The organism is Roseibium sp. MMSF_3247 (assembly GCF_030733765.1).
Taxonomy (GTDB): Bacteria; Pseudomonadota; Alphaproteobacteria; order Rhizobiales; family Stappiaceae; genus Roseibium.
Window position 1 is genome coordinate 111,030 of record NZ_JASHII010000004.1, and the last position, 57,671, is coordinate 168,700.

Consider the following 57,671-nt stretch of genomic DNA (forward strand, 5'->3'; position numbering starts at 1 on the left):
CAAATCCGGAGGCACAAGGCCCTGCCTCCGGAGAAGTGTCGCGGGGTTTGAGGCTTAGCTCAACGCAGCGCGGATCTTGTCGGCTTGTTCGGCAAGTAGATCGTTGTCAGCCATTTCACCGGTGTGCGGCTTCAACTTCACGCCGTCAAAGCGCGGGATGATGTGGACATGGGTGTGAAACACCACCTGACCGCCGGCTGGTTCAGAGAACTGCTGAATGGTGGTGCCATCTGCCCCAAAAGCCTTGATCACGGCATGGGCCATCTTTTGGACCGTGGCCATCACTGCGTTCAGATCCTCTTGCGCGATGTCCAGAATGTTGCGGGATGGAGCCTTCGGAATGACCAGCACATGTCCGTCACCGCGCGGCATGATGTCCATGATCACGACCGTCTTGTCGTCTTCATAGACCTTGTGACTCGGCAACTCTCCGCGCATGATTTTGGCAAAGATGTTCTGGTCGTCGTAGGCGGGCGTTTCGATCGGCATGCGTACCTCTAAAAGGGAAAAAGTCTTCGAATGTCTGCGGACATAGTACTCCGCCAGGCGGTTCGACAACAAGGGTTGTGACCGCCCGGCAGTGTCCGATTATTCGCCGATATTGTTCAAATCAAACGGTGTGGACTGATACATCTCATTGATCCAGTTACCGAACAGAAGATGCGCGTGGGCCCGCCAGCGATTCACCGGCTGCCGGGTGGCATCATCGTCCGGAAAGTAGTTCTGCGGTCGGATCGGCGTGTCAGAAACCTGGCTGTCCCGCTCGAATTCATCCGCCAGAGATGTCGTGTCATATTCGATGTGATTGAACATATGCAGGCAGCGGTGCTCCGGGTCGTCGAGGAGGCACATACCGGTCTCGTCATCTTCCGCAAGCACCATCAGATTGCTGCCGTCTGGGATGTCGGCCTTCCGGGTTTCCGTCCAGCGTGAGACGGGCAGACAGAAATCATCAGAAAACCCGCGGAGATACGGCGAGGCCGGTGCGAGCGTACGTTGCCTGTAGACGCCCGTTGCCTTGTCGTCTCGCGCATATTTCGGCATGCCATGAAAGTGATAAGTGGCCGCCTGAGCCGCCCAGCAGATGGTCAGCGTGCGATGAACATGTGTCTGGGTCCAATCCAGCACATCGCGCATTTCCTGCCAGTATCCGACATCTTCAAACGGCAGCTTCTCGACCGGGGCGCCGGTGATGATGAACCCATCGAACTTCTCGTTCCGGACTTCTTCCCAGGGCCGATAGAACGCTTCCAGATGCTCCGTTGGCGTGTTCCGGGGCACGTGGTTGGTCATGCGCACCAGAGTCAGATCGATCTGAAGCGGGGTGGAGCCGAGAAGGCGTGCGAATTGGGTCTCTGTCTTGATCTTGTTCGGCATCAGGTTGAGAAGACCGATGCGCAGGGGGCGGATATCCTGACGCATGGCATCCGCTTCCTGGATGATCATCACGCCTTCGGATTCCAGAATGGGGCGGCCGGGCAGATCGTTTGGAATTTTTATCGGCATTTGCGCGTCCTGTAACCAGAGACAGATGCCTTTCTTCGATCCGATTCGTTGCCTTTGAACTTGAAGTTCACGGCCGCATCTTCTGTTCGAAGAACCACCTTGCCCGGATCGGCAGGTTGGCGTGGGGCATCTGTCCCAACTCTTGATGATGGTCCCTAGGTAATGGATTGGACGCGATCCGGCAAGCCCTGTGCAGACGAATGCCGATCTTGTGAAAGACGCAAATTGTTGTTGGATCTCAGTCGCGTGGCAAATGGAAGGTTCAGCTGCCTTTCCGGAAGGGGGCATGTTCAGCCAACGCTTCGTTTTCGCGTTGAACGGCGCGCCGCTCTTGCTCCAGAAAGTCTGCGACTGCGTCGTGAAGGCCCTCATGGGCAATCCAGTGGGCAGAATAGGTCGTTTGCGGCAGGTACCCGCGAGCCAACTTGTGCGCTCCCTGAGCGCCAGCCTCGACGCGTTTCAGGCCTTTGGAAATGGCAAAGTCGATTGCCTGATAGTAACACAGCTCAAAATGCAGGAACGGATGGTGTTCGGTGCAGCCCCAATGGCGGCCGAACAAGGTTTCTGATCCGATGAAGTTGAGGGCTCCGGCGACATACCGGCCGTTGCGTTTTGCCAAGACCAGAAGAATGCGGTCCGCCATCCGCTCACTGATCAGCGAGAAGAAGGCACGATTGAGATAAGGGCGGCCCCACTTGCGAGCGCCCGTATCCATGTAAAATCCGTAAAAGGCATCCCAATGCGCTTCTGTCAGATCGCTGCCGGTGACCCATTCGATTTCGAGCCCGTCAGCGCTGATCGCTTCGCGGCGTTCCTTTTTGATCGCCTTGCGTTTGCGCGAGGCGAGGTCGCCGAGAAACTGGTCGAAGGTTTCGTAGCCGTTGTTGTCCCAGTGGAACTGCTGATCTGTGCGCCTCAGATAACCGAGATCGCCAAGCGAGTCCCATTCCGGTTTAGTCAAAAAAGTCGCGTGAACCGAGGAGGCGCCGGTGCGTTGGCAAACCTGTACAAGGCCAGCCGCCAGTGCCTGGAGTCCGGCCTCCCGGTTGATGTTGGGGCTGGTCAGAAACCGGCGGCCTGTCGCCGGAGTAAACGGGACCGATATCTGGAGTTTTGGATAATAGTCGCCACCCGCCCGGTAGAAGGCGTCGGCCCAACCATGATCGAAGACATATTCGCCCTGGGAATGGCTTTTCAAGTAAGCGGGAACAGCTCCCAGAACCGCGCCGTTACCATCCTCCAGAACCATGTGCCGTGGCATCCATCCAGTCTGGCGTGTCGCGCAGCCGGATGCCTCCAATGCTTCCAGAAAAGCGTGGGATAAGAAAGGGTTGAAGTCTGTTTCTTCAGAATTTGAATCAGCTTCAGGGGCTAGCGCGGAAGTGAGATCTTGAGACGCAACAGCGTCTTGCGCGCGCGCCAGCTGTCCGCCTTCGCCAAGGATCCAGCCGGGATTGGCAACCGCATCCCATTTGTCAGCCGGCACATCTGCCAAGGATGAAAGAAGTCTAATAGAGAGCGTCGTCTCCGTATCACCGGCGCCTGGTTTTTGCGGCTGTTCATTGTCCGGTGAAATAGAAGACGTCATGTCAGTGTGTCGGCCCGCCATAAAGGATTGTTTATCAGAATGTAGAGCCGCTTTGCTGCGCCGCAAGAGGGAATTCCGTTCCTGGAATGCTCGTCCGTTATTGATCCGGATCGAAGCCCTCAAAGACGATTTGATCGGCAAACCGTTTCGCGACTTCCAACTGTCCCGGTGTCCGAACTGTCCACGTCATGATTGGGGTTCTAAAAACCTTTTTCATCATGCTGGGGCCGGGGCTCGGTAGATCGTTGACGCCATAGGAGATGAAGTGCGGGCTTGTGCGCGGAAAATGGAGCAGGTGGCGCAATATGAAACGGTCCATCCGGCTGTGCCGTGTGTAGTCCGGGCCGGGGCGGGCCGCATCTGCCACGATCCCGCGGAGGACGGAGTTGTTGTGCGCCTTTGCTACAGCCAGCATGTCCGGATCAAAGGTTTTGATACAGGCTGGGCCCTTATACGCATCCACTTGATCAACAACGCGGCGGACAAAGTCGCCTTGTGCATCGCGCCGGAGCAAGGATTTGATTTCGACAACAAGCGGCACACGGCCATCCACCAGATCAAAAAGGTCCTGAAGCAGCCACAGGTGATCTGTGCCGGTACGCATTTGCAGTTTGACGAGATCGGCTGAAGACCGCCCGGAAACCGGCCCGCTGCCATCTGCGAGACGGTCCAGGTCATCGTCGTGAAAGACGAGCGCTTCACCATCACTGGTCTGCTGAACGTCAACTTCAATCCCGAAGTCTTTGTCCACGGCCTGCTGGATTGCTGTTGGGGTGTTTTCAATGATGCCGTTGCTGGCATCGTGATACCCCCGGTGCGCAATCGGCCGGGCGAAAATGGCGGCAAGTTCTGGTGACATGTTAATCTGGTCCGGAATCGGCGGGGCGTTTGTAGAGCCCCGCCAGAGCGGAATTAGTCCGCGATCTCGAAAATGGCTTCGATTTCAACTGCGGCGCCAAACGGAAGGGAGGCGGCGCTAACGGCGGAGCGCGCATGGCGACCACTGTCGCCCATGGCCTCAACCAGGAAATCGGACGCGCCATTGATCACCTTCGGCTGGTCGGTGAAATCACCCGTTGAGTTCACAAAACCAACGATCTTGACCAGGCGGACCACCTTGTCCAGGTCGCCTGTTGCCGCCTTTGCCTGTGCGAGCAGATTGATCGCGCAGAGTTTTGCAGCTTTCTGGCCGTCTTCAACTTGAAGGCCTTCGCCAAGCTTGCCGGTCACGGCGATCGCACCGCTTTCCATCGGAAGCTGGCCGGAAATGAACAGCTGATTGCCGATTTTAACAAACGGCACATAGTTGGCAGCTGGTGCAGCGGCATCTGGAAGGGTTATGCCGAGTTCAGCCAGACGGGCTTCGGTTTTGCTGGTCATGTGTGTCCCCGAGTAAAAAGGTGAGTTGCCCGTGTCTTGGCTCAAATTGCAGAAACTGACAAGCTCATTTCCGGTAGACAGGACGGTATTTGCTCGGCACCTCGTTACTCAACAAAGTCCAATTGGCGCTTTTGTGCCCGTATTTGTGACCTACATTATCGGTGGGGCCGGGCAATCCTTGCTAGCAGTCCGGCATGAACCCGAATAAAAGACTAGAAACAAGAAATTTCCGCTCCAACGGCGGTGACGAGGAAATATGATGCGGCGAACCGTTTCAGGCCAGGCTTTTGAGACTGCTTTTCTATTGAAGTGCGCTGTGGCTGCCATCGTGGTTGTCACGTCTGGTGCCAGTGAAGCAGCTGCCAAAGTGGCGGGCATACAGCTTGCCCCGCATAGAGCTGTCTATGACATGAAGCTTGCCGATACCGAGCAGCAGTCCGGGATAGCAGGTCTTTCCGGACGCATGGTCTATGAGTTTTCAGGCAATGCTTGCGAAGGGTACAGCGTCAATTTCCGGTTTGTCACCGAGTTCCGTGATCTGAGCGGTGGCTCCCAGGTAACAGATCTTCAGACCACATCGTTCGAGGGGCCGGATGCTGAGAGCTATCAGTTTCTGTCCAAGACCTATGTCGATCAGAAACTGGTCGAATCGAGCCGGGGACTGGCGCGGACCGAAACGGGTTTGAAGGCGGTCGAACTGAAAGAACCAGATGAAAAGTCGTTGCAGATCGGCCAAGATGTTCAGTTTCCAACAGAGCACCTGATGAACATCGTGAAGACCGCGCAGGACGGCGGGCACTTCACCGCCAGTGATATCTACGATGGAGCTGAAACTGGCGACAAGGTCTTTGGGACCACTGCCGTCATCGGTGCCAAGGCCGTCGGCATTGTGCCGGAAATTGATGGCGAACGGCAGGCCGCCTTGGATACTGTTGCGTCCTGGCCGGTGACCGTCGCTTATTTCGATCCCTCCACGCAGGAAAATTCCGGCGAACAGACACCCGTCTATCAGTTGTCTTTCAGGTTGTTTGAAAACGGTGTGAGTGACAAACTTGTTCTGGATTACGGTGATTTCAAAATTGCGGGAACGATGACGGCACTGGAACTTCGGGATCTGACAGACAAGTCTGACTGCGAGTAACCGCCTACTTGTCTTCGGCGGCCTTGCGCGCCTGTTTGGCGGCATGTGTCAAACCAAGCTCGACAGCAGAATTTCCGAATTTGCCGCGCAGTTTGTCGATGGCGAGTTCGGCCTTTTTCTTTCGTCCTGATGTTGCGTCTAGCAGGTCCTCCGGATCTGCTTGAGAGGCATCTGAAAGGTCGTTGACCCCAATGCCAATTAGACGGAAGCGGCGCCCATCGGTTTCCGCCTCCAGGAGGGCGACCCCTGCCTCAAATATCTTGTCCGCGAGCTGTGTCGGGTCGGTCAAATGACGTGCACGGGTGATCGTTTTGAACTCGGAGGTCTTCAGCTTGAGTGTGATGCCGCGCCCGGCAATCTCCGACTTTTTCAAACGGAACGACACCTTTTCAGACAAGTCTCTTAAGATCGGTTTCAGGACATTGAAGTCCGATATGTCTGTGCGGAAGGTTGTTTCGGTGGAAACGCTTTTCGCACCGCGCGAAGGGGTCACATCACGGCTGTCGTCGCCGTGGGAGAGGCGCGCTAAGCGCAACCCGATAGAGCCATAGCGCCGCGCCAATGTGTTGGCATCCATCGTTTGCAGCTGGCCAATCGTTCGGATGCCGTCGCGGTCGAGTTTCTTTTGGAAGACTTTCCCAACACCCCAAATCTTGCCGACAGGCATGGGGGCAAGGCGCTGTTCCGCTTCTGCTGCGCCAATCACGGAGAACCCCCGTGGCTTCTCCAAATCCGAGGCGAGTTTTGCGAGGAACTTGTTCGGCGCAAGGCCGACACTTGCCGAAATGCCGATATCAGCTTCAATGTCCCGGATGAACTTGGCAAGGGTTTCGGCGGCACTTGCGTGGTGGAGGCGCTCTGTACCGGTGAGGTCAAGAAAGGCCTCATCAATCGACAATGGTTCGACCAGCGGCGTCAGTGCCTGCATGCGGCCGCGGATTTCCTTGCCGACCTTGGAGTATTTTTCCATGTTGGGTTTGATCACCACGGCCTCAGGACACGCTTCCATGGCCTTGAACATCGGCATGGCCGAGCGAACACCAGAGATGCGGGCGATGTAACAACAGGTCGATACCACACCTCGCTGACCCCCGCCGATGATCACGGGCTTGTCCTGGAGTTCCGGATTGTCGCGTTTTTCAACCGAGGCGTAAAACGCGTCGCAGTCGATGTGGGCGATCGACAGCGTGTCGAGCTCCGGGTGCGCCAAAAGCCGCGGGCTGCCGCAAGACGGGCAGCGGCTTACATGCTGCGGGGCGCGCGCGCCGCAATCCCGGCATAGGGCTTTGGGCTCTTCTGTCATAGGCTCGTACCGGGCTTCAAAACCAGCCCTAAAGAATAGACCTGATGAACCGGCTTGTCTCGCGCCAGTCACCGGAGAGTAGGTCTATATGAGGCTCCGGTTCAACCGAGCTCAGGAAGCGTTGATCGGCAATGAACTGAATCTGGACAGAGGCGGGCAGGGATGCCTGAACAGACCGGTGATTGGTCGGACTGTCATCAATGAATACAACGGGATGGGCGCGTCCGCCGGCAAGGGCGGCAACAGCACCGCCTTTTGGCCCGGAGTTTGTCAGCACGGGATAGGGGATCCCCATACCTCTCAGCAGTGTTTCTCGCACCGGCTTGTTGTGGGAGCCGGGTAAATTGGTCAACAAGACGATGTCCCACTGGTCTGTGAGCTCGGCAAGCGCGGTGTTTGCGTCCGGAACCATGACCTGCTGATGGCTGACCTCATCGAAGAAGGCGATCAAATGCCTCTTGACCTGATCCGGCGGAACCGGTGTCCCATCCTCAGTATGCGCGATGTTACCGGTCAGCCGATAGGAGTGGTTGAGGAAGTGCATGCCCTTGTTATTCAGGTACTCCTCCAGATGCAGGATCATATGAAGGATGACTTCATCGACATCGCAGATGATCAAAGGGCGGTCTGAAGCTGGCAGGCTTTGAATTTGTGCAAGGACTTCCGGAAGCACAGGGGTTGGTTCAGGCATCGTACTCGGGACCTCCGGCCAAGGCGTAGCGGGCGGCAGCCATCATCGTCGGGCGGAGGCCGGCATTTTCGCAAAAGGCAAGAAGAAGTGCTTCGTCCATCATGTAAAATTCAAGGACGCCAGCCAGGAACCCGGGCTCGCTTGCAGCGTCCCGGATTTGGTCCGGACCAATGCCGGAAAAGGCTAAAAACCGGCCGACCTGTTCAGGGTCTTGGCTGAGCTGCACAAGGGCTTGCGTCGCAATTCCCTGAGCTTCTTCAACACTCAATGATTTTCCTTGCACATTTTTCATTGTGTTTTTTTGCCTTTCTGAAACGATTCCGGGTTAGAAGAGTTGTAATGCGACCCGGGGATGGGTTCCACAAGGGATAAGACGACTTCGCGTCAAAAAAGAGTAGGACCGGCTTCAGTCGGCGAAGGGCCTGAAATATATGGCGAAAACCGTGTTGATCGTGGAAGATAACGAGTTGAACATGAAGTTGTTTCATGACCTGCTCGAGGCACACGGTTTTGATACGCTTCAAACAAGAACCGGCATTGAAGCATTAAAACTGGCGCGCGAAAACCGGCCTGATCTTATCCTCATGGATATTCAGCTGCCCGAAGTCTCGGGCCTTGAAGTTACCAAGTGGATCAAGGAAGACGAGAGTATTTCGTCGATTCCAGTTGTTGCTGTCACTGCCTTTGCCATGAAGGGGGATGAAGAGCGTATCCGCCAAGGTGGCTGTGAAGCTTACATATCCAAGCCAATATCGGTTTCCAAATTCCTTGAAACGGTCAAGTCGTTCCTTGGTGAGCCTTAAGCTGGCAAAGAATCGCTCCATCCAGTGGATTGCCTCTCTGTCTGTTGGCGCTTTGTGCCATTCTCATTCGAAAAAACGACTAGGTCTTTCGTCTGTAATAGTTTGCCGACAATCACGTTAAGGTTACGCATTAATTAAAATCCTCATCTTTCTGTGTGCTTTCCACGGAAAATATTGCATTTGAACAATGTTGAGTTAGTGTAGGTTTTGTTAGGTTTCGGCCTGACAACCGTTTGTCATGCAGAAATTTTCGCAGCAAACGTGTTCAGTTTCCCCTCGGGATTGCTCAGGTCCGCCGCATCTCCTGGGTCCGTGGGGTAGGTCGGCAGGGAACCGGTCGAAGAGTGGCCTCCTCGAATACCGTGTTCCCGCCGACCACTAACTCTCTGAAATTTCTTTCAAATATTAGCCTGACCATGAGCGAGGGCTTAAAAAATGTACGCGTCAGCTGAGTCGGTTTCTGAGAATATTTCACTAATGTGCGAACGCTACTCCGCAACTTTTACGATGTATGTGATTATACTATCTTTAACCTTGCGGAAGCTATGATCCCACCCAGTTTTTCTAGGGGTGGAATATGATCAAACGACTTTCTTCATTGAGCGTCACTGCGTCCCTTGCATTGGCGAGCGCCGCATTGCTCACACTTTCCATGCTTGTTGTCGGCGGTATTGTCTATCAGGTGGCGGCAAATCAGGCGGAGCAAACCGCTGTTACCAAACAGGCTGCTAACCTTCGTGTCGCTGCAACCATCATGGCGCGGGATATTGAAGGCACGAAGGTGTCCTGGAGAGGGGACGGCGACGTCCAGCGTATTGAGCTGGCGGAAATCCCCGAGTTCGCCAATCACGACATGATCGACACGATCGGGCGCATGACCGGCGAAACGGCAACTGTGTTCGCTTGGGAAGCCGATAGCCAGGATTTCTGGCGCAAGTCAACGAACATCATCAAGGGCGACGGAAATCGCGCTGTTGGAACTCCCCTTGGCAAGAAGGGTGCAGTTTACCCGGTCGTTACCAAAGGTGAAACATTCCATGGGCAGGCGACCATCCTGGGCAAAGACTACTACACTGTTTATGAGCCGATCTTCACGCCGGGCGGCGACATCATCGGTATTCTTTACGCAGGTGTCGAGAAAGCGGCTGTTCAGGCCAATGTCAGCGAAATAATGTCGCGCTTTACCATGCTCGCACTGCCGGTGGTCCTGATAGCGCTTGGTCTCCTGGTTTTCCTGATTCAGCGCCAATTGCGGCCTGTCACGGAACTCGCCTCTGTGACCGAGCAAATAGCGGAAGACAACCTTACGATCGATATTCCGTTCGCGGACCGCACTGATCAGATCGGGATCCTTGCAAATGCTTTGTCCACACTGCGCAATAAAGCCGAAGAACGCGCCGTGTTGAGCAGCCAGCGGGAACAGTCGGAAGCTGAGGCCGCAGGTCGCCAGGATCGCATGAAGGCCATGATCGCCCAGTTCAGAAGCAGTGTGTCCGGGGTTCTTGATCAAGTTGGCGATACGGTCGGTCAGTTGGATGCAACGGCAACCACATTGTCTGAGGTTTCCCAGACGAGTGCGACACGGGCTGACGAAACCCAGACGTCCTGTCAGGACACGACCTTGAGCGTTCAAACGGTTGCCAGCGCTGCAGAAGAGCTCTCCGCGTCGATCACGGAGATCTCTCGGCAGGTGTCTGAAACCACGCAGATTGTGGAACGGGCAACTGAGGGCACACGGTCAACCAACGTGAAGGTTGAGGGGCTCGCCGAATCTGCAACGAAGATCGGCGAGGTGGTCACCCTCATCCAGGCGATTGCTGAGCAAACAAACCTTCTTGCATTGAATGCGACCATTGAGGCGGCCCGTGCGGGCGAAGCCGGCAAGGGGTTTGCGGTTGTTGCGGCAGAAGTGAAAGAGCTCGCCACGCAGACTTCCAAGGCCACGGAAGAGATCAGCGCTCAGATCACCGCCATCCAGGATGCGACCCAGGATTCAGCCAAGTCGATTGCGGAAATCACGTCGATCATGGAAGAGGTGAATTCCTACACCGGGAACATCGCAGGCTCGGTTCATGAGCAAGGTGCGGCGACGAGCGAGATCACCCAGAACGCTCAGAAGGCAGCACATGGAACCGAGTTCGTCTCGTCGAACATGACGAACCTGTCCGGCGCGGTTCAGCACACACTGGGCTCTGCAAACGACGTTCTGCAATCCGCAGGGGATCTGGCCCAACGGACAGATCAGCTGAAAGCTGAAATCGAGCAGTTCCTGACCAACGTTGAAGCAGCCTAAACACTCTTCACATCTGAAAACAAAAAACCCGCCATTTCCGGCGGGTTTTTTAGCTTTCGGAACGCCGAAGATTACTTGATCTTGGCTTCCTTGAACTCAACGTGCTTCTTGGCAACCGGGTCGTACTTCCGCTTGACCATTTTCTCGGTCATGGTGCGGGAGTTCTTCTTGGTGACATAGAAGAAGCCGGTGTCCGCCGTGGACAGAAGCTTGATTTTGATTGTTGTCGCCTTGGCCATAGCCTTGGATCCTGTTCTCGGTTATCGGGCAAAGGGTTCTTATGGCCAGATGGGCTGGCGGTGAATCTGCCCCAATGTCTGAAATCAGCGCGCAAACTACTCATCACGGCGGGAAAGTCAAGTGTTGCCTGAGGTCCCGGAGAGTTTTGCCGGAGAAAAAAGTTAGGTTTCTTCCGGTGCCCGCGCCCTAAGGGAATGTTTCGTGGGCCGCGCGCTAAAGCATCTCTTTTTCAAAGCGGCCTTTTTTGAAGAAGTAATAAGGTACCGGGGTCTCCGGGGAGAGGTCCGGATCCTGCCGCAGCCGGGTCTCGAGATCCTCAAGGATCTTTGTGGTGATGAGCGGCAGCTCCTTTTGCCGCGCCTCGTCAAAGGTCAACCAGGCGCAGTCTTCCAATTCACCAGACGGGCCGTGTCCGCCCGGCAACTTGTCGGCAATCGCATCGGCCCAGATGGCCAGGAACCGCGTGTCAAAGCGGCGTGGGCGCTGAGGTGGGGTAATTGCCCGGGCGATCATGCGCATGCCGCCAAGGTCCGGCTGGACATGGCGTTCCGCGAAGGCCTCAAATCCGGTCCCCAAACGCAGTTGTTCCCCCTCAGCCTTGCGGCCGATAAAAATGCCGGCTTCTTCGTAGGTCTCCCGGATGGCGGCAAGCGCAAAGGCGCGCACGCGCGCAGCCGTTTTCGAATTCTTCAGACCCTCGGATAGACGGGCTTCAACCTGCGGATGGTACGGCAGAACGTTTGAGATGCGGGAATCACTCGGATCGACCCGGCCGCCTGGAAACACGAATTTCCCGGGCATGAAGGTGTGCCGCATATGTCGGCGGCCCATCAGCAATTTGACATTACCAGAGCCGGAGCGATCAAGGATCAGAAGCGTCGCGGCATCTTTGGGGCGAATATAGGGGTGATTTCCGGCTTGCTCGTCTTTGTCCAATTTTTCTTTAAAAGAATCGCTCATCTCGGGCTTTCAAGGTGGGGGGATGCAGCGGGCAGGTCATCTTCTGCATCCGGATCAAATCCATGCATGTAGAACGCCCACTGTAGCCCCACCAAAGCACCCTTGATAGGTCGCATTAGGGCTAAAGATAAAATGATGGTCAGCGGGATCCAGATGGCCATGTGGATCCAGAGCTCTGGCCGCCACATCATTTCTACGATCAAGAGGCCCGGGATGATGATGTGGCCAACGATCGTGATCGTGAAATAGGGCGGGGCATCGTCCGCGCGCTGATGGTGGAACTCCTCGCCGCAGTTGCTGCAAGCATTCTGAGTTGCCAGAAATCCATCAAAAAGCCGGCCTTTGCCACAGCACATGCAGCGGCCCATGGCACCGCGCATCATTGCCTGCATAAGAGGACGTTTGGGTTTTTCTGGCGCTTCGTCGATGGTCTCCTCAACGCCGTTCAATTCATACCGGACCGTCACTTTACCTACCTTCGGGTCTTTTTCCGCGCAGCGGCCTTGCCCTTCGGACCTTTGGGGCCGCCCTTCGCGCTGCCACGTGCGCCTCCTTTCGGAGGACCGCGCCGTGCCTTGGGCACCGGCTTGCGGATCGCCTTTCCGGCAATCCGTCCGTGGCTCACAACTTCAAACGTCAAAGAGCCGGCGAATGGAGCTGCATCCACAAGCCGGACTTCGACCTGATCCCCAAGTTGGTAGGTTTCGCCGGTCTTGTCACCTATCAGGGCGTGCGACGCTTCGTCGTAGCGGTAATAATCGAGCCCGATGGTGGAGGCAGGGACAAACCCGTCCGCACCCGTGTCCTCCAGCCGGATAAACATGCCGGATTTGACCACACCGGCGATCCGGCCCTGAAATGTGGCACCGACCTGATCGCTCATCCAAAGGGCAATCAGCCGGTCGATCGTATCGCGTTCGGCGAGCATGGCCCGGCGCTCAGCTCCGGAAATCTCGCCGCCGATTGCCTCCAGTTTGCTCTCAATGCCTTCCGGCAAACCGTCCTTGCCGAGCCCAAGCGCCGAGATCAGGCCCCGGTGGACAATGAGGTCGGCATAGCGGCGGATAGGTGAGGTGAAATGGGCATAGCGGCGCAAGTTGAGACCGAAGTGGCCGATGTTTTGCGGCGTATATTCCGCCTGAGCCTGGCTCCGCAGGACGATTTCATTGACCAGATGTGCCTGCGGTGTGTCCTTGACCTTCTTCAAAATGCCATTGAACACGGATGGCCGCAGACCGCCGGAAGAGGGCAGCTTCATGTCGATGGTCGACAGGAATTCTTTCAGGTTCTCCAGCTTCTCCGGCGTTGAAGCGTCGTGCACCCGGTAGAGCAGAGGCGTCTTATTCTTTTCCAACGTTTCGGCAGCCGCAACGTTTGCCTGGATCATGAATTCTTCGATCAGCTTGTGCGCATCAAGACGCTCAGGCACGTAGACATGGTCAACGGTGCCGTCTTCCTTCAGTTTGATCTTGCGTTCCGGCAAATCCAGTTCCAGCGGCTCGCGCGCTTCCCGGCCTTTTTGAAGAACGGCATAGGCGGCCCAGAGCGGCTTTAGAACGCCGTCCAGCAGCGTTTCCGTCTTTTCGTCGGTGACCCCGTCAATCGCCTTTTGCGCCTGGATGTAGGAGAGCTTTGCGGCCGAACGCATCAGAATGCGGTGAAATGAGTGGCTGATCTTGCGGCCGGTCTTGTCGAAGACCATGCGCACGCCCATCGCCGGCTTGTCTTCCTTTTCGCGCAAGGAACACAGCTGGTTGGAAATGCGCTCCGGCAACATAGGGATGACCCTGTCCGGGAAATACACCGAATTGCCGCGCAAGTTCGCTTCCCGGTCCATGGGAGAGCCGGGTGTCACGTAATGGGCGACGTCGGCAATTGCCACATAGGCAACATAACCGCCTTCATTGTCCGGATCCTCGTCCGGCTCGGCATAGACCGCGTCGTCGTGGTCCTTGGCATCGGGCGGATCGATGGTGATCAGCGGGATCTGCCGCCAATCCTCGCGCTGTCCAAGCTTTTCAACCGGCTTGGCGCTTTCTGCCTGGGCTTCCACCGCATCCGGGAAGACATGCGGGATACCATGGGAGTGCAGCGCGATTTCAGAGACCGCTTTTTCGGAGTTCATCGAGCCGAAGCGTTCCACGATCGCAGCGCGCGGATGACCATATTTTCCAGAGCGTGAGATCTGCACGCTGACGAGATCACCGTCTTCGGCTTCCTTCATCTCCGCCGGATCGACATCCAGCTCGCGCTGCTTGCGGTCGATGGGCTCCAGGTAGGGCGGGCGGTTGCCGTCCCGCTTTCTGAGGATGCCCAGGATCGCGCCCTGGCGTTTTTCCAGAACGCGGATGACCCGCGCGGTGAATTCTGCTTCCGAACCGCTCTCGCCTTCGGTCAGACGGATCAGCGCCCTGTCGCCAAGGCCGGGTTGAGTGTTCTTGGTCTTGCCCGCCAGGATCAGAATGTGCGGTGGATTGCCGGCCTCATCGTCCCAGTCCACCGGTGTGCCAAGCAAGTCGCCATCGGATGTGCGGGCAATCGTGTTTGCCACGAACACAGGTGGCAGGTCGCCCGGCCGGATCATGCGCTTGTTGCGCTTTTCAATGAGACCGTCTTCGGCCAGATCCTTGAGGATCTTTTTCAAGTGGATCCGCGCACCACCAATGATGCCGAAATGGCGGGCGATTTCCCGCTTGCCCGCACGGCCCGGATTGTCGGCGACAAAGGCCAGGATGTCCTCGCGGGAGGGCATGTCCCCTGGCACCTTGGCGTGTTTGCGTTTTGTGTGTTTGCGCGTGTTTATGCGTTTGGCGCTCAAGAGGGATCGTCCCAGGGCACCTCTTCAGACGATGCGTCTACCTTGGCCTTGGCCGCGGATTTTGCCGTTGTCTTCTTGGCTGCCGTTTTCTTAGCAGCAGGCTTCTTGGCGGTGGTCTTTTCCTCACCGTCCTTGGCCGCTGCCTTTTTGGTTGTTGTCTTTTTCGCCGTGGTTTTCTTGGCGGCCGCCTTTTTCTTGGTGCCGCCCTTGGCCGCCTTAGCCGCGATCAGATCCACAGCCTGTTCCATGGTCACCGCTTCCGGAGCGGTGTCCTTGGGTAGCGTCGCATTGACCTTGCCGTGCTTGACGTAAGGCCCATAGCGGCCGTCATAGACGTTGACCGGTCCGCCTTCGGTTGGATGCTCGCCAAGCTCTTTCAGCGGGGTTGCTGCAGCACCCCGGCGTCCGCCACCCTTGGCGCGTTTTTCTGCCAGGGCATCGACTGCTCGGTTGATGCCGACGGAAAACACCTCGTCCGGCGAGGAGAGGTTCGCATAGGTGCCGTCATGCAACACGAACGGGCCATAGCGTCCAAGTCCGGCCGTGATCATCTTGCCGTCTTCCGGATGCTCGCCGACTTCGCGTGGCAGCGACAGCAGCTGCAAAGCCTTTTCAAGATCCATGTCCACGGCCGACCAGCCCTTGGGCAATGACGAGCGTTTCGGCTTGGCCTCATTGCCGAGCTGAACATAAGGGCCAAAGCGGCCTGTGCGCAGCGAGACTTCCAAGCCGGTTTCCGGATCTTCACCGAACACCTTCGGGCCGTCATCGGCTTCGCCGTCTTCGCCGTTCGGCTTCCCCAGCTGGCGGGTATAGCCGCATTCCGGATAGTTTTCACAGCCAATGAAAGCGCCCCAGCGGCTGACTTTGAGCGACAGCCTTCCGGTGTCACAGGCCGGGCACTTACGGGCATCGGAGCCGTCTTCCTTTTCCGGGAAGATGTGCGGCCCGAGCAGCTCATTCAGTGCATCGATGACTTCCGCAACGCGTAGATCCTTGATCTCGTCAACGGAGCCTGAGAAGGCCGTCCAGAAGTCTTTCAAGACATCCAGCCAGGACAATTCGCCTGCGGAAATCTTGTCGAGCTGTTCTTCCAGGCTCGCGGTGAAATCAAATTCGATGTAGCGCTGGAAGAAGCTTTCCAGGAAGGCGGTGACAATCCGGCCCTTGTCCTGCGGCACTAGCTGCTTTTTTTCCAGCTCCACATACTCCCGGTCGCGCAGGGTTTGCAGCGTTGAGGCATAGGTGGACGGGCGGCCAATGCCGAGCTCTTCCATCTTCTTCACCAGGCTCGCCTCGGTGTAGCGCGGCGGCGGGGTGGTGAAGTGCTGGGAGGATTCAATCGGCTCTGCGGTGCCGTCGATGGAGGTCGCGGTCAGCGCCGCGCCCTGATCAACGGCCGGCAGGCGCTTGGAGCCTTCATCATCATCATCGTCTCGGCTTTCCTGATAAAGCGCCAGGAAACCGTCGAAGCGGACAACCGAGCCGGTCGCGCGCAGATTTGCACGCTTGCCGGAGCCGTCCGCAAGAATTTCAATCGTGGTGCGCTCAAGAACGGCCGATTCCATTTGGGAGGCCATGGTCCGCTTCCAGATCAGCTCATAGAGTTTGGCCTGATCCTGGTCGAGGAACGCCGCGACATCTTTCGGGCGGCGGGCCAGATCGGTCGGGCGGATCGCCTCGTGGGCTTCCTGCGCGTTCTTGGCCTTGGAGGAGTAGGCGCGTGGCTTTTCCGGAACGTATTTGTCCCCAAAATCCTGTCCGATGACCGAGCGGGCCGCGGCAATCGCTTCGCCTGCAATCGAGACGCCGTCAGTACGCATATAGGTGATGAGGCCGGAGGTCTCGCCGCCGATGGAAATGCCTTCATAGAGCTTTTGAGCAACCTGCATCGTGCGCGAGGCAGAGAAGCCGAGCTTGCGAGACGCTTCCTGCTGCAAGGTCGAGGTGGTAAAGGGCGCTGCCGGATTGCGCTTGGCCGGCTTGGAGGCAACGCTGTCAACCTTGAAGCTGGCGCTTTCCAGCATCGTTTTGATGGCGCTGGCTTCGTCGCCCGTCTTGATGTCGAGGCGGCCAATTTTCTTCCCGTCAAAGCCGGTCAGACCTGCCTGGAACACATCGCCGGCCGGTGTCTTCATCCCAGCGAAGATCGACCAGTATTCCTGGGGGTTAAAGGTCTCGATCTCCATTTCCCGGTCGCAGATGAGGCGGAGCGCCACAGACTGCACACGGCCGGCAGAACGGGCGCCCGGCAGCTTGCGCCACAGAACAGGAGACAAGGTAAAGCCTACCAGATAGTCGAGCGCACGGCGGGCGAGGTAAGCGTCGACAAGCGGTGTATCCAGCTGGCGCGGATTATCCATCGCCTCAAGGATTGCCTTTTTGGTGATCGCGTTGAACACCACCCGCTCGATCTGCTTGTCTTTCAAAACGCGCTTTTTCTGGAGAACTTCCAGAACGTGCCACGAAATCGCTTCCCCTTCGCGGTCGGGGTCAGTTGCGAGAATGAGGCGGTCGGCATCCTTGACCGCGCTGGCGATTTCGCTCAGCCGCTTCTGGGACTTGCTATCGACCTGCCAGCTCATGGCAAAGTCTTCGTCGGGTTTGACCGAACCGTCTTTGGGGGGCAGATCCCGCACATGACCATAAGAGGCCAGAACGGTATAATCCGAGCCCAAATACTTGTTGATCGTCTTGGCTTTCGCCGGCGATTCCACAATGACGACGTTCATTCTTACCCAAAATTTTTGTGCCGGGACGGAAGAGTTTGCCCGGGAGAGAAGCTGGTTTTGTGGCGCAGACGATCACGGATCATGCGCCGCGTGTCAAATGGACCTTTGCGCGACCGGGGTCAAGCTGTCCGTTTTGCAGACAGGTTATACACTGACATATATGGGGAAAATATCCTTACAAAAGCAGCGATATTTTATTGCCGCGGTGCCGTTCCAGACGTCCCGCAAGTTCCAGCTCCAATAAAATGATGTGCACCATCCGCGGCGGCACGTCCGCAAACCGGATCAGTTCGTCCAGATCGACTGGTGTGGGGCCAAGGGCAGAGATGATGCGGGCGCGCAAGCTCTCATCCGGTTCCTGAGCGACCGAAAAGAGGTCCTTGTCCGGTTCATTCAAGTCCTGATCGAAGGGCAGGACAGGTTCGATCCGGCCGCCGAGATCCTCCAGAACGTCTTTGGCGTTTGTCACCAATGCTGCGCCCTGGCGGATGAGGCTGTTGGCCCCGTCCGAGCGCGGATCAAGTGGGGAGCCGGGAACTGCGAAAATGTCCCGGTTCTGCTCCAGCGCAAACCGCGCCGTGTGAAGTGATCCGGATTTCTTGGCCGCTTCGATTACGATCACGCCGAGCGAAACACCAGAAATCAGCCGGTTGCGTCGGGGAAAATCGCGCCCGCGCGGTTTCCAACCAAACGGCATTTCGCTGATCACCGCGCCGCCAGTTTGAAGAATTGCCGCAAGGAGGCGGTCATGATCACTCGGGTAGAGCACATCTACTCCGCCGGCAAAGACAGCCACGGTCCCCGTTGAAAGCGCTGCTTCGTGCGCAGCAGCATCAATGCCGCGGGCAAGACCGGAGGCGATGACGAAATCAGAGGTTCCAAGATCCCGGGCGAACATTGCGGCGAGTTTCCGGCCCGACAGCGAGGCATTGCGGGCCCCGACGATCGCCAGCGTCTTGGGCCGGGCCGTGACGGATCCCCCCTTTACGGACAACAGCGGCGGCGGGCCGTCGATGTGCCGCAGGTGCGGCGGATACTCCGGCTCGCCAAGGGCCACAAGGCGGGCACCGGACCGGACGTGGGCCTCAAGTTCGGCTTCGGCGTCGTCTTGTGTGCAAAGCCAGTAGCTTTTCTTGCCGCCCCGCCTGGAGAGCTCTGGAAGACGTTCTAGAGCTTTTTCGGCAGACCCGGTGTGGTTCAGAAGGTCACGGAACGTGGTGGGGCCAACATTTTCAGAGCGTATTAAACGAAGCCAGGCAAGACGCTGGGCCTCCGAGAGGCGAAGGGTTTTATCGTCCGCCAGCCGGCTCACCCGTCTCCCGGGGGCGGCTCGGATGCCGAAGCCTCTGCCGGTTTCGATTTCTTGCCGATCTTGCTCTCCTGTCCTTTGAGGAGCCGTCCGATATTCTCGTGATGCTTGGCCCAGAGCAAGAGGGTGAGCACCAGAAACATCTCGCCCAGCTGATACTGGCTGAAGCCGAAATACAAAATAATGGGCGTGACGGCCGAGGCGGTCAGCGCGGAGAGGGAGGAATAGCGGAAAACAAAAGCCATACCGACCCAGGTGAGGGCCGCGATCAGGAACATCGGCCAATAAAGGCCAAGCAGAATGCCAAGATAGGTGGCAACGCCCTTGCCGCCCTTGAATTTCAGCCAGAGCGGGAAGAGGTGACCCAAAAACGCGCCGAAACCGGCAATCAAGGCTGTATCCGGCCCAAATCGGGCTGCAATCAGAACCGCGACCGTACCTTTCAGCCCATCGCCCAGAAGCGTTGCGGCCGCCAGTTTCTTGCTGCCGGTGCGCAGCACATTTGTTGTGCCGATATTGCCGGAGCCGATCTTCCGAATATCGCCATGCCCGCCAAGTTTTGTCAGGATCAGACCAAACGGAATGGTGCCAAGCAAATAGCCAAAGGCGAGGGCGGCCAGATAATAGGGCCAGGCAAACTCCCAGCTGATCGGATCAGGCATTTTTCGGTGTTTCTTCCCATCCAGAAAACATTGCTGCTATCGATAACAGTCATCGCGGTATTTGCGCACAACTTATAACCTTGCCATCTTGCAGGGCAATTCCAGATTTGGAATTCATGTAAAGCACGAGCGAAATCTGGAGAAAACCCGTGAGCCTGACAGATGTGGACTGGTCGAAATTGCCGGCACCAGAGGATGACGGTACGGCTGCGCGTGTTGAGGGTGTAGCGCTGCCTCCGCTGGAATTGGCGGCTACGGACGGCAGCAAGTTGCAGCTGGCGGATCTAACCGGAACCAGCGTGATTTACATCTACCCCAAGACAGGGCAGCCGGGCGTGCCGTTGCCGGACGGCTGGGACATGATCCCCGGTGCGCGAGGCTGCACGCCGCAGTCCTGTGCATTCCGGGATCATTTCAAAGAGCTTTCGGCCCTCGGGGCCACTCATATCTTCGGTCTGTCCACCCAATCGACCGCCTATCAGGTGGAGGCCGTCGAGCGGCTTCATTTGCCGTTTCCGCTGTTGTCGGACGCGGATCTGACCTTTACGCGTGCCCTTGATCTGCCGTCCTTCGAAGCCGATGGTCAGACGCTTTTAAAGCGCCTGACGTTGATCGTTCGGGACGGCGTTGTGATCAAGGCGTTCTATCCGGTATTTCCGCCCGACCGGAATGCTGCCGATGTCATGGCGTGGTTGGAGGAGAACCAGGCCTGACATCAATCAGACGATCACTTACCCATGCGCAAAGACGGTTTTTCCGCCGACCACGGTGCGCATCACGCGGCCGGAGAAGCGGGCGTCTTCGAACGGGGAGTTCTTGGAGCGCGAACGGATGGCGCTCTTTTCCAGAACCCAGGGGCGGTCGAGGTCAAAGACAATGACATCGGCCGGCGCGCCTTTTGAAAGACGTCCGGTTTCCAGTCCAAGCCGGTCTGCCGGATTGCATGTCATCGCTGCAAGCAATGTTTTCAGTTCCACTTGTTCTGCGTGGTACAGGCGCAGGCTCGCCGCAAGCAGGGTTTCAAGGCCAATCGCGCCGTCTTCAGCTTCCGCCCAGGGGTGGCGTTTGGTTTCCACGTCCTGCGGGTCGTGATTGGAGCAGATGATGTCGATGGTCCCATCTGCAATCGCGGCGATCATCGCCTGCCGATCGTCTTCATCGCGCAAGGGCGGCGACATCTTAAAGAAGGTGCGGTAGGCACCGATGTCGTTTTCATTGTGCGTCAAGTGATTGATCGAAATCCCTGCCGTGATGTTCAGCCCCCGGCCTTTCCCGGTGCGGATGATATCGGCGCTGTCAGACGTCGAGATCAGGTTCGCATGATATTTGCCCTTGGACATGCCAACGAGACGCAGATCGCGCTCCAGCATGATGATTTCAGCCTCGCGCGGCACGCCGGAGAGGCCCTTCCAGCTTGCATTGAGCCCGGCGTTCATGACGCCGCCGGCAAGGGCAGGGTCTTCGGTGTGGTGGATCACAAGCGCATCGAAATCGCGGGCATAGGTCATGATCCGGCGTAAGATTTGCGGGTTCTGCACGGACTTGTGGCCGTTGCTGAAGGCGACCGCACCAGCTTCCTTCAACAGCCCGATCTCGGTCATTTCAACGCCCTCAAGACCCTTGGTTAGGGCGGCAAGCGGTAGAACGTTGACGCTCGCCGTGTCGCGGGCACGCCGGTGGATGAAGTCGACCAGCGCTGGATCATCGATCACCGGATCGGTGTCCGGCATGGTGCAGATTGTAGTGATGCCGCCTGCTGCAGCGGCTTCCGAGGCGCTTGCGAGCGTTTCGCGGTGTTCTGCGCCGGGTTCTCCGACCGACACGCACATGTCGATGAGGCCCGGGCAGGCTATGGCGCCCTTGCAGTCGATGAGTTCGGCGCCGTAAGGCGTGCCCTGATTGGCGGCTTCCGGCCCGGCGGCAAGGATAGTGCCGTCGGCGATGATGATCGATCCGGGGGCGTCCAGATCCCGCGCCGGATCAATCACTCTGGCGTTTGAGAGAACCAGAGGTTTGGGTGTGTCGAGTGCCACGGTGTTTGTCCTCTGGGGTTCAAGCTGTTGGTAGGTTGTCGGCGAGCGCTTCAAGCACGGCCATACGTACGGCAACGCCCATTTCGACCTGTTCGCGGATGAGGCTTTGCGGCCCGTCGGCGATTGCAGGGTCGATCTCGACACCGCGGTTCATGGGGCCGGGATGCATGACGAGCGCATCGTCCTTGGCGTGCGACAGCTTCTCCGCATCAAGACCATAATAGCGGTAGTACTCCCGGACGGACGGGATGAAGGCCCCGTTCATGCGCTCGCGCTGCAGGCGCAGCATCATGACAATGTCCGCGCCTTTCAGCCCTTCGCGCATGTCCTGATAAACCTCCGCGCCCATTTGGGCGATCCCGGAGGGCAGGAGCGTGGACGGGGCGATCACCCGGACCCGGGCACCGAGCGCGTTCAACAGGATGATGTTGGAACGGGCAACGCGCGAATGGGCAATGTCGCCGCAAATTGCCACCGTCAAACGGGCGATCTTGCCCTTGTGACGGCGGATGGTCAGTGCGTCGAGCAGCGCTTGTGTCGGGTGCTCATGCGGGCCGTCGCCGGCATTGACCACCGCGCAGCCAACCTTCCGGGCCAGCAGATGAACCGCGCCGGCTGCATGATGGCGGACTACCAGCAAGTCCGGGTGCATAGCATTGAGGGTCGCAGCCGTGTCGATCAGGGTCTCGCCCTTTTTGACCGACGACTGGGAGACCGCCATGTTCATGACATCCGCGCCAAGACGTTTTCCGGCCAGCTCGAACGAGCTTTGTGTGCGCGTCGAGGCTTCGAAGAAGAGGTTGATCTGTGTTCGGCCCTGCAGCACATGCTTGCGCTTGTGCACTTGCCGGGAAATCTCCACGGCCTCTTCGGCACGGTCCAGAAGGCCCAGTATTTCGTGGGGGTGAAGACCCTCAATGCCCAGCAAATGACGATGGGGGAAAGGGTTGTCTCGATAGGATTCTTGCTCGCTCATCGAGATCATCTTCTTAAGGTGGAACGGGGCTGCACACAAGGCCGGAATCAGGTCTCTGCCCGCTGTCCACATGCAGACTAAGACTTTGATCAAATGGTCAAATTCGAAAGCGGTGCATTTTTCAAACTGACCAAGCGTCAATCGGCCCGCGTGCGCACTGCACAACGGTCGGTGGTTGCATTGATTTCCACTATCTTGTTACGCTTACGTAAACTGACAAGGGCAGTAAAGTGCTCATCGGGAGGAGGAAACGTCATGGCAAACCATCTGAGCGAAGCTGTCCAGACCTCAAGCGACGCCGGGGTGGAAGCCTTTGCAACGCATGACGTTTTCAACCAGGCCCCACCATATGGCGGGTCCAATCTGGCGGCGGGTGATCCGCTTCTTTTGGCTGCAGTCTCCGGGAATGTTTCAGCCGGGGAGTTGAAGGATGTCCTTGCTCATGGCGCCGAGGTGGGAGTTGAAGCGTTTCTGGAGCTCGGGCGGCAGGCGAACATCCATCTCCCCGCCCTTAAAACCCATGACCGCCATGGCCGCCGGTCGGATCAGGTCGAATTCCATCCGGCCTATCATGATCTGATGGCGCACAGCTTTTCTGCCGGGTTACACAGCGCGCTGTTGGACGGCGGTGTATCGACCCAAGTCGCGCGCGCTGCCAAGTTCTTGCTGACGTCACAGGCTGAAACGGGGCACACATGCCCGATTACCATGACAAACGCGGCAGCGGCTGTAATGACGCGGTATCCCGATGTTTGTGCAGACTTTTTGCCGAAGATGCAAACCGGAACCTACGATCCCCGTTTCCTCCCGATGCATGAAAAAACCGGCATCACCATCGGCATGGGCATGACGGAAAAGCAGGGCGGAACCGATCTCCGGGCCATTTCCTCGACGGCCGAGGCTGGCAATCATGGAAGCTACGCGATTACTGGGCACAAGTGGTTCTTCTCAGCTCCCATGTGTGATGCATTCCTTGTGCTGGCAAAGACAGCAAATGGACCGAGCTGTTTTCTGATCCCGCGGATTTTGTCCGACGGCCGGGTCAATGGCCTGCGTTTTCAGCGCCTGAAGGACAAGCTCGGCAACAAATCGAACGCCTCCTCAGAAGTCGAATTCCATCGCGCGGAGGGATATCTGCTCGGCGACGAGGGGCGGGGCATTGCAACCATCATCGATATGGTGACGCCGACCCGGATTGATTGTGCGTTGGGCTCAGCCGGGCAGATGCGGGCAGCGCTCAGCCGTGCCGTCCACCACTGCCGTCACCGTAAAACGTTCGGTGCCTATTTGATCGACCAGCCGTTGATGACCGCAGTCCTCGCCGACATGGCACTGGATGTGGCTGCAGCCACGGCGCTGTCCTTGCGCCTTGCGCGAGCGGCAGCGAAGGCAGAGGCAGATCCGGTTGAGGCTGCTTATGCCAGGTTGCTGACCCCTGCGATCAAGTATTGGATCTGCAAGACGGGGCCTGCCTTGACTTACGAGGCCATGGAGTGTCTGGGCGGCAATGGTTATGTCGAAGATTTTGATATGGCCCGTATTTACCGGGATGCGCCGGTCAATCCGATCTGGGAAGGATCTGGCAATGTCATGGCGCTGGATGTTCTGCGTGCGCTCGGCCGCCATCCCGAAGCGCCAGACCTTGTGCTGGGTGAACTCTCGAAAAGCGGGGGTGCGTCACTGACTGCGGCGTGCAGCGGCTTGCCCAACCTTGCCGCGCAGGCGCTGGCAGATCCGGCTCATGCCCGAGTTTTAACGGAACGCTTTGCCCTGACAGCAGCTGCTGCAGCTTTGAAGGAATTGCAGTTGGATGATGTTGCAGATGCCTTTGCAAAAACGCGGCTTTCTGGCGGTTGGCGCTCGACCTACGGCATTCTGCCGGCCGGCATTGATGCTGCGGGCATTGTTGAAACCCTTTATCCGCCGGCAGCTTAAGTAAAGAGCAGAAGTGCTAGCGGGATGGTCACGGTCGCGGCGAGTGTCTGCAGCGTGATGATTTCGGCCATCAGTTTGGCATCCCCGCCAAGCTGGCGGGCGAGGAGGTAAGAGTTGCTGGCGCAGGGCACGGCTGAGGCGATGATGATGACGGTGAGTGCCTGGCCGGTCACGCCATAAAGGTTCGCAAACAGGTAGGCGAGCAACGGCATGAAGACCGGCCGCAAAAAGGTGCCCATTGTGAGTGCGGGGCCTGGACGGCGGAGTGAGCTTAGATCCAGTCCAGCACCCACACAGATGATGCCGATCGGCAGGGCGGCCTGCGCGAAAATCTCCAGCGTATCATCAACGATTGTCGGCATGGTCAGACCGCTGAGGTTCATCAAGACGCCGGCAAAAATCGACAGGATGAACGGATTGGTGAAAAGGTCTTTGAGGATCTTTGAAAAATTCGGTGTGGTTCCGCTGGCATACCACGACAGGACAACGATGCTGGCGCCGTTCAGGATGGGGATCATGAACACCATCGCCACCGCCAGCATGGCGAGTGCCGTTTGACCGCCGATGTTGGCGGCTAGCGCAAGAGCGATCATGGCGTTCCAGCGCAAAGAACCCTGGAAGATCGAAGTGAAACGGACGGCTGGGATACCCCAGATCCTCTCGATCAATGTCCGCGCGGCAAGCAGCGCAACAGCAAGCGTAACGATCGCAGACAAGAGAGCAGCACCCATGTCGAAGGTCGGGACGCTTGAAAAGTCGGCGAGAGCTATCGTGCGAAACAGAACGGCTGGGAACAAAACGAAATAGGCAAGACGTTCGACGCCCACCCATTGTTCGCCGCTGATCAGATTGGCGCGCGCGAGCAGGTAGCCGGAGGCAATCACGAGGATGACCGGGGCGAGGGCGAAGAATATCATTTGCATAGGAAAAGGGTTTTCATCAGATCGCGCCGGTCACCAGCAGATCTGGCGTCCGGCGCTGAGGAGGGAAAAAGATCAGGTGTCGAGTCCCATGAAACCGAGCCGGTCGAGGAAGCCTTGAAGGATGTAGGCGGCGGCCATCTTGTCGACGACTTCGGCGCGTTTGGCCCGGCTTGAATCCGCTTCGAGAAGTGTTCGGGTCACTGCAGCTGTCGAGAGGCGTTCGTCCCAGAAAGTCATGGGCAGATCGGTCTTGGGCGCGAGGTTTCGCGTAAAGGCCCGTGTGGCTTGCGCGCGCGGGCCTTCCGTGCCGTCCATGTTGAGCGGAAGACCGAGCACGAGACCTCCGACACCCTGTTCGCTGCAGATCTTCAAGAGCTGCTCGGCATCCAGTGTGAATTTCTTCCGCCGGATTGTCTCCATCGGGCTCGCAATACCGCGGCCGAGATCGGAGAGCGCAAGACCGATGGTCTTTGTGCCAAGATCGAGGCCGATCAGTCGTGTGCGGTCTGGAACCGCGGCAATGAAGTCTTCCAGGGAAAGCGTGGGGTCGTTAGCCATGGCTGGCCTTTATCAGCAAGGGCGCCGCCAATCCAGTCTGTTGTTGAAGATGGAAGAAGTTTACAGGCTTGGTCAGTGGCACCGACGTCTCAAACCGTCGATCTTAAGCGCGGACAAGGCCTTCACCTCAGCAAAGTTTCTCAGGCAAATTCAACAAAGTATGCGACACCTTCGTAGGAGTAGTGACCCAGCGTTTGTATGATCGAATCCCGTTCGGCTTCAGAGACGGTGTAGAAATGAGTTCCGTTGGATGTGTTGTAGAACCTGTAGAGCGCCTGTCCGCCGTTGCTGTCATCCGGCGATGCGAAGTAGCTGATCCCTTCCAGCGAATAGCTCGGCAATTGTTCCAGCACCGTATCGCGCTCTGCCTCTGACGCGGTGTAAAAATGAACACCGGTGTCTGAGTTATAAAATCGATACACGGCCGTTCCATCACTTGCAGCGACGTTGCTGTCGTAACTGTTGCCCTCGTAGACGAAGCTCGGCAGCGTCTCGATCACCGCGTTGCGCTCTTCAATGCTCGATGTGAAGAAATGTGCGCCCGTGTCGGAGTTGTAGAACCGGTAGATCTGAAAAGCGCTGTTGTCCGTGTCAGACGGCTCGATCAAAGCGGTTGATATGTCGAGTGTGGCGCCGGAGAACTGGATCGTTTCAAAGTTTGCCGTGATGTCCCGGCCATCCCGGTTGGCAACGGTATCGGCCACCATGATCCGTCCGTCGCTGCCAGTGAATATGGCATATTGTTCCCGGGTTCCCGAAAACACGACAGTATCGGTACCGTTACCGCCATCAAGGACATCATCTCCAAGGCCGCCGGTGAGTTGATCATTGCCATTCCCGCCGAACAAGCTGTCATTTCCAGCCGTTCCTTGAAGGATGTCATCTCCGTTCGTTGTTCCAAAGGTGCTTTGCCATAGATCGGCACCAATCAGTACAAGATCCCAATCCTCTGGTTCGACGACGGTTGTCGCTGCGAGCTGATCAAACCTTGCTTTGAAGACTGCCAGACTGCTCGGCTCGGTTTCCAGAAAATGCGCTGTAGTTTCGCGGATGGAGCCAAACCGGTTTGCGACTGAAGTGATCATCGCAAGAGCCGATGCGTAATCCGGATGGCTGCTGTTGAACGCAGTACCTGTGCCCCAGCGGTCTTCCATTGTGTTGAGAAAGGTTGTCAGCGTTGGGAGCAGCGAACTCTCGATATAAAGCTGGCTGTATTGATCGACGATGTCCCGAGCGTACTGCTTGTCAAAAATGGTGTCGTTCAAAAAGGCCCGGTCTGCAGCATATGTGGACGCAAGGTCTGGATTTAAGTCCGGCCGGCTGGCACCGACATATTGGCTCAAATGCGTGAATTGAGAGCTTGTCAGGCTGCCGGTGTCGCGTGCTGTCTGCAGGATCGATGTCAAAGCAGACTGCGCAAAACTATTGGATCCGGCATCCAGCTGCACAATGCCAAAGGAAAAGCCGCTGTTGTTGCCACCCTGACTTTGGCCCAGAAGCGAATTCGGGACAGCTAAGGAAACCCGGTAAACCGTTGCGGAGTTACCGGCGTGTTCGGTGCCCAGCAGGATCTGGAAAATTTCTTCTGAAGAAAGTTTTGCCATGTCAAATAGTTTGAGGATTCAGTCTCTTATGCAGCGAGGCCGCATTGATTGGCCAAGTCACGAGCGATAGGTCCAATCACACACTGGCACGGCGCAGTTGAAATTCAGTTTCCTGCTTAAAGAGAGTTTTCGGAAAAAGGACCAGACAACCGGTCAGGCCTGAGCGACTGCATCATCTGTTTCGCGCAAATAGGGATGACCGTTTGGTCCGGGCTGAGCATCCAGCCAATTTAACAGTTCGCCGACTTGAAGGCTCGGCGTGAAGAAATAACCTTGCAGGCAGTCCGCGCCCAATCTGCTCGCGAATTCCGCCTGTTGCTCGGTCTCAATGCCCTCTGCCACTGTTTTGCAATCGAGCTCTTTCGCCATCTTAAGCGTGTAGGCCATGATCGTGCCAATGCGTGGGTCATCACTTGCACCAGCAATGATGGACTGATCGATCTTCAAGAAATCAACCGGCAGGTTCGCGAGCCGGGCAATGTTCGAATAGCCGCGGCCGAAATCGTCGATAGAGACCCTGTAGCCAAGATCGTGCAGCTGGTTGAACGCATCGACGGCTTTTTCTTCCGAACTGAAAAGCGTGTCTTCCGTGACTTCGATCTCAAGCAGGCCTGGATCAAAGTTCAGTTCATTCCGGATCGCTTCAACGTTGCTTATGAAACCCTTTGAGATAAAGTGGTCGGTGCCGATGTTCACGGACATCCAAAGATCATGCCCTTCAGACTGGATCCTGTTGAGGTCCTTCATAGCGGTCTTCATGACCCATTCGCCAAGGCGCGGCATGGCATTAGAGCCCATGAGGCTAGGGACCCAGAACTTCGGCATAAAGAGCCCGAACTCCGGGTGTTCCCACCGGGCGAGGGCCTCGACGCTAATCACCTTGCGCCGCCGCGTGCAGATTTTTGGCTGGTACTCCAGATAGAGCTTTTCTTCCTCGATCGCTGCGGTCAGGTCACGCCGGATCTCGGAGACAGATTTCGTCCCGATATGCGGTGCATAGACTTGGGTTTTGTTCTTGCCCGACCTTTTTGCGTGGTACATGGCAATGTCGGCCCGCTTGATCAGCTCAATCAACTCAACGCCGTCGTTCGGGAATTTCGCGCAGCCGATGCTTGCACCTGGAGTAATGTTGAGCTCGGCAATCGGCTCTGCCAACGCATTGCGGACTTGGGCCAGAAACGCTTCGATCTCCTCATCATCGATCAACCCCTGGATCATGACGATGAACTCGTCGCCGCCGATGCGCGCCACAATCGGCGGGGCGAAGGGTTTGCCCTCGGGGGCGCTCACCTTTGTATTCCCAGCCACCTTGGAGAGGGTCTCAGCGCACGCCTTCAGGTGTTGATCGCCGGCAAGATGGCCATAAAGATCGTTGATCTCTTTGAAATCATCCAGATCGATCAGCAGAATGATCCCACCACGCTTTGGACTGATTGCTTCTTCCAGGATGGATGTTGCCTGAAGATGCAGATGATCCCGGTTCGGCAGTCCGGTTACATGATCACTGAAGGCCAGTTTTTCGATTTGTGCGCTCGCCATCGATATGCGGGACACCATCGTGTTGTAGCTGTCGCAGACTTCCTCGGTCTCGCGGAAGCGCATGAGGCTTTTCGGCATTTTCAGTGAAGACAGTTTCTGGTTCAACGCGCCAAGATGCATTGCATGGGCAAGTTCTTCGATGGGACGCGACAGGGACCTCGCTAGGAATAGTCCGATAAACACGAGGAATACGAGTGCCATCCCGAGCACCGGAAGGAGTGAATACAGAACCTGGCTTGCCTTGGCGTGGATTTCTGAGATCGGTTGGGGAACCATGATCCCCCAGCCCGGACCGGGCACCGTTGCAAAGCCGGCAATCATCTGCTTCTCAACTGCCGGAGAATAGAACTCGCCAACTCCGCTGTTGCCGTCCATCATTTGCGCGACGACCGGAACTGCGGAGATGTTTTTCCTGGACGCAATCCATTCGTCTCTTGGATGGGCGATCACAGTTCCCGAGCTGTCGACGATGGCCGCGTGCCCTTTCTCACCGAAGACAATGCTTTCGCCGAGTGCAACGATATAGTCTGGCTTGATCACCCCAATGAGCGTTTGATTGCTCTGTTCAATGACAAGATAGATCCGGTTGCGCCCCTCTTTGTCAGGCAAGACATTTGAGAACACCGGCTGATCCGGATTTGAATTGCCGAGAAGGGTTTCTAAGGTAGCGTCTTCAATATGGCCTTCTCCCGAGACCCCCGTTTTGAAGAAGTACTCGGTGTGCCCGGTCCGCTTGTCGGTAATTCCAACACACGCAATGAACAATTGTTCAAAGAGACGGCTGTAGGCGCCGGATGTTTCACTCGACTTCGCTGAAGTTCCGATTGCCTCCACGGCTGCGACCAGGTTTTGCTGGTAATGATCCAGCGTCGCGGCTGCTTTCCTGGCAAGGAGCAGGTGCCGGTCCTGAACATCTGCAAGCTCACGAGCAACGGTTTCCCGATAGGACCAAACGCTGAAGATGATCGTCGGCAAAAGAGCAGCAAGCAAAAAACAGAAAATCACATAACTTCTGATCTTCATCTGATGTCCTTTGGATTGCACAAAGCGCCCTGATCAGCGCCCGGCTTCTTGCCTTGTCTAATTTGGTTATCGTCTTCCGCGATCTTCCCGTCCAAAATTCCAGGTCGTAATATGTCCGTCTTGCAACACCGTAGCAAAAGCGGCTTTATGTTAACATACGGAAACTCAACACTGTAATTTTGCAGGGCACTGTCTGCAAACGTCATTAATGATATCGAGCAGGATGTTACAGGGACATGAAACTTACTTGGTATGGACACTCCGCATTCAAACTTGAAACCGGCGCTGCCACCATCTTGTTTGATCCATTTTTGACCGGAAACCCGATGTTTCCTGACGCCATAACCCCGAAGGAAGCAGCGGAAGGTGCAACACACATCATCCTGACACATGGCCATGACGACCACATTGGGGATTCAATCGATATACTGAAGGAAACTGGTGCGCAGCTGACGGCCAATTTCGAAATCTGCATGTGGGCAACACGCCAGGGGATCGAAAACATCAATCCGATGAACTCGGGCGGCATGGTTGATGCAGGGCCGTTCCGGGTTGGCATGGTCCGCGCGGATCATTCCTCCTCCAAGCAGACCGACGGCGAAGCCATTTATCTCGGCAACCCACATGGCATCATCGTTGAAGTGCCCGGCCAGAAAGTCCTCTATCACATGGGCGATACCGACATTTTTTCCGACATGGCATTGATCAATGAAATCTACCAGCCGAAGATCGGTCTTGTTCCCGTTGGAGACCGGTTTACGATGGGTGGAAAGACGGCCGCAATGGCCTGTCAGCGCTTCTTTGAATTCGACACAATTGTGCCCTGCCATTATGGCACGTTCCCGATTCTGGATCAGAACACGGACGCATTCCTGACAGCGATGGGAGAACACAGCGGCAAGGTGGCCGCTATGGCACCCGGAGACTTCATAGAGATTTGATAGGTCTTGCGTTTTCTGGGTTCTTCCAGATGTTTCGAAGCTCCGCCTATGGGCTGATTTCCGAAACGCTATCGGACAAAGACAGAAGTTTATTTGATCGGAGGAAACATGCGGCTGGCGTTATGGATAGCAAGCCTTGGACTGGCAGTGACCGTTGGAATGCCCATCAGCTTTGCGGCTGACAAGTCAGTTACACCAGACGGCAAACCGGCCCCGTCACAACCAGCTGCAAAACCCGGATCTCAAGCAGCCATTGAAAAAGAAGAGGCTGCCAAGACGCCTTACAACGCAGTACGTGAGGTGTTTTCCGGCAACCAGACCGTAGCGGGCGAGGAAATTAAGTTTCCGCAAAACAATCCGTCGATCCATTCGTTGGTTGTCACCATGGCCCCTGGCGAGGAAACAGACTGGCACCAGCATCATGCGCCTCTTTATGCCTATATCCTCGAAGGCGAAATTACCGTGACCTACGAGGGGATTGGCAAGAAAATCTACCGCGAAGGTGAGGGGCTTCTTGAAGCAATGAATGTCACGCATCGCGGCGTAAACACAGGCGATGGTCCTGCGAGAATTCTTGCGGTGTTTCTACTAGGCGACGATGGCAAGGCAACAGTGCTCGAAGAAGCTCCGGGTGGCAGTGATGCGCCGAAGATCCAGTAAGTGACTGGAAACTGAAACTGCCGGCTGATGCGAGCCTTGAAGCAAACAATTAGATCAAATGACGACCAGCCGCTGTGATACCCCACAGCGGCTGTGTTTTTCCAAGCTGACGGCTTTGGGATGTCCGGCTCAATTCCCGAACAAGATTTTCTTCCCGCAACTCGGGCAGAATTTGGCGAACCTGGCTCAAACTCAGGCCACTCGATTTCGCAATTCCGGTTGCTGTTCGGAAGCTGTACTTGTCGCTGACCAATGCAGTCAGGATTTTCCGCCAATTCTCATCGATGAGGTCTGGCGCGCTGGTTTCCAATAGCGTCGAAGGCTCTGGTGTGACGGCTGGAGGTTCCTCGGTTTCCGCGGTCGTTTCGATGATGGCGGAGACGGTATCGCTGGTCTGGTGCAGCTCCCGCTGGAGTTCATGCAGCTCGGCCTCCAGACCATCCTTGCCGACTTTGAAAGACTTCACGAAGGATCCCGCCCAAGGCAAAACGGCGATACCGCAAAACACGAGTGCTTCGGTGGTGATCTTGTCTGGATAAACGATGCTCACGGCGACCATCGCCAACGCGGCGACCGTCACCAGGCCGCGGACGATCAGATCCTTATTTACACCATCTTCGTCCATGGCGGTTTCCCCCTCCGGCATAGAACAAAACCAGAGTGGGTTGGGCGCCGGCTCATGTCAATCTCTGGTTGGTGGCTCAGTGACCGACCGATTTTGAGAAAACGTTGATCACGATCACGCCGGCAAGGATCAGGCCGAGGCCGAGAACAGCAGGCAGGTCCAATTTCTGGCCGAAGACCAGCCAGGCGACCATAGTGATTAGCACGATCCCGGCGCCAGACCAGACCGCATAGACGATGCCGGTGGGCAGGACGCGGATTGGGTAGGACAGACACCAGAACGAAATGCCGTAGCCGACAACCGTGATGATGCTTGGCCAGAACCGGGTGAAATTCTCGGTTCTGGCCAAGGCCGATGTTGCGATGACTTCGGCGGTTATGGCCGCAGCGAGGAACAGATAGGTGGCAGCGGTTGGAGCGGGCATCAGAGTCTGTTCAACAGGGCCGGGGTTGGCCAAGCGTCTGCAGGCATGCCGAGTTGTTGCTGGACTTGCTGGACTGCACCGCGCGTTCCGGCGCCCAAAATCCCGTCGATCTTGCCGACATCATATCCTAATGCGCTCAGCTTGGTCTGCAGCTGCTTCATTTGAGCGTCATTCAGGCCCTGGTCCGGATTGCCCGCGTTGTAACGCGGGGCCCCGGCAAGGCGCGTCGCGAAGTAGGCCGCCGACGTCGTGTAGATGAACGACTGGTTCCACTCCAAGTAAATGTTGTAGTTCGGATATGCCAGAAAAGCCGGACCCTTGCGGCCCTGCGGCAGCAGAAGAGACGCAGGCAAATTCCCCGAAATCTGGCCCCAGCGCGGCTGAACCCCCAGCGCGGCCCAGTCGCCGCCTGACTTCGTTTTGCCAAGGCCTGTTTCGGCCCAGTTCAGGTTTTGAGGAACGGTGACTTCCTGCAGCCACGGCTCGCCGGGACGCCAGCCTAGATGGTTGATGAAGGCACCGGCTGTCAGGATCGCGTCAGGGGCGCTGGCTTTCAGCCGGACATGGCCGTCTCCATCAGCGTCCTTGCCGAACTTGATGATGTCTTCGGGCAGCATTTGAACCATGCCGATTTCGCCCGCCCAGGCTCCCGTGGTGTTCCGTGGGTCCAGATCTCCGTGCTGAACCATCTCGATCGCAGCAATTAACTGAGGTCGGAAGAGTTCAGGCCGGCGGCAGTCGTGTGCGAGCGTGGCGAGCGCGTTGACCGTATTGAAGTCGCCTTGAACAGCGCCAAAGTCGGTTTCAAGTGCCCAAAAAGCGGTGATGACAGGCGCTGGAACACCATATACGCGCTCAACACGGTCAAATACACTGGCGTATTTTTGCACGTTGGCAGCGCCGTTTTTCATCCGGTAGCTTGAGATCACGCGCTTGGAAAAATCCAGGAACGTCATCTTGAAGACGCCCTGCGCCCGGTCGCGCGACAGGACCTTCCGGTCAATCTGCGCACCAGAGAGTGTCTGATCTGCGGCGCTTGCGGATAGGCCTTTGGCAACGGCTTCCTGTTTCACGCCGGCAAGGAATGATTGAAAGTCACCGCCGCATTGTTGGGCCGCAGCCGGGGTAGTCATCAGCGCGAGGCCTGTCAGCGCGGCAAGTGCAAATGGCTTCAATGGAAAAGGGGGGCGGGTCATGAACCAGTCCTTGTCGTCAACGATCAATTGAGGGTGCTTTTTGGCACAAAATTGCGATCAGTTGAGTGTGCTTTTCTGGCAAGGTCAACCGTTTCCAGAAGGAGGCCCTGTTTCATCCACCAAAGACGCAGCGGGCTGCACTGGTTAGCGGCAGTTTCGGCCGCCTGAGCCGACCATCAAACCACCGTCGGGAGACCTTTCTGATGGACCGTCGACGCTGGCGCTTGATCGGCAGTTGGGCATGACACCTGCACCATAAGGAGCTGCACTAGAACCAGAATTCTGCTGGGTGCAGATTTGGTAAGCCATATCATAAAGTGCTTGCCAGCCTTGAGGAACAGAGCCGAGATTGTTCAACACACCAAGGGCTGCGCCTGTGCGTGCGCCGCGGGCAGCGCCCCCAGTCAATGGGTTCCATTGCCCACCGATAACGGCACCGGTCATGCCACCCGAAACAGCATCACCAACCATGTCACCGCTTCCAACGTGCGCATTGGCATAATCCGTTGCGTAGACCACGCAGTCTGTACCGTCTGCCTTGGACGGAGAGACAGCAAACAGCAGAAGCGGCACCACAAGTGCGCTGTGGGAAAGAGTGCGACTGAAAGTGGTTCGCATGCCGGGGCCTCCCGCTTTTGGATCCGGGAATTGAGTTTAAGGGCAACGCCTTAACAAGCTTCTACCTGCAGCGTTGCCCATTGGACACGTTACCTGTCGACAAATTTCTGGCCGACAAAGCCCGTCTTGCCGTCGTGAATGACTTCACACCACCACTTTCCGCAGTCGTTGAAGCTGACTTCTGAACCTTCCGGCACAATCCCGATGATTGTGCCGTTTTTGGTTCCAGTTGCGCGCAGATTGACAGAAGCCGTGATCGTTCCTTTTGTCTCGTCGCTCGAAACAGACGGCGCGAGCGGCGTTCCAGCTGCTTGCTGCAGTTCGGACGTTGAAAGGGCCTGTGGAGCTGTTTCTGTACTCCGTCTCGCTGACACTGTCCGCGCAGCTGTTGTTTCAGAACTTGCTACGCTTCGCGCAATCGCGGCCCGATCCAAAGACGCCATCGCCCGGTTCGCCAACTCATTTGTCGGTGTGTCGCCGTTTGTCTCTGTTTCCGCAAAGGCCTGATGGATTCGGTCCTGCGCTTTTGTGAACGTCTTCGGGGTTTCCGGTGACGCAACGGTAGACGGAGTATTCGAAACCGAGTCTATGAGATCACCCTTAGGAACCGCTGTTATTGTTTGGGTTTCGACCTGGACGACATCCGGTTCACCCCCCACCATCAAATCCGGCAAGCCAAGCGCAATGGCACCAGTACCTGCAAGAGCGAGCAGAACCGTACTCACTGCCAGCGCTTTGAATGACGGTCCATACTGAACGGGCAAGGCGCGGCTCACACGTCGCCGTCTTGGACGCGGTGTCCAGTCATCCATTGGATCTGCGGTCAGAACCTCCGGCATATCCAAGGGGGTCTCATCCGATCCCTTCAGTGCCGGCTTTTTAGGCTGCTGAGGCATCTTTGTTTCAAAATCTGCACTCAATTGCAGAATGCGAGCCGCCAGGGCGCTGGGGTCGTTTTGATTGTCTTCGGTGGCAGCGTTTGCAGTTGTTGTCGTGGTTATTGTGTCTTGCGTTTCTTGTGTTGCATTGTCCGGTGTGCCCTCAGACTGAGGTTCGCAAGAGTTGGTTTGGGCAGTTACTTTTACCATTGAGCCCTCCATGAGTTTGCGGTTTGGCACGCGCGGAGCGATCGCCATGTTGGAGACCTGCCCAATAAGCCCGGCCAATGCGCCGTCATGCGGGCTGGATTGCGGCGGCTCTGCGGAAATTTCCGGCAATTCTCGCGATGGGTTGCAACCCCATAAGGTTCGAGGCGTTTGCAAATACATAACCTGTGGCTGGCACACTGGTCGCCGGGTGAGTGGTGCTTGATCGGGCAATCTGTCCATCTTTTCCGGCGCTGAGGTCATGTTAGGAATGGGCAAAACACGATGAAAAATGTGCGCGCGCGGTTCAAACGCCTGGCCGGAGCGGTTCTCTGCAGCGCCTTCATGGCCGCTGTTCCCGGATATGCGCAGGAAACACCCAAGTTGACGGTTGGCTTCATGGCGACACTGTCGGGGCCAGCGGCGATTTACGGGGAGCATATGCGCGATGGCTTCATGCTCGCTGTCAATCAATCGAACGGCGCGCTCGGCGGCCTCGAAACAAACGTCCTAATCACTGACGACAAGCTGGATCCTGATTACGCCGTTGAAAAGGTTACAGAGCTCATCGAAGTCAACGGCATTGATGTGCTGGTTGGCGTCAATTTTTCCAGAGTGATGCTCGCGGTACATGATCCTGTAGTGCGCAGCCGAACGCTGTTCATCGGGACCAGTTCCGGACCGGCGCCAATCGCGGGGCGGACCTGCAGCAGATATTTCTATTCAACTGCGTCGCAAGATGATCAGGTCCATGAAACAATGGGACGGTTTGCAAGCTTGAAAGGCTATCAACGCGTTGTCACGATCGCGCCGGACTATGAGGCCGCCCGGGATGCGCTTGCCGCCTTTCAGCGGCATTTCAAGGGCCAGATTGCGCGCGAACTCTTCCCACGCCTTGGACAAACCGATTTTTCCGGCGAATTTGCTCAGATCGATGAAATCAGCCCAGATGCCATTTACGCCTTCATGCCGTCCGGAATGGGCGTTGAGCTGGTGCGCCAGTTTCACACCTCCGGGCTGAAGGGGGCCATTCCTTTCCTATCCGCCAAGACTATCAATGGCGTTTCATTGCCGTACTTGGCCGAGACTGCTGAAGGCTTGATGTCTGCGTCGACCTGGGCGCCCAACCTCGACAATCCGGCTAACAAGCGTTTCATGCGCGAGTTTCAGCGTACCTATGGCTACCAGCCATCCGTTTATGCCGCCCAAGGCTATGATGCCGCCAAATTTCTTCACTTCTCGCTGGAACTCACCGGCGGTATCAAAGATACAGAAACGCTGATTTCTGCCATGAATGCAGCGCCTTTTGAGAGTGTGCGTGGTGATTTCCGTTTCAATGACAACCAGTTCCCGATCCAGGACTTCTATTTGGTCGAAGGGGTGCGCCGGACAAGCACGCTCTACGAGATGGAGGCCACCGCCCGGATTTTCGATGATGTCGGCGACGCCTATTCTGGCTCGTGCCGGATGTAGGGCGGGGTCAGGGTAGGGCCCTGTGCCAAGTTCGGATACTCTTTCCGGACTGTGCAGTCCGAAATATTTCTAATGCGTCTTGTAATTCCGGAATGAGCAGTCCATATCCGGTTCATGAGTGACACAGCAGACATTCAAAAACCAAATGGACCAAGCTCCGGCGGGCGTGCGCCGGGGCCGGGGCGGCCGCGGGAGTTCGATGAATCGAAGGCCCTTGAGACCGCGCTCAATGTCTTTTGGCAAAAGGGATTTGAGGCTGCGTCGCTTGATGATCTGACGAAGGCCATGGGCCTGAGCAGGTCAAGTTTTTATGGCACATTCGGCAGCAAGCAGGCGTTGTTCCAACGTGCGTTGCTGCAATATTCCCAAAAGGCCCTGGACAACCTGCAGGACGTTGCCGACACATCGGGCGATGACCCTGTCGGTGCAATGGTCAAAGCGTTGGCGGACCCTGAGGGCGGGTCCCGCGGATGCATGTTGATCAATTGCGTTACGGAACTCGCGCCGCATGATCAGGATGTGGCAACCATCGGCCGCCGCCACTTGGAATCCATCGAAGAAATCATTGCAAAAGCGATTGATCCGGACAATCCGGACACAGTGCGTGACCAAGCCAGTGCCTATGCGTCGCTGGCCATTGGGACACTCGCATTAAGGAAAGCTGGGGTCCCGGCTGAACGGATCGCTAAGACACTTGCTCAGGCCAAATCTGTCCTGAGCCCAGACTAACCTATTTGTCTCAAATCCCATCGAAGGGGTTTTGGGACTAAATATGGACTGATCATTCCGTAAATGTCAGTTCCAACCGTCGATATCGTTGAAAAGGAAACGTGATGTCCGACACCAAACTGTTTTCCCCGGCCAAAGCGGGTGCCATTGATCTGAAAAACCGGATCGTGATGGCGCCGCTGACTCGCAACCGGGCGCGTGTGGAGGATGATGCGCCATATGAGCTTCATGCCAAGTATTATGCGCAGCGCGCAGGAGCCGGTTTGATCATTTCCGAAGCTTCTCAAATTTCACCTCAGGGGAAGGGCTATGCCTGGACCCCGGGCATCTATTCGGATGCCCAAATCGAAGGCTGGAAGAAAGTCACAGATGCGGTTCACGCCAAAGGCGGCAAGATCGTCATCCAGCTTTGGCATGTGGGCCGGATTTCCCATCCCGTTCTGCAGCCGGGCGGGGCAGACCCGGTCGCGCCATCCGCAATTTCTGCGACCTCGAAGTCGTTCGATGGCACCAGCTTTATCGAAACCACTACCCCGCGGGCGCTGGAAACAGATGAAATCGCCGGTATCGTTGAAGACTATCGGAAAGCAACCTTGAACGCGAAGGCTGCCGGGTTCGATGGCGTGGAAATCCATGCGGCGAACGGATACTTGATCGACCAGTTCCTAAAAGATGGCGCAAACCAGCGCACCGACGACTACGGAGGCTCCATCGAAAACCGCACGCGCTTCCTCAAGGAAGTTGTCGATGCGGTGACCGGGGCCTGGAGTGCTGACCGTGTGGGAATCCGTTTGAGCCCGTTCTCCAACGCCAACAACATTACAGAAAGTGACCCACAGGCTGTCTTCAGCCATGTGATCAAACTGTTGAATGGCTACGGCCTTGCCTATCTGCATCTGGTGGAAGGCCAGACCGGTGGACCGCGGGAGATCCCGGAGGGCGGTGATTTGGCGGCGCTTTATGCGTTGTTTGACGGCGCCACCATGGGCAACAATGGTTATGACCGTGACATGGCCATCGAGGCTGTCGATAGTGGTGACCTGGACCTTGTTGCGATTGGCCGTCCGTTCATCTCCAACCCGGACCTTGTCGAGCGGCTTGAGAAGAATGCCCCGCTCAACCCGCTGGATCCGGATACGCTCTATGGCGGCGGCGAAAAGGGCTACGTGGATTACCCAAGTCTTGCAGAGAGCGCAGTTGCTGCTGAATAAGCCTTAAGATCAGGCTGCCCGGCATCCACAAAATCCAGGTCGGCCCGAAAGAAGCCGGTGCAGACAGCTGCACCGGCTTCTCTTGTTTTGGGCGAGATCCGACCCTTGCGGCAGATGACCAAAGCTTAATGCAAACGCCACCCCGGAGCCGCAATTGAGCCCCCACCTCTAGGTTTCGATGAAACAAGAGATAGGGATATTGGATATGACAAATATGAAGAGTTGGGTGGCCGGGGCCGCTCTCGGGACCGCAGTAGTGTTGGCGGCAGGATCTGCGGTCGCAGCTGTTGCCGTGGGCGATACGCTTGGGACCAAAGTGTCCGAGATCGCCGCCCAGCTTGAGGAAAAGGGGTACACTATTCGCGAGATTGATGTTTCACGCAGCAAGATCGAAGTCGAAGTAACCTTTGATGGCGCGGACTATGAGATCGATGTCGATCGAACCAGCGGCACGGTGATCAAGATCGAGGACGACTAACGTTCTGCCGTAGTGACGAACGGTTGGAGGTTTACTGCGCCGGATCCAAGACTTCTTGCTTCTGGCGGCGGGCGAAGGGTGTCTCCTCGCTTGTCGCCGCAACAGGGGCTCCGGTTGCCGCGTGATGCGTCATGATGTTGCTGTGATCGTCTTGCCGCGCTTGGCGCAGGCAAATGCCGGCGATTTCAATCGCACGCTGAATATTGGTGTCGGCGGTGCCGGCAAAAATCCCGGCGCTCAACCTTGCGGAGAACCTGTTACCGGATGCCGACTGGCTCTCCGTGACGAGCATTTTCGAAATCCGGCGCGCGTAGGAGTTCGCCTCAACACCATCGGATAAGGGCATGAACACAACGATCTGGCCGGTTGGCAAGTGACCCGCAACCGCGGTTGAGGGCAATGTGGAACCGGAGATTTTCGCGAAGAGTTTTTGCAAGGCGTCGCGCATGGTTGCACCATAACGTTCTTCGATCTGCCTGAGCTCGTCAATGTCCATCAGGACCAGCGCATAGGGGGCGGATGTCGGGACCAATTGTTCGTGGTGTTGCGATGTGGCGCGCATGAAACCACGCTGATTGAGCAAACCCGTTTGCGGATCTTTTTCCGCTTCTTCGCGATACTGATGCCGCTGCATCTCGAAGATTGACATCGTGATCCCGACCAACTTCAAGACGATTGCCGTGATCAGAGCAAGGAAACAGAGCTGCAGAGGCAGAGTTTCGTAGGACTCAAGCAGGGTCGGGTAGTGTTTTTGCAAATGCGCGCCGATCAGGCTGATCCTGACGGCGGCATCCATCGAGAACGCAATTGTTAGAAACCAACTGCTGACCCGGTGATGGTTCAACCGGATACTTTCCCGGACACAGAGCAAAACCCCGAGCAGGCAAAAGCCGTTGATGTAAATGACCCGCAAAAGAATGTCCTCGCGGAAGAACTCAAAAGCATAAAGGCCCAGCCATCCAAGTGTTCCTGCGACCGGCAGCCACAGGTATTGCATCTTTCTGCCGTTAAAGAGTGCAATGGCACTTGGCCTCAGACCGAACCCGATGGTCAGGAGGGCGTTTGCCACAATGATACTAAGCGCATCTGGAATGGCACCGCGTTGACTGATCATTATTGCCGCCGCCGCGGACAAAAAGAGGCAAATTCCCCAAAGCCCCCAACCGGCCCGAACGGATTTCGGAGCGGACCGCATTGCGATCGACAAAACAGTCATGACGACCGCGCCGATCAGATAGGCAAGAGTAACAACCGTAAAGAGAGTTTTGACGTCCAGGTTCATGGCGGGAAAGTCTGAATCAATGAATGTGACGAAAACGGAAGGTGTCGATTCTATACACTACGGGCCACCACATGTCCTCGCCAATATTAACAAAGGACTGCTGTTTTGGGAGTTTCCGCGGCCTCAAACGACGTGTCTGTTGTTTCCAAGGGATTACAGGTTTTGCGTTATGAGGTCGCGACCAGGCCGCGCGGCTGGTTCGGCGAATTCACAATCGTCAGCTCATCAGAAGGAGCAGTCTTGTCGAGAGCGACATGCCGATTGCGGCCGGTTTTTTTGGCTTTGTAGAGCAGCTGATCGGCGTGATCAAAGGCCTCTTCGAAATCATGGCTTGTCGTCGCAGTGATGAGACCGGCACTGACCGTAATTCCCGAAACGTCCGACTTTGGACAAATCGCGCATTGCGAAATGACTTCGCGCAGTCTGCCAAGAAGATGGACGGCATCTGCTTTTTCTGTTTGCGGCAAAAGCACAGCGAATTCCTCGCCGCCGATCCGCCCTGGCGGAATTGCCCTGGGAAAGATCGATTTCATGGCAGTCCCAAAGGAGGCGAGCACGCGATCACCGGCAGTATGCCCAAACTGGTCGTTGATCGACTTGAAATGATCAATATCGATCAGGATGAGAGTAAAGGCCTGAGTCTGGTTCGTTGATGAGAACCAGCGTTCAGCCGCCTTTATGAACGCACGCCTGTTTGCAAGACCTGTCAGACTGTCGGTCAAGGCCTGCTTTTCAAACCGGACCTGGATGCGTTCAATGGCCATCGCGACAAAGGAGGCCGACACAATGACAATCGCCACCATCAACAGCACCAAATAGGCCAGTGGCTGTATGGGATTTGCAAAGACCTTAAGGGATTCGTGTTGGTAGATGAGTTGGCTTCCAATCGTCATCAGGTAGGCGGATGCTTCGAGAAAACTGCCGATCGTGAACAACCTTACCGATGACAGGTGTTCCGCGTTTAACCTGAAAACACGCCATACGGAGTACATTGCGGCTGCTAGAAGCATCGACTGGACGAAAATCAGCCTGATTGAAAACGAGCCAAAAAAGTCTGGAACCAAGCAAATGACCAACCAGCCACTGAGGGCCGCAAGTAGCATCCAGCCGCGTACCGGACGTCCATAAAAAACCGCAATGGCTTCCGGGCGCAAGGCAAAGCCGAGCAAGACCAGAGCGTTAGCAAACGTGATGCTCCAGAATGCTGAGACCTCAGACCGGAAGGCAACGAGAACAGTTCCACACGCAACCAAGAACATGGCAGGTGCATAGATGGCAAATGCCAAGCGTGTTGCCCGGTTGGCTTTCTTCAAACTCACAAGAAACGCCAGCAAAATCAGCGCACTTGCAAATTCTGCTGCTGCCAATGCGATCAGTAGTGTCGGCGTATCCAGTGTCATGCTGCTTTCCGGCTCTTGGATCGCGTTCTAAATTTTAAATAGAAGTAATATAATAACGCAACTAAAACGCTTATGTCATTTTTTACATGTAAAGGGTTGGCAAATACCTAACGGTACACAGCTGTTTTCCGCCGAATTGCTGGTTTCTATTCCGTTGAAACGAAGGCCAGATCCATTGATCGAATGAACTATAGTCTCGTTTATGTTCTGGGTTACCCTGCCTTAACAAGAGCGAGAAGGGCGGCGCGCCGAGTGCCCGTCCTTAGCAACGATACAATCATTTGCCAGACCACAGTGTGCGCCTAACGTGATCTTTTGTGCGATGCGCTACGTACTTCTTGCATCGGCAAACTATTGACCCACTTATCGTAAAACCACCAACGACCGTTCAGGCCATCCGGACCCCTTCATGGATTCAATCACCCAATTCGTACTGGGCGCAGCCGTTTCAACGGCGTGTCTTGGCAAGAAAATCGGTCCAAGGAAAGCAGCGCTTGTTGGCGGCTTATTGGGGACCGTGCCGGACCTGGATGTTCTCATCCCGTTTGCCGACCCGGTCGACAGCTTTGTCTATCACCGTGGATGGACGCACTCCGTGTTTGTTCATGCGCTTGCGGCACCGGTCTTCGGAGAGCTGCTCGTTCGCCTCTTTAAGGGCTTGAGAGACCATCGCTGGCTGACCTACCTGACGGTTTATCTGTGTTTCGCGACCCACGCGATGATTGACGCGATGACGGTCTACGGAACACGCATTTTCTGGCCGTTTTATCCAGATCCCGTGGGTGTCGGATCGGTGTTCATCATCGATCCGGTCTACTCGCTGCCGCTCTTGTTTGTCGTTGTTTGGGCGTTTTTCAAAAGCGACTGGACCCAGAGATTCGGACGGTGGGTCGGCGGCGTTTTGGTTGCGACCAGCGCGTACATGCTGTTGTCGGTCGGAATTCAAGCCTATGTCGAGCAAAGAGCGGAGCAGATCTTCGCCAGCCAGGGAGAGGTTCCCGAAAAGATCTTCGCAATCGCAGCGCCGTTTAATATTGCGCTTTGGAAAGTGATCGGTCTCGATCCAGACCGCTATCAAAACCTTTACCTGTCGCTCTTTGACGGGGATCAGGAGCCGGAGATTTACACTCATTCGCGCCATCCTGAACTCGTTGCCTGCGTTCAAAACTCGGATGCTTATCAAAAGCTCGATTGGTTCAGTCGCGGGTTCAATCGCGCGGAACTCGTGGACGGCAAGGTGGTCATCTCGGATCTGCGGATGGGTCTGACACCTGGTTACGCGTTCCGATTTGCCGTTGGTGAACTAACGGATGGTGGCATTGTTCCGATGATGCCGGAGCGGGACTTGTCTTTGCGCCGTGCCGACAGCGAAGACTTCGCCTGGCTCGGCGAGCGTTTGAGAGGGCGGCCTGCTATACGTGCAGCCGAAGCGTCAGAGATGCCGGCTGTTACGCAGCCTTCCGAGCGCTCGTGCTAGCCTGAAACACGCTCGCGTCAGTATTTGATCCCGAACTTGCGATACAAAAAATGTAGGAGCCACGCCGGTCCGATCAACAGGAACTGAATGTCCTTGAAAAAGGACGGTTTCTTGCCTTCGATCTTGTGTCCGATGAATTGCCCGATCCATGCGGCTACGAACACCGCCAGCGCTGTTTGCCAGAGCGGCAGCGGCAGACCGTAGCTGGCGTTTATGGCGGAGCAAATTGCCCCGATTACGGCCATGCCAAAGGCAAGTGGAACGGAGAGGGTCAGGTAGTAGAGTGTCGCCAGTCCTATCACCAGAGTTGACCAGTTGAGAAACGGTACTGCAGTGAACCATGACGGAACCGGCAAACTCCAGAGCAGAGCGGTGACAGTCCAGACGATCACGGGAACACAAATCCAGTGAATAAACTTGTTGGTCGCGTTCTGGTGGCTTTCGCCATACTCCGCCAACAAACTGTCAATCCGGCGGTTGTTCGCTGTCTGTGTCGCCATGGGCTCCTCCCGTACGCTCGTGCATAGTTTATATTGAACATTTGTTCAATTAAAATCAACCGCTGACTTGTGCTGGTTCGACACTCCTCTACGACCGCGAAGGTGATGAATTGCTTAGAATAAGAACTTCAGCAGCCAAGTAATTGCATGAAAGTTGAGCAGAGTGCTGAACTTGTTATCATTGGCAATATTTGCAAGCCATAATTAATAAATTGCGCGGGATCATGCCGCCGATTCTGGTTTCTTGGGCGGTTAGAATGCGTAAGCTTCGGGTTCAGTTCGAAACGCTTGTTTGGTGTGCAGTTTTTTTCATTACGGGTATGTTGCTGCCTGCGCAGGCTGCTTCGGCGAATTTGCAACAGCGCCTCGATATGGTCTGGGTGCTGGTTGCTGCGGGGCTGGTTCTTCTGATGCAGCTCGGATTCATGCTGCTTGAAGCGGGCATGGTCCGGTCAAAGAACTCCATCAATGTTGCGCAGAAAAATCTTCTGGATCTCGCTGTTTGCGTGATCATTTTCGCCGTGTTCGGATTTGCAGTGGCGTTTGGGGCAGGCGGCACATGGTTTGCCGGTTACGATGATCGGTTGTTTTTACTGTCGGACGTTACGCCTTGGGCTCTGACCGTGTTTGCCTTCCAGGTCATGTTCTGCGGGACGGCGGCGACAATCATTTCCGGCGCAGTTGCCGAACGCATGCGGCTTCAGGCTTATGTCTGGTGCACGGTCTTAACCGCAGCCGTCATCTACCCGGTCTTTGCCCGTTGGGCGTGGGGCGGCGTTTTGTTCCCGGACGCCGAAGCCTTCCTTGCCGATCGCGGGTTTGTAGATTTTGCAGGGTCAACAGTCGTTCACGGGACAGGCGCCTGGGTTGCGTTGGCCGCATGTATCATCCTCGGTCCCCGGATCGGGCGGTTTGACGCCGAGGGCCGAGCTTATCGTATTCAGGGTCACAGCTCTGTTCTGGCGACAACCGGTGCTGTCGCTCTCTTCGTCGGCTGGCTCGGATTTAATGGCGGTTCAACACTGGCCGCCAGCTGGGATGTGCCCAAGATCTTCGCCAACACCGTCTTGGCGGCCGCAGCCGGGACTGCCGCTGGGTATCTGGCCGGCAAGTATCGGGATGGCGTGGTTTTACCGGAAAACTCTATTTCGGGGCTACTCGGCGGGCTCGTTGCAGTGACTGCAGGGTGCCATATTCTGACGCCCGGCGGTGCGCTCTTGGTTGGAGCTGCCGGAGGGGCCACAGCGCTCTTCGGAGCGCTTGTTCTCGAACGCTATTTCAGGCTGGATGATCCCGTCGGCGCGATCAGCGTTCACGGATTTGCTGGTGTCATTGGAACGCTTGGCCTGGCCGTTTTGGCGCCTGCAGAGGCATTGCCGCTCGGCGCGCGCGTGCCTCAGCTTTTGGTTCAGCTTCAAGGCATCTTGACCAACTTCTTGTGGTGTTTTGGTGTGAGCATCCTGTTCCTCGCGGTGTTGAACAAATACAGCCCGCTGCGTTTGTCACAGCAGGATGAAGACATCGGTCTGAATGAGGCTGAGCATGGGACACGGCTTGGGATCGGACATGTTGAGGATGCGCTCGACAGCCTGATTGCCGGAAAGGCCGATCTTTCCATGCGCCTTCAGGTGTCCAAAGGCGAAGATTCTGAGCGCCTAACCCGGTTGTTCAACGCGCTTATGGATACGGTCCAAAGTCAGGAGCAGGCCCAGTCCCGTGTCGCTGATGCAAAACGGACCCAGGAAGAAGCAGAGCGTCTGTCGGCGCTCGCAAATGCCACCTTTGATGCGATCGTTATTTCTGTCGATGGGCGTATTCTGGACGGCAACAAAACCTTCGAAGAGCTCGTCGGTTATTCGATTTCTGAGCTTGAAATGCGCGGTCTTTATGAGTTTGTGGAGACCGGTGTTGCCGGAACTCTGGAAGATCATCTGATCAAGGCGGAGAAGGAGCCGCGCGAGGTCGTATTCGTCAACCGCGCTGGCGAACGGGTGCCGGTTGAGATCCGGACCCGCGTGATCGCCTACCGAGGTGTTCCAACTCGTGTGTCAGCCCTTGTTGATTTGCGTGAGCGGAAAAAGGCGGAAGCGCAGATCCTTCATCTCGCGCAGCATGATCCCCTGACTGATCTTCCGAACAGGGCCGTCTTCAATGCCGAACTTCAGCAGACACTGCGCCGATGTGAAAAGAACGGGCAGGGGGCCGCGCTGCTGCTTGTTGATCTGGACAAGTTTAAAGACATCAATGATCTGCATGGTCACCCTGCCGGGGATGCGGTCATTCGTGTCACCGCAGAGCGTCTTTTGAGCGCTTGCCGAGGCAGTGACACCGTGGCGCGTCTGGGCGGGGATGAATTCGCCATTATCCAGACGTCGATTTCATTCGCCAATCAGGCGGAAGACATGGCGCACCGTCTGGTTGCCATTCTGTCTGAGCCGGTCAATTGCGGACACGGGCTAATTGTGAAGCCAGGGGCCAGCATTGGGGTTGCCATGATCGCGGCAGGTCAAAGCGAGGAGCAGGTCGTTTCGAACGCCGATATTGCCCTCTACAATGCCAAAAGCGCTGGACGGCAGACATATTGCCTGTTCCGAAAGGGCATGGGGGCTGAGGTGCGGCAGCGCCGTGAAATGGAAAAGGATTTGAACGCGGCTCTCGCTGATGACCAATTCGAGCTCTATTTTCAGCCGCGCCTGAACCTCGCCACGGGGAATATCGTTTCCTATGAAGCGTTGATCCGCTGGAATCATCCGGACCATGGGCTTGTCAGCCCAGTGGAGTTTATTCCGGTTGCCGAAAACTCAGGCCAGATAATCGGGATCGGTAAGTTCGTGCTTGAGCGGGCGCTTGCAGTTGCAGCACAGGAGATCCCCACCGGCAACATCAGTTTGAATGTCAGTCCGGTTCAGTTTCGGGACAAGGATTTTATTGAGGACGTGGCGCGTGCCATTAAGGCGTCTGGAATTCCTGCGAACCGGATTGAACTTGAGATCACCGAAAACACTCTGATCGAGGATGATGCACGGGCTCTTTCCATTCTGACGAAACTGAAGGACATCGGCGTAAAGATCGCCCTGGATGATTTTGGGGTCGGGTATTCCTCACTCAGTTATCTCAGCCGCTTCCCTTTCGACTGCATCAAAATCGACCGGTCCTTTGTGTTGGAGGCGCAGCAAAACTACAACGCATTGGCGATTATTGAAGCTGTCGTAAGGCTGGGCAAGGCGCTTGATATGCGGATCGTTGCCGAAGGTTTGGAGGACACTGAAAACCTCTGCCTGCTGGCAGCTCAGGGGTGCCATGAAGTGCAAGGTTATCTGATTGGCAAACCTGTTCCAGTCGACAAACTGGTCCGGGTTGCACCCAAAGCTGTGCTGGCGGCGTTGGATCGGATCAGGTTTGCCGCTGAACTTGGCAGTGACGATATCCCGCCTGCAGAATTGGCCAGTTGATCCAATCCAAACCGTAAAAGCACTGATTGTTCTGAAGGGGTGCCTGTCTGGATTGATGGCTTGAAACGTCAGTTCGCTTCGTTTTCTGGCAAAGGAGGCACTGCGATTGTGCTCAATATGCCAGCCGGATCATGGATCTCAGGAACCTGCGTGCAGTCTTTTTCGTTGGTTTGACTGTCCGACTGCTTTTCTCTCAAGGCGACGCATATCGGGATCGCGGCTTGCCGGGTGCCGGCGGAAGCTGCCCTGATCACGTCGGCAAGTGTTCCCTCAGTAGCTGATAGGGACGCTGCCAAATGTTTGGCGAAAAGGGCGATCGTCCGGTCAGCGGAATAGTTTGCCATTTGTCCGGCACCGGCAGAAGTCACCAGCGCCTCGGGGCGGGCATCCAGATTTGTCGCATGTGTTTCCAAAAGGTCCGGATCGATCGTGTCGGAGTTGCTGGTATCCAGGATCAAGATCACCTGGCCAGCCGGGACGGTATGGAGCATGGCTGCAAAGGCGGGGGCCGAGACCCATGTCCCCGTTTCAATCGCAAGCTCCGTGCTTTCTGGTTTTTCGTCCGCCCAAAGTTGCAGTATTTGACGGTTCGGCAAGCCGGCCTCAACGGCCGCGTTGGAGATTGACGGTATGTTTGCGTAGATGATGAGCCGGTCGTCTGGCCCTAGTGTGTTGGCGAGCGCCGTGACGGTTTTCTTGAGGCTGTCTGCGGAGGCGCCCTCATTTAACATCAAGTGAAGCCGCGCTTCGGAGAGACCGAGCCGTTCTGAAAAAGCCTTCAGAACGGTTTGAACACTGTTCCGGCAAACCTCTACCGATTGTGTCCGCCATGGCGGGCAAATCCCGATACCCAGAACCATGTCGGCGGCTTGGGTTGCTTGTGCAAATGCAGGCTTTGAAAGTGGTCGCTCCAATACAGCAAGACCAACTCCGCAGATCAGTGTCAGCAGCAGGCCTAATTGAGCGCCAGTCCTCTTGAATACTGTCACCGCTGTTCCCCGGCGTATCAGCCACTGTGTTCATGCGTCAGCTGTGCGCAATATGTGCGCAGCGTCCAGAGTCTATGTGCACGTTATCGCGAAACCCGTTTGCGCAAAACCTGCATTGGAAAAATTATGCATTTTATTTACCTGGAAAATACTGAACGTTTTACGCGAGTTATCTCGCAAGGGAAGGTTCCGTATGCTGGATTTCAAGGGAATTGGCGTTAGGGTTTTTTGAATTTATTCTGGTCATCTGAATGATCCAGAGTATCGACAGTTTTTACACTGCTTGTTGCTGAATAGTGGCGATTGTGACCGCCTCATTTATTCAAAATTAATTTTAGTCGGGAGATACTCAGCACCAGTTTTTTTCGGACTGCTGACAAGGTCAGCACGTAGAAGCTGGGGTTTTCCGGTGCCAAAAAATGCCTTCCTAACGGGACGCGAGCGAACGTTTCACAGAGACGATGTCATCGTCAGCAAAACCGACCTCAAGGGCCGCATAACCTATGCCAATCGGGTTTTTCTGGACGTTGCCGGTTACACTGAAAAAGAAGTTCTGGGGCAGCCACATAGCCTGATCCGCCATCCTGAGATGCCTCGATGTGTATTCAAGCTGTTGTGGTCCACACTCGAAGCTGGTCAGGAGATCTTTGCCTACGTTGTAAACCGTTGCAAGAATGGCGATCACTACTGGGTTTACGCCCATGTGACCCCGAGTTTTGACGCGTCTGGTAAAATCATCAGCTATCATTCCAATCGGCGCGTTCCCGACATGGCGATCGTGAACAAGCACATCATTCCGCTCTACAAGATGCTTCTTGAAGAAGAAAAGCGTCATGCAAGCCGTAAGGATGGCATGCTGGCCAGCGAGCAGATGGTGTTGGGGCTGCTTGAGCAGCATGGGATCGCTTACGACGAATTTGTCGCGACACTGGGTAAGGCGGCTTAATCACCGGAGCAGCCTTCAGGCAGGCGACCGGCTAGGAATAGGTTTGGGAATAGGCAGATGATCGGTGGATTGAGCAAGGCGTCACTGCGCAAGGCGGCCAAGGTGTGCAAGGCGGTAGCTGCGGGCGATTTCGAAGCCCGTATCACCGGAATTACCGAAACCGGAGAGGCGGCAGAACTTATGCATGCCATCAATCTCCTGATCGACCGCACCGACGCCTACTTGCGTGAATCGAAAGCCTGCCTCGATTATGTCGGGCGCAATCAGCATTTCCGAATGATTTCCGAAACCGGAATGGTTGGCGGGTTTGCAAGTGCCGCCAACAGCATCAACAAGGCGACCGTTGCGATTAAGGAAAAGCACGACGCCTTCTGCGATCTTGCCGAACAGTTCGAAACCCGGCTCAAGGACGTTGTCGAGACTGTTACGCATTCCGTTCAGGAGCTGAACACTGTTTCAACGGGGGTTGCTGCGGCCAGCGCGACTGTCAACGAACAGTCGACCGTTGTCGCTTCAGCGGCAGAGCAGACTTCGGCGAACATGCAAAGCGTGTCGTCGGCAACGGAAGAACTTGCCAGCTCGGTAGGAGAAATCAATCGCCAAGTTTACTCAGCGTCGGAAACGGCAGAAGGGGCTGTTTCCAAATCCGATACCATGAATCGTGAAATTGGCAGCCTTGCGAAGATGTCTTCGGACATTGGCGAAGTTGTTCAGTTGATTACAGATATTGCTGCGCAGACAAATCTTCTGGCGTTGAACGCGACGATTGAGGCGGCACGGGCCGGCGAGCATGGCCGTGGGTTTGCGATCGTTGCTCAAGAAGTCAAGGCGCTCGCAGGTCAGACAGCGGAAGCAACGCAGACGATCAACGGCCAGATTTCCGGTCTGCAAGGGGCAACAAAGAACGCCGTTGCGGCCAGTGAAGAGATCAGCCTTGCAATTGATCAGGTCAACAAGGTTTCAACGGCCATTGCGTCGTCGGTCGAGGAGCAGGCCGCGGCCACGGGCGAGATCGCTCAGAACATTGACGAAGTCGCCTCTGGTGTTGCTGAAGTCAGCAGCAGCATTGCAAACGTTCGGGCGGCCACGGCGGAAAGCAAGCAGATCAGCGACCGCGTGCTTGTGGAAGCCGAAGCCCTTAACGCTCAGGAAGTCCAGCTGCGTTCGCTGCGCGAGGATATGCGTCACTTCCTGGCAACCGCCACCAAGGTTGGATAAACTAGGTTGGCTCTGCGTAGCAATCGGTTTGCGGACGCAACGCGCAGCTGAGGCTCCCGCCAGGTTTTAGGCTGATTTCGCAGCTTCGAGTTCTGCCATCATCAAAGCCCGAACTTTCTCCAGGGCCTTAAGAGGCCGGAGCATGACCTTGAACTCAGTGATTTGGCCAGCTTCGTTAAACGTCATCATATCGACGCCGTTGATGTGAATTCCGTCGATCTCTGTCTCAAACTCAAGCACGGCATCCTGTCCTTGCTCGAGAATTCGGCAGTATTTGAACTTTCCCTCCTTCAAAAGCACCGTGAACGCGCTCGCAAGATAGAGGAAGGTCAGCTGTTTTCCCTTTTGCGGAGTGTGCATGACGGGGCTGTAGAAGACACAATCGTCCGCAAGGATCTTGTTGAGGACCTTATATTTGTCTGCCCCCTCAAGGCCGCTGAACCAGAGGGAGAGGTGATCGGAATACTGGGTCATGGATCCTCCCGTAAAACAAAAAGCTGCAGGATGGTATCCTGCAGCTTTTGAGTGGTAAATCCGTGACGCTACGACAGCTGAGCAAAAAACTCAGGCGCTCTCAGCAAGCTGTCTGTTTTGAACCAGCCGGGACACGACGTTTTCTATGATCTTATGGCCGGCGTTCTGATCCAGCGACATGATGGATTCTGGATGGAACTGAACGGCGGCGATCGGCTCTTTCTGATGCTCGATTGCCATCACGACACCATCTTCTGTTTCCGCCGTTACCCGGATGTCGCTGGGCAGTGTGTCCCGTTTGGCAAAAAGCGAATGATAGCGGCCGACGATCACGGGGGCGTTCAGGCCATCGAAGACGAGTGAGTTGCCCAGCAACGAGATCGGTGATGGCTTGCCGTGCATCGGCACATCTAATTGGCCGAGTTCCGCGCCGAAATACTCCGATAGTGCCTGAAGGCCGAGACAAACGCCAAAGATCGGCAGGTTTCGCGCCCGCGCGCGTCCAATCGTGGCTGCACAATCAAAATCCTTTGGGTTGCCGGGGCCGGGAGACAGGACCACGAGATCCGGGTTCACATCATGAAACACATGATCTGCGACTGGGGTTCGATACGTGACAACCTCGGCGCCTGTCTGGCGGAAGTAGTTTGCCAGCGTGTGCACGAAACTGTCTTCGTGGTCGACCAGGAGGATTTTCAAGCCCTTGCCGGGTTTTTTAACGTCGCCAGCGGCCGTTGTCTTGGTCGCAAGACCAGCTTCGCGAACAGCTGCGCGCATCGCTTCCGCTTTGAGTTCGGTTTCCGCTTCTTCGTCCTCGGGAATGCTGTCATAGAGCAAAGTCGCACCCGCCCGAATTTGGGCAACACCGTCCTTGATACGAACCGTGCGCAGGGTGAGGCCAGTGTTCATATCGCCATTGAAAAGCACTGCGCCAATCGCTCCGCCATACCAGGCGCGCGGTGACTTCTCGTGATCCTCAATGAACTGCATGGCCCAGCGTTTTGGCGCACCGGTGACGGTCACAGCCCAGGTATGCGAGAGGAATGCGTCCAGGGCATCCATGTCTTCGCGCAAGGTGCCTTCGATATGGTCCACCGTGTGGATGAGGCGCGAATACATCTCGATCTGACGGCGTCCGATCACCTTGACGGATCCGGGGACGCAGACACGGCTCTTGTCATTGCGGTCGACATCGGAACACATCGTCAGTTCCGCTTCATCCTTGGCCGAATTCAAAAGCTTGCGGATCTGTGCCTCATCCTCAATTGCGTTCTTGCCGCGCCGGATGGTGCCCGAAATCGGACAGGTCTCAACCCGGCGGCCACCGGTGACCCGGACATACATCTCAGGCGATGCGCCGACGAGATACTCATCATTGCCAAGGTTGAAAAAGAAGGAGTAGGGCGAGGGGTTGATCTGTGCGAGACGCCGGGACACCGCCGATGGCGGGTTTGGGCAAGCCTCGTAAAACACCTGTCCCGGCACGGTTTCGAAGAGATCCCCACGGCGGAAATAGTCTTTCGCCTCTTCAACAAGGCGCGCGTATTCGCCCGGTTCATGGTCGCCGCGGCCTGGATCCTGGTTCGCAGGGGTGTACTGACGCTTCTCGCCCGTGCGCTCAAGGCCTTTTGTGCTGCGGCCATTAACGACAAAATCGTATTCCAGAACATAGGCACGTTTGCCGTGGTGGTCGACAATGAGAATTTCGTCGGGCAGGAACAGAACAACATCCCGCTGGTCGTCTGGCCGGTCGCGTTTCAAATCGATCGGTTCGAACTGAAACGCCACGTCATAGCCAAATGCCCCGTAGAGACCGAGCTGATCGTCATTGCAGGCAAACAGGTCTTTCAGAGCCCGCACGATCGAGAAAGTCGACGGCTGACGGGAGCGCTCTTCTTCCTGAAAATCGCGATCTGGTTTTTTGACCGTCAGGTCGATGCGCTCGTCGGTCTCGGCAAAATGTTCGACATCTTCATGGGTTTTAAGGGCCTTGGCGATCGCTGGCATCAAAATCTTGCCGCGGTCGTTCAATGCACGGATTTCGACGGTCCGGTCTGCTGCCTCCATGACGAGAGGCGGATTGACCAACGCCATGTCCCAACGGGTGTACCGGCCGGGATATTCATAGGACGAGGCAAGAACGGCCCCGCGCTCTGCGTCCAGCCGGTCGATCCATTCCGATGTCCCTGTTTCGTAATCGGAGGGGCGGGAGCTGCGCAGGATGGTGATCCCGCTCTCGGTTACGAAACTCTGGTCTGCCAGTTGCGGCATGGTATGTCCCCGTCTTTTTTGGCCTTTGACCGGAACCCGGACGGCCCAATAAAGCACCAAGGCCGCCAGCGGGTTCCCGCGGCGGCCTTGGTTGAAACTTGTCGATCTTGTCAGAGCATGAGAGATCGCTGGCCGCCTATATCGCGCCGCGCCACCACCAAGCTGCTTTCAAGGTTTTCATCATTTCAACACCGTTAGAGGATGGCGCCGGCAATGGCAATGAAAAAGTGCCATTCCAAGGATTGCCGGAGGAAACACCAGCAGACCGCGCTCCCCGATAAGCTGGGCTCAGGTAGCGCAAGACGAGATGTTTGGCAGGAGTGGCCGCGTTCAGTTCGGCACTTTAGAAGAATGGCCTTGCGAGGTCGGCACGATCCAGTCCCGCAGGCCGTACCGCTGCAGGATCTGCGAAAGTTCGCCGGAATTGCGAAGCCGGTGCATGCCGTCCGACAGAGCTTTTGCGATCTCGTGCGAATTAGCATGAGCTGGCGAAAGCGCAATGAACAAATCATCTTGCGTGAAGGTTTTCTCAAGCCTGAAACGGTCAGCCAGTCCCATCTCCTCCGCCTTGTATGAAAACGTGTTGATGTCCTCCAGCATATAATCGAGACGTCCAGCAGCTAGGGTTCTTATGTTTTGTTCCAGCGCGTTGTTGCCGCCGGTCCGGACAACTTCAGAATAGCGATTAACGGATGCCTCGATTTCCTCGCCGTATCCATAGTCGATGATCAACCCGGCTCGCTTGTCTTTCAAAGAACTCGGCCCGTCATAGCGCCATGGATCATCTTTGGCGACGAACATGCCAATCGTGTATCGGCCTTGCGCTTCGCTGGGGAACACAAAACCAGTGGCCTCTTCGGGGGTGCCGGCAAATACGCCGTCAAACCGGCCTTGCCTGGCAAACAGAAGGGCTCTTGCCCAGGTTATCTGTTGATAGCGCACCTCGTAGCCAAGCGGTTCCAGAATTCGACTGGCAATTTCCACCATGTAGCCTGGGCGCTCACTGCCGGGTTCACAGTTGACCGGGCACCATTCGTCTGCGGCAAATGTGAGTGTCTGTGCGAATGCAGAAGCATTCAACATCAACAACATAAAGATGAAATGGCAGGCCAAATTAGCCCGCCGCGGGCGTCGCACGTGCGTCCTCGAGTCAGTTTCTAACGTGTGGCAACAGTTTATTTGAGCTCGCGTGATAAATCCAGCAACCGGACTTGAGCGGAGTTACCGCCGGGCAACGGGTTGACCTTGGGCGAAGGATCATGTTTGTGCGGTGCGACATAAAATATAGTGCGGTTTTTGGACGGATTCGCATTCGCAAGAGGTATGTGAGGGGCACATGGATCATTTTGATCTGATCGTTATCGGGAGTGGACCCGCGGGGCGCCGGGCGGCTATTCAGGCTGCGAAATTCGGATACGAGGTTCTTGTTGTCGAAAGAGGGCGCCGGGTTGGTGGTGTCTCGGTCCACACCGGTACAATCCCGTCAAAGACCTTGCGCGAGACGGTGCTGAACCTCACCGGCTGGCGAGAACGCGGCTTCTATGGCCGGTCTTACCGCGTGAAACAAGACATCTCGGCGGGTGACCTCAGAGCACGCCTTCATATGACGCTTGATCACGAAGTCGAAGTTCTCGAGCTGCAATTTGCCCGAAACAAAGTGTCGACGGTTTACGGCGAAGCGCGCTTCGTATCGCCCGAGAAAATTGAGGTTAAGAGCGAAGAAGGCGACGTGAAGCTGTTCTCCGCTGACAAGTTCATTCTTGCGGTCGGAACCAAGCCGTTCCGGCCTGACTATGTGCCATTTGACGGAGAATTCGTCCTCGACAGTGACGAAATACTGGAGTTGAACCAATTGCCCCGCTCGATCGCCGTGATCGGGGCGGGTGTCATCGGAGTGGAGTACGCTTCGATTTTTTCCGCGCTCGATGTGGCCGTGACGCTGGTCGAGCCTCGAGACACCATGCTTGATTTTCTCGATCACGAGCTTGTCAGCGATTTCACGCACCAGCTTCGGGATCGCGGTATCGCGATGCGGTTTGGCTCAAAAGTGAAAAGCATCGAAAAACACGGTCCGGGGGAATGCGAAATCTTTCTTGAAGGCGGCCGAAGCGTGCGGTCCAACGTGATCCTCTTTGCAGCTGGCCGGATGGGCGCAACGCCGTCGCTCAACCTTGAAGCTTGCGGACTTGAGGTCGATCATCGCGGCCGCTTGAAGGTAGATCCGGTTACCTTTCAGACAAGTGTGCCGCACATTTATGCTGCAGGTGATGTCATCGGTTTTCCAAGTCTTGCGTCCACCTCCATGGAGCAAGGGCGGATTGCTGCCTGTCAGGCGCTGGGGGAGAAGGCCTACGATCCTCCGGAGTATTTTCCCTACGGGATTTATGCAGTTCCAGAGATATCGACTGTTGGCATGACCGAGGAAGAAATAAAGGAACGCGGTATCCCTTATGAATGCGGGATCGCCCGGTTCCGGGAAACCTCCCGGGGGCAGATTATGGGTCTCGACACCGGCATGCTGAAAATGATTTTCTCTTTGAAAACCAGACGCTTGCTGGGGTGTCATATCGTGGGTGAGGGGGCAACGGAGCTGGTCCATATCGGTCAGGCTGTTTTGAACCTGAAGGGTACCCTGGAGTATTTTGTCGAAAACACGTTCAACTATCCGACATTGGCAGAAGCCTACAAGATTGCCGCCCTGGACGCCTGGAACAGAATGGGTCCCCTTGAGGACTGATATTCCAAGCTTTCGCTTGAAGGAGTTCCAGAGCACTGGCCGTGGTCTTGGGCTGATCCAACGGCTAGGGTGAGGCACCTTCGATTCTGCCTGAAAGACTGCTTATGCCCGAGACGCTGCTCCTCAAGAACGCCGATATGCTGGTCACGATGGATGGCGAGCGGCGGGAAATCGCCGGTGGCGGGGTCTATGCTGTGGACGGCGTCATCCAGCAAGTTGGGCCGTCCGATGACCTGCCGAAACAAGCGGACAAGGTTATTGACGCCTCTGGCCAGATTGTCCTTCCCGGATTCGTCAACACCCATCACCATCTCAACCAGACGCTGACGCGCAATCTGCCGGCAGCGCAGAACAACAATCTGTTTCCCTGGCTGCAGGCGCATTACCGGGTTTGGGCACGAACCGATCCGGAAGCCTCGCGCGCCAGCACGCTGATCGGCCTGGCCGAACTGGCGTTGTCCGGCTGCACGACTGTTTTTGATCACACCTATCTCTTCCAGAGCGGTAACAAGGTCGATTACCAGATCGAAGCGGCCCGGGAGCTTGGGGTCCGGTTCCACGCAAGCCGTGGATCCATGTCGCTCGGAGAAAGCAAAGGCGGTTTACCGCCCGACGAGTGTGTCGAAGATGAAGAGTTCATCCTGAACGACACGGTCCGGGTCATCGACCGCTACCATGATGCGGCGGACGGGGCGATGACGCGGGTGGTGGTCGCACCTTGCTCTCCGTTTTCTGTATCGGAGGATCTCTTGCGGGAGAGTGCCGCGCTTGCCCGCGATAAGAAGGTCATGCTGCACACGCATCTCTGCGAAACGCTGGATGAAGAACGCTACACTCTGGAGCGGTTCGGCAAGCGCCCGGTCGAATGGATGGAAGGGCTCGACTGGACCGGTCCGGATGTCTGGTTTGCCCATGCGATCCACGTCGATGACGATGAAATACGGCTCTTTGCCAAGACCGGCTGCGGCGCCGCGCATTGCCCCTGTTCCAACATGCGGCTCGCGTCGGGCATTGCGCCGGTGAAGAAATATATGGCTGCGGGTGTAAAAGTTGGTCTTGGTGTTGATGGGTCCGCAAGCAACGACAGTTCCAACATGCTGATGGAAGCCCGCCAGGCCATGCTGCTGGCCCGGTTGCAGCTCGGACTTCAGCCGCCGGAAGGCCCGAGTAAATACGCCCTGCTGCCACCTGCGCACCCGCTGCGAGCCGGGGAGTGGATGTCAGCCCGCGAAGCCCTGGAGCTCGCCACATTGGGCGGTGCTTCCGTGTTGGGTCGAAATGACATTGGGTCATTGGAAACAGGCAAGTGTGCCGACTTCTTCACACTTGACTTGAATACGATTGGGTTTGCTGGAGCGCTTCACGATCCGGTCGCAGCTGTGGTCTTTTGTGCGCCTCAAACAGCGAAAACAACGGTAATCAACGGCAAGGTCATTGTTGAGGACGGCCGGATCACGACGATGGACAT

50 protein-coding genes and 1 riboswitch (1 of these 51 only partly in view) are annotated in these 57,671 nt (G+C 56.3%); of the genes, 17 read left to right on the top strand and 33 right to left on the bottom strand.

Features of this window, described 5'->3' with window-relative positions:
- Positions 1 to 54: 54 nt before the first annotated feature.
- The 5 genes from RBB44_RS14440 to RBB44_RS14460 form a co-directional block, all read right to left on the bottom strand.
- Entirely contained in the window at positions 55 to 483 is a 429-nt protein-coding gene (locus RBB44_RS14440) for an HIT family protein (protein ID WP_306148773.1), read from the bottom strand.
- Positions 484 to 588: 105 nt separating this feature from the next.
- Positions 589 to 1,506, bottom strand: coding sequence for a homoserine O-succinyltransferase (gene metA / locus RBB44_RS14445; protein WP_306148421.1), 918 nt, complete (start codon positions 1,504 to 1,506; stop codon positions 589 to 591).
- Between the two features lie 34 nt (positions 1,507 to 1,540).
- A riboswitch (SAM-I-IV-variant riboswitch) is annotated at positions 1,541 to 1,660 on the bottom strand.
- Positions 1,661 to 1,768: 108 nt separating this feature from the next.
- Complete coding sequence (locus tag RBB44_RS14450) at positions 1,769 to 3,094, bottom strand: GNAT family N-acetyltransferase (protein ID WP_306148422.1); 1,326 nt, start codon at positions 3,092 to 3,094, stop codon at positions 1,769 to 1,771.
- 97 nt (positions 3,095 to 3,191) lie between these two features.
- Positions 3,192 to 3,953 carry a glycerophosphodiester phosphodiesterase family protein gene (locus RBB44_RS14455; RefSeq protein ID WP_306148423.1) on the bottom strand — a complete coding sequence of 254 codons (762 nt, stop codon included), beginning with the start codon at positions 3,951 to 3,953 and terminating at the stop codon, positions 3,192 to 3,194.
- A 53-nt stretch (positions 3,954 to 4,006) separates the two neighbouring features.
- On the bottom strand, positions 4,007 to 4,474 hold the full coding sequence (locus RBB44_RS14460; RefSeq protein WP_306148424.1) for a RidA family protein: 468 nt from the start codon (positions 4,472 to 4,474) through the stop codon (positions 4,007 to 4,009).
- 316 nt (positions 4,475 to 4,790) lie between these two features.
- On the opposite strand from RBB44_RS14460, the gene RBB44_RS14465 reads away from it, so the two are divergent.
- Complete coding sequence (locus RBB44_RS14465) at positions 4,791 to 5,615, top strand: cell envelope integrity EipB family protein (protein WP_306148425.1); 825 nt, start codon at positions 4,791 to 4,793, stop codon at positions 5,613 to 5,615.
- 4 nt (positions 5,616 to 5,619) lie between these two features.
- Here RBB44_RS14465 and RBB44_RS14470 read toward each other — a convergent pair whose 3' ends face one another.
- From RBB44_RS14470 to RBB44_RS14480, 3 genes are read right to left on the bottom strand one after another with little or no spacing between them, the layout of a single operon-like run.
- Entirely contained in the window at positions 5,620 to 6,918 is a 1,299-nt protein-coding gene (locus RBB44_RS14470; protein ID WP_306148426.1) for a DNA polymerase IV, read from the bottom strand.
- A 28-nt stretch (positions 6,919 to 6,946) separates the two neighbouring features.
- Entirely contained in the window at positions 6,947 to 7,609 is a 663-nt protein-coding gene (locus RBB44_RS14475; RefSeq protein WP_306148427.1) for a hypothetical protein, read from the bottom strand.
- A complete protein-coding gene (locus RBB44_RS14480) occupies positions 7,602 to 7,877 on the bottom strand; it encodes a DUF3572 domain-containing protein (protein WP_228198244.1) in 276 nt (91 codons plus the stop codon). Before RBB44_RS14480 ends, RBB44_RS14475 begins: the two co-directional genes overlap by 8 nt.
- Positions 7,878 to 8,040: 163 nt before the next feature.
- Between RBB44_RS14480 and RBB44_RS14485 the strand changes: the two genes are divergently transcribed.
- Together RBB44_RS14485 and RBB44_RS14490 are read left to right on the top strand one after the other, a co-directional pair.
- On the top strand, positions 8,041 to 8,412 hold the full coding sequence (locus RBB44_RS14485) for a response regulator (RefSeq protein ID WP_133946956.1): 372 nt from the start codon (positions 8,041 to 8,043) through the stop codon (positions 8,410 to 8,412).
- Positions 8,413 to 8,989: 577 nt separating this feature from the next.
- The gene (locus RBB44_RS14490; protein ID WP_306148428.1) at positions 8,990 to 10,705 is read left to right on the top strand and encodes a methyl-accepting chemotaxis protein; all 1,716 of its coding nucleotides are present in this window, start codon (positions 8,990 to 8,992) and stop codon (positions 10,703 to 10,705) included.
- Between the two features lie 71 nt (positions 10,706 to 10,776).
- Here RBB44_RS14490 and rpmG read toward each other — a convergent pair whose 3' ends face one another.
- The 7 genes from rpmG to plsY all read right to left on the bottom strand — a co-directional run bounded on the left by rpmG (position 10,777) and on the right by plsY (position 19,426).
- Complete coding sequence (gene rpmG, locus RBB44_RS14495; protein ID WP_008192710.1) at positions 10,777 to 10,944, bottom strand: 50S ribosomal protein L33; 168 nt, start codon at positions 10,942 to 10,944, stop codon at positions 10,777 to 10,779.
- 214 nt (positions 10,945 to 11,158) lie between these two features.
- Positions 11,159 to 11,905 carry an NUDIX hydrolase gene (locus tag RBB44_RS14500; protein WP_306148429.1) on the bottom strand — a complete coding sequence of 249 codons (747 nt, stop codon included), beginning with the start codon at positions 11,903 to 11,905 and terminating at the stop codon, positions 11,159 to 11,161.
- On the bottom strand, positions 11,902 to 12,372 hold the full coding sequence (locus tag RBB44_RS14505; protein WP_306148430.1) for a DUF983 domain-containing protein: 471 nt from the start codon (positions 12,370 to 12,372) through the stop codon (positions 11,902 to 11,904). The genes RBB44_RS14500 and RBB44_RS14505 overlap by 4 nt, the downstream gene beginning before the upstream one ends.
- 5 nt (positions 12,373 to 12,377) lie before the next feature.
- Positions 12,378 to 14,657: a ribonuclease R gene (gene rnr / locus RBB44_RS14510; protein WP_306148774.1), complete on the bottom strand. Its 2,280-nt coding sequence runs from the start codon at positions 14,655 to 14,657 to the stop codon at positions 12,378 to 12,380.
- Between the two features lie 62 nt (positions 14,658 to 14,719).
- Positions 14,720 to 17,455: a type I DNA topoisomerase gene (topA, locus tag RBB44_RS14515; protein WP_306148431.1), complete on the bottom strand. Its 2,736-nt coding sequence runs from the start codon at positions 17,453 to 17,455 to the stop codon at positions 14,720 to 14,722.
- 175 nt (positions 17,456 to 17,630) lie between these two features.
- Positions 17,631 to 18,767, bottom strand: a complete 1,137-nt coding sequence (gene dprA / locus RBB44_RS14520; RefSeq protein WP_306148432.1) for a DNA-processing protein DprA — start codon at positions 18,765 to 18,767, stop codon at positions 17,631 to 17,633.
- Positions 18,764 to 19,426, bottom strand: a complete 663-nt coding sequence (gene plsY / locus RBB44_RS14525) for a glycerol-3-phosphate 1-O-acyltransferase PlsY (protein WP_306148433.1) — start codon at positions 19,424 to 19,426, stop codon at positions 18,764 to 18,766. The genes dprA and plsY overlap by 4 nt, the downstream gene beginning before the upstream one ends.
- A gap of 149 nt (positions 19,427 to 19,575) precedes the next feature.
- On the opposite strand from plsY, the gene RBB44_RS14530 reads away from it, so the two are divergent.
- The gene (locus RBB44_RS14530) at positions 19,576 to 20,139 is read left to right on the top strand and encodes a peroxiredoxin (protein WP_306148434.1); all 564 of its coding nucleotides are present in this window, start codon (positions 19,576 to 19,578) and stop codon (positions 20,137 to 20,139) included.
- An 18-nt stretch (positions 20,140 to 20,157) separates the two neighbouring features.
- Here the strand turns inward: RBB44_RS14530 and RBB44_RS14535 are convergent, their stop codons facing one another.
- Together RBB44_RS14535 and RBB44_RS14540 are read right to left on the bottom strand one after the other, a co-directional pair.
- Positions 20,158 to 21,459 (bottom strand): dihydroorotase, encoded by a 1,302-nt coding sequence (locus RBB44_RS14535; protein ID WP_306148435.1) that lies wholly within the window; start codon positions 21,457 to 21,459, stop codon positions 20,158 to 20,160.
- 19 nt (positions 21,460 to 21,478) lie between these two features.
- Positions 21,479 to 22,435, bottom strand: a complete 957-nt coding sequence (locus RBB44_RS14540; protein WP_040452157.1) for an aspartate carbamoyltransferase catalytic subunit — start codon at positions 22,433 to 22,435, stop codon at positions 21,479 to 21,481.
- A 255-nt stretch (positions 22,436 to 22,690) separates the two neighbouring features.
- Between RBB44_RS14540 and RBB44_RS14545 the strand changes: the two genes are divergently transcribed.
- Complete coding sequence (locus RBB44_RS14545) at positions 22,691 to 24,370, top strand: acyl-CoA dehydrogenase family protein (RefSeq protein ID WP_306148436.1); 1,680 nt, start codon at positions 22,691 to 22,693, stop codon at positions 24,368 to 24,370.
- Here RBB44_RS14545 and RBB44_RS14550 read toward each other — a convergent pair.
- The 4 genes from RBB44_RS14550 to RBB44_RS14565 form a co-directional block, all read right to left on the bottom strand.
- Complete coding sequence (locus tag RBB44_RS14550; protein WP_306148437.1) at positions 24,367 to 25,293, bottom strand: AEC family transporter; 927 nt, start codon at positions 25,291 to 25,293, stop codon at positions 24,367 to 24,369. The two genes, RBB44_RS14545 and RBB44_RS14550, sit on opposite strands and share 4 nt — an antisense overlap.
- A 72-nt stretch (positions 25,294 to 25,365) precedes the next feature.
- Positions 25,366 to 25,851 carry a Holliday junction resolvase RuvX gene (ruvX, locus tag RBB44_RS14555; protein WP_306148438.1) on the bottom strand — a complete coding sequence of 162 codons (486 nt, stop codon included), beginning with the start codon at positions 25,849 to 25,851 and terminating at the stop codon, positions 25,366 to 25,368.
- Positions 25,852 to 25,991: 140 nt separating this feature from the next.
- Complete coding sequence (locus RBB44_RS14560; protein WP_306148439.1) at positions 25,992 to 27,455, bottom strand: hypothetical protein; 1,464 nt, start codon at positions 27,453 to 27,455, stop codon at positions 25,992 to 25,994.
- 153 nt (positions 27,456 to 27,608) lie between these two features.
- Complete coding sequence (locus RBB44_RS14565) at positions 27,609 to 30,017, bottom strand: EAL domain-containing protein (protein ID WP_306148440.1); 2,409 nt, start codon at positions 30,015 to 30,017, stop codon at positions 27,609 to 27,611.
- A gap of 236 nt (positions 30,018 to 30,253) precedes the next feature.
- Between RBB44_RS14565 and RBB44_RS14570 the strand changes: the two genes are divergently transcribed.
- On the top strand, positions 30,254 to 30,958 hold the full coding sequence (locus RBB44_RS14570; protein WP_306148441.1) for a metal-dependent hydrolase: 705 nt from the start codon (positions 30,254 to 30,256) through the stop codon (positions 30,956 to 30,958).
- A gap of 108 nt (positions 30,959 to 31,066) precedes the next feature.
- Positions 31,067 to 31,618 (top strand): cupin domain-containing protein, encoded by a 552-nt coding sequence (locus RBB44_RS14575; RefSeq protein WP_306148442.1) that lies wholly within the window; start codon positions 31,067 to 31,069, stop codon positions 31,616 to 31,618.
- Positions 31,619 to 31,667: 49 nt separating this feature from the next.
- Here the strand turns inward: RBB44_RS14575 and RBB44_RS14580 are convergent, their stop codons facing one another.
- From RBB44_RS14580 to RBB44_RS14600, 5 genes are all read right to left on the bottom strand, one after another.
- The gene (locus RBB44_RS14580; protein ID WP_306148443.1) at positions 31,668 to 32,243 is read right to left on the bottom strand and encodes a hypothetical protein; all 576 of its coding nucleotides are present in this window, start codon (positions 32,241 to 32,243) and stop codon (positions 31,668 to 31,670) included.
- Positions 32,244 to 32,319: 76 nt separating this feature from the next.
- The gene (locus tag RBB44_RS14585) at positions 32,320 to 32,667 is read right to left on the bottom strand and encodes an SMR family transporter (protein WP_209175014.1); all 348 of its coding nucleotides are present in this window, start codon (positions 32,665 to 32,667) and stop codon (positions 32,320 to 32,322) included.
- Entirely contained in the window at positions 32,667 to 33,863 is a 1,197-nt protein-coding gene (locus RBB44_RS14590; protein WP_306148444.1) for a lytic murein transglycosylase, read from the bottom strand. Before RBB44_RS14590 ends, RBB44_RS14585 begins: the two co-directional genes overlap by 1 nt.
- A gap of 144 nt (positions 33,864 to 34,007) precedes the next feature.
- Positions 34,008 to 34,481 carry a hypothetical protein gene (locus RBB44_RS14595; RefSeq protein WP_306148445.1) on the bottom strand — a complete coding sequence of 158 codons (474 nt, stop codon included), beginning with the start codon at positions 34,479 to 34,481 and terminating at the stop codon, positions 34,008 to 34,010.
- 89 nt (positions 34,482 to 34,570) lie between these two features.
- Positions 34,571 to 35,569: an SH3 domain-containing protein gene (locus RBB44_RS14600; protein ID WP_306148446.1), complete on the bottom strand. Its 999-nt coding sequence runs from the start codon at positions 35,567 to 35,569 to the stop codon at positions 34,571 to 34,573.
- A gap of 282 nt (positions 35,570 to 35,851) precedes the next feature.
- Between RBB44_RS14600 and RBB44_RS14605 the strand changes: the two genes are divergently transcribed.
- The 4 genes from RBB44_RS14605 (at position 35,852) to RBB44_RS14620 (ending at position 39,457) form a co-directional block, all read left to right on the top strand.
- Positions 35,852 to 37,039 (top strand): ABC transporter substrate-binding protein, encoded by a 1,188-nt coding sequence (locus tag RBB44_RS14605; protein WP_209175018.1) that lies wholly within the window; start codon positions 35,852 to 35,854, stop codon positions 37,037 to 37,039.
- A gap of 114 nt (positions 37,040 to 37,153) precedes the next feature.
- Positions 37,154 to 37,768 carry a TetR/AcrR family transcriptional regulator gene (locus RBB44_RS14610; RefSeq protein ID WP_306148447.1) on the top strand — a complete coding sequence of 205 codons (615 nt, stop codon included), beginning with the start codon at positions 37,154 to 37,156 and terminating at the stop codon, positions 37,766 to 37,768.
- Between the two features lie 104 nt (positions 37,769 to 37,872).
- Entirely contained in the window at positions 37,873 to 38,979 is a 1,107-nt protein-coding gene (locus RBB44_RS14615) for an alkene reductase (RefSeq protein ID WP_306148448.1), read from the top strand.
- A 205-nt stretch (positions 38,980 to 39,184) separates the two neighbouring features.
- Positions 39,185 to 39,457 (top strand): PepSY domain-containing protein, encoded by a 273-nt coding sequence (locus RBB44_RS14620; RefSeq protein ID WP_306148449.1) that lies wholly within the window; start codon positions 39,185 to 39,187, stop codon positions 39,455 to 39,457.
- Between the two features lie 31 nt (positions 39,458 to 39,488).
- Here the strand turns inward: RBB44_RS14620 and RBB44_RS14625 are convergent, their stop codons facing one another.
- A complete protein-coding gene (locus RBB44_RS14625; RefSeq protein WP_306148450.1) occupies positions 39,489 to 40,739 on the bottom strand; it encodes a GGDEF domain-containing protein in 1,251 nt (416 codons plus the stop codon).
- A 167-nt stretch (positions 40,740 to 40,906) separates the two neighbouring features.
- Positions 40,907 to 42,139, bottom strand: a complete 1,233-nt coding sequence (locus RBB44_RS14630) for a GGDEF domain-containing protein (protein ID WP_306148451.1) — start codon at positions 42,137 to 42,139, stop codon at positions 40,907 to 40,909.
- A 409-nt stretch (positions 42,140 to 42,548) separates the two neighbouring features.
- Between RBB44_RS14630 and RBB44_RS14635 the strand changes: the two genes are divergently transcribed.
- The gene (locus RBB44_RS14635; protein ID WP_306148452.1) at positions 42,549 to 43,616 is read left to right on the top strand and encodes a metal-dependent hydrolase; all 1,068 of its coding nucleotides are present in this window, start codon (positions 42,549 to 42,551) and stop codon (positions 43,614 to 43,616) included.
- Between the two features lie 17 nt (positions 43,617 to 43,633).
- Here RBB44_RS14635 and RBB44_RS14640 read toward each other — a convergent pair whose 3' ends face one another.
- Entirely contained in the window at positions 43,634 to 44,116 is a 483-nt protein-coding gene (locus RBB44_RS14640) for a DUF962 domain-containing protein (protein WP_306148453.1), read from the bottom strand.
- A gap of 257 nt (positions 44,117 to 44,373) precedes the next feature.
- Here RBB44_RS14640 and amt point away from each other — a divergent pair, with 257 nt between their 5' ends.
- The gene (amt, locus tag RBB44_RS14645; RefSeq protein WP_306148454.1) at positions 44,374 to 47,568 is read left to right on the top strand and encodes an ammonium transporter; all 3,195 of its coding nucleotides are present in this window, start codon (positions 44,374 to 44,376) and stop codon (positions 47,566 to 47,568) included.
- Between the two features lie 68 nt (positions 47,569 to 47,636).
- Here the strand turns inward: amt and RBB44_RS14650 are convergent, their stop codons facing one another.
- Positions 47,637 to 48,557, bottom strand: coding sequence for a hypothetical protein (locus tag RBB44_RS14650; protein WP_306148455.1), 921 nt, complete (start codon positions 48,555 to 48,557; stop codon positions 47,637 to 47,639).
- A gap of 409 nt (positions 48,558 to 48,966) precedes the next feature.
- On the opposite strand from RBB44_RS14650, the gene RBB44_RS14655 reads away from it, so the two are divergent.
- Entirely contained in the window at positions 48,967 to 49,503 is a 537-nt protein-coding gene (locus RBB44_RS14655; RefSeq protein WP_306148456.1) for a PAS domain-containing protein, read from the top strand.
- A gap of 57 nt (positions 49,504 to 49,560) precedes the next feature.
- Positions 49,561 to 50,721: a methyl-accepting chemotaxis protein gene (locus RBB44_RS14660; RefSeq protein ID WP_306148457.1), complete on the top strand. Its 1,161-nt coding sequence runs from the start codon at positions 49,561 to 49,563 to the stop codon at positions 50,719 to 50,721.
- A gap of 66 nt (positions 50,722 to 50,787) precedes the next feature.
- On the opposite strand, the gene RBB44_RS14665 is transcribed toward RBB44_RS14660, so the two are convergent.
- The 3 genes from RBB44_RS14665 to RBB44_RS14675 all read right to left on the bottom strand — a co-directional run bounded on the left by RBB44_RS14665 (position 50,788) and on the right by RBB44_RS14675 (position 54,549).
- Positions 50,788 to 51,195 carry a nuclear transport factor 2 family protein gene (locus tag RBB44_RS14665; RefSeq protein WP_306148458.1) on the bottom strand — a complete coding sequence of 136 codons (408 nt, stop codon included), beginning with the start codon at positions 51,193 to 51,195 and terminating at the stop codon, positions 50,788 to 50,790.
- Between the two features lie 90 nt (positions 51,196 to 51,285).
- Positions 51,286 to 53,466, bottom strand: a complete 2,181-nt coding sequence (locus tag RBB44_RS14670; RefSeq protein ID WP_306148459.1) for an anthranilate synthase — start codon at positions 53,464 to 53,466, stop codon at positions 51,286 to 51,288.
- 330 nt (positions 53,467 to 53,796) lie between these two features.
- Complete coding sequence (locus tag RBB44_RS14675) at positions 53,797 to 54,549, bottom strand: ABC transporter substrate-binding protein (protein WP_306148460.1); 753 nt, start codon at positions 54,547 to 54,549, stop codon at positions 53,797 to 53,799.
- Positions 54,550 to 54,802: 253 nt separating this feature from the next.
- On the opposite strand from RBB44_RS14675, the gene sthA reads away from it, so the two are divergent.
- Together sthA and RBB44_RS14685 are read left to right on the top strand one after the other, a co-directional pair.
- Entirely contained in the window at positions 54,803 to 56,203 is a 1,401-nt protein-coding gene (gene sthA, locus RBB44_RS14680; RefSeq protein WP_306148461.1) for a Si-specific NAD(P)(+) transhydrogenase, read from the top strand.
- A gap of 104 nt (positions 56,204 to 56,307) precedes the next feature.
- Positions 56,308 to 57,671, top strand: the 5' portion of a protein-coding gene (locus RBB44_RS14685; RefSeq protein ID WP_306148462.1) for an 8-oxoguanine deaminase. It continues 58 nt past the right edge of the window; the window shows 1,364 of its 1,422 coding nt (coding positions 1–1,364); the start codon lies at positions 56,308 to 56,310; its stop codon lies beyond the right edge, outside the window.

Bases quoted from the DNA above. Each gene is read 5' to 3' on its own strand.
- metA (WP_306148421.1), bottom strand. From the start codon at position 1,506: ATGCCGATAAAAATTCCAAACGATCTGCCCGGCCGCCCCATTCTGGAA.
- RBB44_RS14450 (WP_306148422.1), bottom strand. From the start codon at position 3,094: ATGACGTCTTCTATTTCACCGGACAATGAACAGCCGCAAAAACCAGGC.
- RBB44_RS14455 (WP_306148423.1), bottom strand. From the start codon at position 3,953: ATGTCACCAGAACTTGCCGCCATTTTCGCCCGGCCGATTGCGCACCGG.
- RBB44_RS14460 (WP_306148424.1), bottom strand. From the start codon at position 4,474: ATGACCAGCAAAACCGAAGCCCGTCTGGCTGAACTCGGCATAACCCTT.
- RBB44_RS14470 (WP_306148426.1), bottom strand. From the start codon at position 6,918: ATGACAGAAGAGCCCAAAGCCCTATGCCGGGATTGCGGCGCGCGCGCC.
- RBB44_RS14475 (WP_306148427.1), bottom strand. From the start codon at position 7,609: ATGCCTGAACCAACCCCTGTGCTTCCGGAAGTCCTTGCACAAATTCAA.
- RBB44_RS14485 (WP_133946956.1), top strand. From the start codon at position 8,041: ATGGCGAAAACCGTGTTGATCGTGGAAGATAACGAGTTGAACATGAAG.
- RBB44_RS14490 (WP_306148428.1), top strand. From the start codon at position 8,990: ATGATCAAACGACTTTCTTCATTGAGCGTCACTGCGTCCCTTGCATTG.
- rpmG (WP_008192710.1), bottom strand. From the start codon at position 10,944: ATGGCCAAGGCGACAACAATCAAAATCAAGCTTCTGTCCACGGCGGAC.
- RBB44_RS14500 (WP_306148429.1), bottom strand. From the start codon at position 11,905: ATGAGCGATTCTTTTAAAGAAAAATTGGACAAAGACGAGCAAGCCGGA.
- rnr (WP_306148774.1), bottom strand. From the start codon at position 14,657: ATGCCCTCCCGCGAGGACATCCTGGCCTTTGTCGCCGACAATCCGGGC.
- topA (WP_306148431.1), bottom strand. From the start codon at position 17,455: ATGAACGTCGTCATTGTGGAATCGCCGGCGAAAGCCAAGACGATCAAC.
- plsY (WP_306148433.1), bottom strand. From the start codon at position 19,426: ATGCCTGATCCGATCAGCTGGGAGTTTGCCTGGCCCTATTATCTGGCC.
- RBB44_RS14540 (WP_040452157.1), bottom strand. From the start codon at position 22,435: ATGAGCGAGCAAGAATCCTATCGAGACAACCCTTTCCCCCATCGTCAT.
- RBB44_RS14545 (WP_306148436.1), top strand. From the start codon at position 22,691: ATGGCAAACCATCTGAGCGAAGCTGTCCAGACCTCAAGCGACGCCGGG.
- RBB44_RS14550 (WP_306148437.1), bottom strand. From the start codon at position 25,293: ATGCAAATGATATTCTTCGCCCTCGCCCCGGTCATCCTCGTGATTGCC.
- ruvX (WP_306148438.1), bottom strand. From the start codon at position 25,851: ATGGCTAACGACCCCACGCTTTCCCTGGAAGACTTCATTGCCGCGGTT.
- RBB44_RS14560 (WP_306148439.1), bottom strand. From the start codon at position 27,455: ATGGCAAAACTTTCTTCAGAAGAAATTTTCCAGATCCTGCTGGGCACC.
- RBB44_RS14565 (WP_306148440.1), bottom strand. From the start codon at position 30,017: ATGAAGATCAGAAGTTATGTGATTTTCTGTTTTTTGCTTGCTGCTCTT.
- RBB44_RS14570 (WP_306148441.1), top strand. From the start codon at position 30,254: ATGAAACTTACTTGGTATGGACACTCCGCATTCAAACTTGAAACCGGC.
- RBB44_RS14575 (WP_306148442.1), top strand. From the start codon at position 31,067: ATGCGGCTGGCGTTATGGATAGCAAGCCTTGGACTGGCAGTGACCGTT.
- RBB44_RS14580 (WP_306148443.1), bottom strand. From the start codon at position 32,243: ATGGACGAAGATGGTGTAAATAAGGATCTGATCGTCCGCGGCCTGGTG.
- RBB44_RS14585 (WP_209175014.1), bottom strand. From the start codon at position 32,667: ATGCCCGCTCCAACCGCTGCCACCTATCTGTTCCTCGCTGCGGCCATA.
- RBB44_RS14590 (WP_306148444.1), bottom strand. From the start codon at position 33,863: ATGACCCGCCCCCCTTTTCCATTGAAGCCATTTGCACTTGCCGCGCTG.
- RBB44_RS14595 (WP_306148445.1), bottom strand. From the start codon at position 34,481: ATGCGAACCACTTTCAGTCGCACTCTTTCCCACAGCGCACTTGTGGTG.
- RBB44_RS14600 (WP_306148446.1), bottom strand. From the start codon at position 35,569: ATGGTAAAAGTAACTGCCCAAACCAACTCTTGCGAACCTCAGTCTGAG.
- RBB44_RS14605 (WP_209175018.1), top strand. From the start codon at position 35,852: ATGAAAAATGTGCGCGCGCGGTTCAAACGCCTGGCCGGAGCGGTTCTC.
- RBB44_RS14610 (WP_306148447.1), top strand. From the start codon at position 37,154: ATGAGTGACACAGCAGACATTCAAAAACCAAATGGACCAAGCTCCGGC.
- RBB44_RS14615 (WP_306148448.1), top strand. From the start codon at position 37,873: ATGTCCGACACCAAACTGTTTTCCCCGGCCAAAGCGGGTGCCATTGAT.
- RBB44_RS14620 (WP_306148449.1), top strand. From the start codon at position 39,185: ATGACAAATATGAAGAGTTGGGTGGCCGGGGCCGCTCTCGGGACCGCA.
- RBB44_RS14625 (WP_306148450.1), bottom strand. From the start codon at position 40,739: ATGAACCTGGACGTCAAAACTCTCTTTACGGTTGTTACTCTTGCCTAT.
- RBB44_RS14630 (WP_306148451.1), bottom strand. From the start codon at position 42,139: ATGACACTGGATACGCCGACACTACTGATCGCATTGGCAGCAGCAGAA.
- RBB44_RS14635 (WP_306148452.1), top strand. From the start codon at position 42,549: ATGGATTCAATCACCCAATTCGTACTGGGCGCAGCCGTTTCAACGGCG.
- RBB44_RS14640 (WP_306148453.1), bottom strand. From the start codon at position 44,116: ATGGCGACACAGACAGCGAACAACCGCCGGATTGACAGTTTGTTGGCG.
- amt (WP_306148454.1), top strand. From the start codon at position 44,374: ATGCGTAAGCTTCGGGTTCAGTTCGAAACGCTTGTTTGGTGTGCAGTT.
- RBB44_RS14660 (WP_306148457.1), top strand. From the start codon at position 49,561: ATGATCGGTGGATTGAGCAAGGCGTCACTGCGCAAGGCGGCCAAGGTG.
- RBB44_RS14665 (WP_306148458.1), bottom strand. From the start codon at position 51,195: ATGACCCAGTATTCCGATCACCTCTCCCTCTGGTTCAGCGGCCTTGAG.
- RBB44_RS14670 (WP_306148459.1), bottom strand. From the start codon at position 53,466: ATGCCGCAACTGGCAGACCAGAGTTTCGTAACCGAGAGCGGGATCACC.
- RBB44_RS14675 (WP_306148460.1), bottom strand. From the start codon at position 54,549: ATGTTGAATGCTTCTGCATTCGCACAGACACTCACATTTGCCGCAGAC.
- sthA (WP_306148461.1), top strand. From the start codon at position 54,803: ATGGATCATTTTGATCTGATCGTTATCGGGAGTGGACCCGCGGGGCGC.